The sequence below is a fragment of the Rathayibacter sp. VKM Ac-2803 genome (assembly GCF_009807175.1).
GTDB lineage: Bacteria > Actinomycetota > Actinomycetes > Actinomycetales > Microbacteriaceae > Rathayibacter.
The window spans coordinates 2,373,739-2,430,465 of record NZ_WUCD01000001.1 but is presented as its reverse complement, the minus strand read 5'-3'; the positions used below and the strand labels follow the sequence as shown (position 1 = coordinate 2,430,465).

Here is a 56,727-nt window from a genome sequence, read left to right as displayed (position 1 = left end):
CGCGCAGATCCGGGAGGCGGACCTCCTCCGTCGGCGGGCGCGAGAAGCGAGCGCGGAGCGAGAGCCTCCTCTGCGGCGGACCCTCCGGCTGCGCCAGCTCGCGGTACAGGGCGGCGCGCACGATGACGTTGCCGCTCTCGAGGAGGAAGACGGCCGCCCCGAGCGCCATCAGCGCCTGGTCGAGGGGCGGGAGAGGACCCGAGCGGCCGAGAGCCGGGTAGGCGTCGACGAGGAACCCCGAGAGCGCCCCACCGGACCGGTCGGCGACCGAGAGCAGGAGGACGGCGACGACCAGCCCTGCGGCCGGTCGCAGTCCACCCGGCGGGCGCCGTCCCTCGGCCGTGGTGGTGAGGAGGAGCCACATCCCTCCGAGCGCAGCCACGACGATCACGCCGAGCAGGGGAGCACCGAGGCCCACGAGCGCGGCCGAGAGTGCGACCGCCCACAGGGCGATCACCCCGGCGACGGCTCCTCGCCGACCGAGGTGGGTCCGCAGCAGGTCCGCTCCACCGACGAGAGCGAGCAGCAGAGCGGTCAGCACAGATCCTCCAGGAGTCGCACCCCGGTCAGGAGCGCGCCCGCTCCCGTTCGCCGCAGCGCCTGGGACACTGCTGACTGCGAGATCGACTCCTCGTCGGCGAGGGCCTTCTGCGAACGCCCTCTCAGCGTTCCGAGGAGCAGTCGACGATCGCGGGAGCTCAGGGGGGAGACCAGGGCGTCGCGCGCGAGGAGGTAGGCGTTGATCGAGGCCGCATCCGCGTCGGGTGCATCGGAGCCGATGTACCAGCCGCGCGCAGTGGGGACGCCGGCGTCCTGCAGCTCATGGGCCCTGTCGATCGCCGCTCTCGCTCTCCACCAGCCCGGTCCGTCCTGGAGCGTGCCCGAGCTTCCGGAGCCGATCGTCCGGATCGCGCCGGCACCGAGACCGACCCGGCAGTCGATCCCCTCCGGCAGCGACAAGCGCGCCTGGAGCGTGGCCACCAGCGCGGCGGAGGTGGAGGAGTACACCGCCTGGAACTCGTCGCCGACAGTGGCGTGCAGTGCCTCGAGCGCGGGGACCGCCACGTCGACCGCCTCGAAGCCGCGCTCGATGCGGATCTGGACGGCGTCCCGCTCGACGATAGCGCGCGAGTCGACGAGGTCGAGGAGCACAGCGACAGGCGTGGGGGTGGTCACCCGATAAGCATAGAGCTGATATCTCCGCGATATAAGCTCCCAGCTTATGCCGTACGGGTCAGTGACCCATGCCGAGACCGCCGTCGACGGGGATGACCGCGCCCGAGATGTAGTCGGCCTCCTCGCTCGCCAGCCAGCGGGTCACCCGGGCGACCTCGGTCGCGGTGCCGTAGCGGGCGAGGGGGATGCTCGAGCGGTACTCCGCCTGCTGCTCGGGAGACAGCTCGGCGGTCATGTCGGTCTCGATGAAGCCGGGAGCGACGACGTTGGCGGTGATGTCGCGGGCGCCGAGCTCGCGGGTCAGCGAGCGCGCGAAGCCGACGAGAGCGGCCTTCGACGACGAGTAGTTGATCTGCCCGGGCGAGCCGTAGAGCCCCACGACGCTCGAGATCAGCACGATGCGACCGAAGCGCTGCTTCAGCATGCCCTTCGAGGCGCGCTTGACCACGCGGAAGGCGCCGGTCAGGTTCGTGTCGAGCACCGAGGTGAAGTCGTCCTCCGACATCCGCAGCAGGAGCATGTCGCGGGTGATCCCGGCATTGGCGACGACGACCTCGACCGGGCCGTACTCCGCCTCGATCTGCGTGAAGGCGGCGTCGATGGAGGCGCTGTCGGTGACGTCGGCGACGACCGTGAGCGTGCCCTCGGGCCCGGACCCCGATCGCGCGGTGACGGCGACGCGATGACCGGCAGCGACGAACTCCTCGGCGATGGCGTAGCCGATCCCCCGGTTGCCCCCGGTGACGAGGACGGTGCGCGGCGTGGTCATGATGTCCCTCCTGCCGGCGCGCAGACGGCGCCGGACGACCCGTACATCCTAGAGGCGCGTCGCGCAACAGATTCCGGGAAGACGGCGCGGAAGGCTCCGGCCGTTCACAGAGACGTAGGCTTGCAGGGCTGTGAAACCTCGCGAATCGCTCACCACTCTCCCGCCGTCGCCCGACGCCGTGCGGCACTCCCGCGTGATCAAGTACTCGATCGCGATGAGCATCAGGATGGTCTGCGTGATCTGCCTGATCTTCGCGCAGGGCTGGTGGCTCGCCTTCTTCGCCGTCGGTGCGATCGTGCTCCCCTACTTCGCCGTCGTGCTGGCGAACGTCGGCGGACTCGGCGAGAGCGGCACGGTGCAGCGACCGGGTGCCGTCGTGCTCGCGCGCCCCATGCCGTCGCCCGCCCCGGAGCCGAGCGCCCCGAGCGCTCCCCAGGGCGGCGATCCGACCGGAGACCGGCCGTGATCCCCCTCGGCTCGACTCCCCACGCGCAGACCTGTTCGCGAGCGGGTTGCACGCGGGTCGCCTCCTGGGCCGTCGAGTGGCGCAACCCCCGCATCCACGCCGAGGACCGCAGGAAGACCTGGCTCGCGTGCGGCGAGCACGTCGACTACCTGCGCGAGTTCCTCGCGGCGCGCGAGTTCCCGCTCGAGGTGAAGCCGCTCCACACAGTGGACCGGGGTGCCGCGCTGTGACCGACACTCTGCCGTGACCGGAGTCGTCGAGGGCAGGGATCTCCCAGTGCGAGGCCCTGTACCGTGACGGGTATGGCTCCCCGTGCGTCCTGGCGTTTCGCGTTCTCGCGCCGGTGGTTCGGCTACCTCGCCCTCACCGTCGTCTTCGCGGTCGCCTGCGTGCTCCTGTCGCGCTGGCAGGTGGCCCGGCTCGACGAGGCGGCCTCCACCAACCGGCTGGTGACCGCGAACTGGACGGCGGATCCGGTCGCCCTCGACAGCCTGCTGGGGGCGGACTCCCCCTGGGACGACGCGCTCGAGTACCGGCCGGTCGAGGTGACAGGGGTCTACGAGACCGACGGCCAGACGCTGGTGCGCAATCGGCCCTACAACGGCAACCCGGGGTTCGAGATCCTGACCCCGCTCCGCCTCGACGACGGCAGCGTCTTCGTCGTCGACCGCGGCTGGGTGCCCGTCGGCTCCGAGCAGGACTCCCCGGACGTCGTCCCCGCTCCCCCGGAGGGGGAGGTGACCGTCGTGGCGCGCCTGAAGCCTGGAGAGGGACGGATCGAGGGCCGCTCGGCCCCGGCCGGGCAGATCGCCACCATCCAGCTCGAGGACCTGTCGGCGCAGCTCGACGAGCCGTTGCGCACCGCCGCCTACGGCCTCCTCGTCGCCGAGAGCCCGGCGCCTGTCGACACGCGACCCCTCGCCGCGATCAAGCCGGTCGCCGACGAGGGCCTGCACATCAGCTACGCCATCCAGTGGGTGCTGTTCGCCCTGATGGGCTTCGGAGGACTGGGCTGGGCGATCCGCCACGAGTACCGGATCCGCAACGCCGACGATCCCGACGTCATCGCCGCGGAGGAGCGGCGCGAGGAGCGCCGGCTCAAGCGCGGGCGCACCGACTCCGAGATCGAGGACGAGCTGCTCGACGCCTCCCGCTGATCCCGGCCAGCGCTACGCCAGCGTGATCAGGTCGAGGTAGTCGGTGGTCCAGTGGTCCTCGGTGCCCTCGGGCATGATCAGCACGCGCTCCGGGTTGAGCGCCTCGACGGCGCCCTCGTCGTGGCTGACGAGCACCACGGCGCCCTCGTAGTGCGCGAGGGCGTCGAGGATCTCGTCGCGGCTCGCCGGGTCGAGGTTGTTCGTCGGCTCGTCGAGCAGCAGCACGTTCGCTCCCGAGACGACGATCATCGCCAGCGCGAGCCGGGTCTTCTCGCCGCCCGAGAGGACTCCGGCCGGCTTGTGCGAGTCGTCCCCGGTGAAGAGGAACGAGCCCAGGACGCGACGCGCCTCGGTCTCGGTGAGGTTCGGGCTCGCCGAGACCATGTTCTCGAGCACCGAGCGCTTGACGTCGATCGTCTCGTGCTCCTGGGCGTAGTAGCCGATCCGGAGGCCGTGCCCCGCTTCGATCGAGCCGGTGTCGGGCGCGTCTACGCCGCCCAGGATGCGGAGCAGCGTCGTCTTGCCCGCACCGTTCAGCCCGAGGATGACCACCTTCGACCCGCGATCGATGGCGAGATCCACCGCGGTGAAGATCTCGAGCGAACCGTAGCTCTTCGAGAGGTTCTGTGCCTGCAGCGGGGTGCGACCGCACGCGGAGGGAGTCGGGAAGCGGAGCTTCGCGACGCGGTCCACCGCGCGCACCTCCTCGAGCCCGCTGAGCATCCGCTCGGCCCGCGCGACCATCTGGTGCGCCGCCGCGGCCTTCGAGGCCTTCGCGCCGAACTTGGCGGCCTGGAGCTGCAGGGCACCGGCCTTCTTCTCGACGTTGACGCGCTCCTTCTTGCGGCGCTCCTCGTCGGCGGCGCGCTGGCGCTGGTAGTTCTTCCAGTTCATGTTGTAGACGTCGATGACCTGGCGGTTGGCATCGAGGTAGAAGACGCGGTTGACCGTCTCGCCGACGAGCTCGATGTCGTGGCTGATCACGATGAAACCGCCGCGGTAGCCCTTGAGGAACTCCCGCAGCCAGACGACCGAGTCGGCGTCGAGGTGGTTGGTCGGCTCGTCGAGGATGAGGGTGCTCGCGTCGGAGAAGAGGATGCGGGCAAGCTCGATGCGGCGACGCTGTCCACCCGAGAGGGTCTTCAGCGGCTGGTCGAGGATGCGGTCGGGCAGGTTGAGGTTGCTGGCGATCGAGGCCGCCTCGGCCTCGGCCGCGTAGCCCCCGAGAGAGAGGAAGCGATCGGTGAGGTTGCCGTACTTCTTCATCCCGGCCTCGCTGACGGAGGTGTCGGTGCTCGACATCGCGACGGTCGCCTCCTGCATGCCGAGCACGAGCTGGCCGAGGCCGCGGGCGTCGAGGATGCGCGTGCGCGCCAGCTCCTCGGGGTCGCCGGAGCGCGGATCCTGGGGAAGGTAGCCGATCTCACCGCCGCGGTCGACGGAGCCCTTCGCCGCGATGAGGTCGCCGGCGAGCACCTTGGTCAGCGTCGTCTTCCCGGCTCCGTTGCGGCCGACGAGGCCGACCTTGTCGCCGTCGCCGACCCGGAAGGAGACGTTCTCCATCAGGAGTCGGGCGCCGACTCGGAGTTCGAGGTCGTGCACGCTGAGCACTGTGCTGTCCGTTCTCGCCAAGAAATGGCGGTCCGTTCGAGAGGTGTGGAGCAAGGAGCCGCAACGCGGCAGCCCCCTAGTATATTTCCTGAGCCGCGGGGCGGTTTCACGTCCGCTTCCCGCGGACGCGTTCGATCCTCGCTCTCGGGCGACACGGTCTTGGGAGACACAGACATGTCCAACTACTCGCTCGCTCCGTCGCGTCCGGTCCTCGCGGACCGCCTGTTCACGCGATCGATCGCCACCGACCTCGTGCTGGTCCTCGCCGGCGCCGGCCTGACCGCCGCCATGGCACAGCTGTACATCCCGATGTGGCCGGTCCCGATCACCGGCCAGACCTTCGCGGTGCTGCTGGTCGGCACGGCGCTCGGAGCCCTTCGCGGCGCGCTGTCGATGCTGGTCTACGCCCTGGTCGGCGCGCTCGGCGCCCCGGTCTTCACCGAGGCCTCGAGCGGCTGGTCCGTGATCGCCGGTCCGACCGGCGGCTACATCGTCGGCTTCGTCCTCGCCGCGATCGTGACCGGCTGGCTCGCACAGCGCCAGTGGGACCGCCGCGTCGTCGGAACCCTCGTCACGTTCCTCGCCGGAACCGCCACGATCTACCTGGTCGGCCTCCCCTGGCTCGCGACCGCCCTCGCCTCGCTGGGCGTCCCCGCCGATCTCGGCTCGGTGCTGAACGCCGGTCTCGTGCCGTTCCTGGTCGGGGACGCCCTCAAGGCCCTGGTCGCGGCCGCACTGCTTCCCGCGAGCTGGGCGCTGCTCTCGCGTCGCACGCGCTGACGCACGACCCGTACGACGAAGGGCCCGGAGGATCATCCTCCGGGCCCTTCGTCGTAGGGTGACTAGATCGAGAAGCCGAGCGCGCGCATCATGTCGCGGCCGTCCTCGGTGATCCGCTCGGGGCCCCACGGCGGCATCCAGACCCAGTTGATCCGGAACGCCTCGACGATGCCGTCGAGCGACTCAGCGGTCTGCTCCTCGAGCACGTCCGTCAGCGGGCAGCCCGCGGAGGTCAGCGTCATGTGGATGACCAGAGCGTCGTTCTCGTCGTCCCAGCCGAGGTCGTAGATCAGACCGAGATCGACGACGTTGACTCCGAGCTCGGGGTCCATGACGTCCTTGAGCGCTTCCTCGACCCGGTCGAAGAGCTTCGGCTCCAGTGTCGTGACGCCCATGATCAGACCGTCGCCGGGGCGAGGAAGCGGTCGTAGCCCTCGTCCTCGAGTCGGGTCGCGAGCTCCTTGCCGCCCTGCTCGGCCACGCGGCCGGCGACGAAGACGTGCACGAAGTCGGGCTCGATGTAGCGCAGGATCCGCGTGTAGTGCGTGATCAGCAGGACGCCGAGGCCGGTCGTCGCGTGGGCGCGGTTGACGCCCTCGGAGACGATCTTGAGCGCGTCGACGTCCAGGCCGGAGTCGGTCTCGTCGAGGACGGCGAAGCGGGGAGCGAGCAGCTCGAGCTGCAGGATCTCGTTGCGCTTCTTCTCACCACCGGAGAAGCCCTCGTTGACGTTGCGCGAGGCGAAGGACGGGTCCATCTTCAGGTTCGACATCGCCGCCTTGACGTCCTTCGTCCACGTGCGGATCGCCGGCGCCTCGCCGTCGATCGCGGTCTTCGCGGTGCGGAGGAAGTTGGTGTTGGTGACGCCGGGGATCTCCACCGGGTACTGCATGGCGAGGAAGAGACCGGCGCGGGCGCGCTCGTCGACGCTCATGTCGAGCACCTCGACGCCGTCGAGGGTGATCGAGCCTCCGTCGACGTGGTACTTGGGGTGACCGGCGATCGTGTACGCGAGGGTCGACTTGCCCGACCCGTTCGGGCCCATGATCGCGTGGATCTCGCCCTGGTTGATAGTGAGGTCGACGCCGCGGAGGATCTGCTTGGTCCCCTGCTCGGTCTCGACACTGACGTGGAGATCGGTGATCTGGAGAACGGACATTCAGGCTTCCTTCGTGACGGTCGGGTCGATGTAGACGTCGCCGTCGATGATCTCGACGACGAAGACGGGGACCGGCTCGTAGGCCGGGAGGTTCAGCGGGGCGCCGGTGCGGAGGGAGAACTGCGAGCCGTGCGCCCAGCACTCGAGGTTCTCGCCCTCGACGAAGCCCTCGGACAGCGAGATCTCACCGTGCGTGCAGGTGTCGCCGATGGCGTGGATCTCGCCGGCCGAGTCCTGGACGACGGCGATCGCGACTCCGTCGACCTCGACGCGCATGGCCTGGTTGGGGACGAGCTCGGAGACCGAGCAGATCATGGCGGCGTCGCTCATGCGGAGACCTCCGAGGAACGCGAGCCGGTCTGGCCGGCGCTGCCGGCGAGCTCGGCCTCGATCGCGAGCTGGAGGCGGTCCTCGAGCTCGGCGACCTTGATCTGCTGGACGACCTCGCTCAGGAAGCCGCGGACGACGAGGCGACGCGCCTCGTCCTCGGCGATTCCGCGCGACTGCAGGTAGAAGAGCTGCTCGTCGTCGAAGCGGCCGGTCGCGGAGGCGTGGCCCGCTCCGGCGATGTCGCCGGTCTCGATCTCGAGGTTCGGGATCGAGTCGGCGCGAGTGCCGTCGGAAAGGACCAGGTTGCGGTTCTGCTCGTAGCTGTCGGTGCCGGTCGCGCTGTTGCGGATCAGCACGTCGCCGATCCACACCGTGCGAGCGCCCTCGCCCTGCAGCGCGCCCTTGTAGGTCACGCGGCTGCGGGTGTCGGGAGCGTCGTGATCGACGTAGACCTGCTGCTCGAGGTGCTGGCCGCCGTCGGCGAAGTACAGGCCGAAGAGCTCGCCGTCGGCGCCGCGCTCGACCAGGTGCGCCGAGGGGTTCACCCGGACGATGGAGCCGCCGAGCGTGACCACGATGTGCTTCACCTTCGCGTCGCGACCGACCCGGAGGAAGTGGTTGGCGAGGTGGCGCGCCTCGTCGTCCCACTCCTGCAGCGTGACCACGGTGAGCTGAGCGCCCTCGCCGACGAGGATCTCGACGTTCTCGGCGAGGGTGGCCTCGCCCTCGTTCTGGAGAACGACGACAGCGCGCGAGTACGGCGCGGCCTCGATGATCGTGTGCGCGGCCCGGGGGGCCGAGCCGAGGCCCGTCCGCACGAGGGTGGCGACCTTCTCGTCCTCACCCGTCACGCGGACGGCGAGGGCCGTCTCGAAGCGCGACCAGGCGTTGGCGGCGGCGCGGTCCTCGGGGAGTCCCGCGGTGCCGATCCGCGCGTCGTCACGGCCCACCCACGTGATGTCGACACCGTCGACCGGAGCCGACTCGAGCGGCGGGGCGGACCCGTCCAGCTCGCCGTCGATCAGATCGGCGAGGCGCGCCACCGGCGTCAGCTTCCAGGCGACCTCGCGTCCGGTGACCGCCTCGAAGGCGTCCACATCGGTCGAGGCGAAGCGCTCGGAGCGCGTCTGGACGGGCGTGAACGCGCCGTCCGAGTGCGCGCTGATGCCCAGGCGCGCGGCGGCATCCGCGCCGACGACCTCGGTGGTCGTCGGGGCGGTCGTGGGGACCGTCATCAGGCGGTGGTTCCTTTCGAAGTGAGCGGGCCGGCCGCGAGGGCCGACCCGGGGACGGGGGCGGCGACGGTCATCCGACGCTGCCCTCCATGCCCATCTCGATGAGCTTGTTCAGCTCGAGGGCGTACTCCATCGGCAGCTCGCGCGCGATCGGCTCGATGAACCCACGCACGATCATGGCCATGGCCTCGTCCTCGGGCATCCCGCGGGACATCAGGTAGAAGAGCTGCTCCTCGCTGACCTTCGAGACCGTCGCCTCGTGTCCGAGCTGGACGTCGTCCACCCGGATGTCGATGGCGGGGTAGGTGTCGGAGCGCGAGATGGTGTCGACCAGCAGCGCGTCGCAGCGCACGGTGTTGGCGGAGTGGTGCGCATTGGCGTCGACCCGCACCTCGCCGCGGTAGCCGGCGCGGCCGCCGCCCCTGGCGATCGACTTCGACACGATCGACGACTGCGTGTAGGGCGCCATGTGGATCATCTTGGCGCCGGCGTCCTGGTGCTGGCCGGGGCCCGCGAACGCGACGGAGAGCGTCTCGCCCTTGGCGTGCTCGCCGACCAGGAAGATCGACGGGTACTTCATCGTGACCTTGGAGCCGATGTTGCCGTCGATCCACTCCATCGTCGCCCCCTCGTGCGCGATCGCGCGCTTGGTGACGAGGTTGTACACGTTGTTCGACCAGTTCTGGATGGTCGTGTACCGCACGCGGGCGTTCTTCTTCACGATGATCTCGACGACCGCCGAGTGCAGCGAGTCCGACTTGTAGATCGGAGCCGTGCAGCCCTCGATGTAATGCACGTAGCTGCCCTCGTCGGCGATGATCAGCGTGCGCTCGAACTGGCCCATGTTCTCGGTGTTGATCCGGAAGTAGGCCTGCAGCGGGATGTCGACGTGGACGCCCTTGGGCACGTACACGAACGACCCGCCCGACCAGACGGCCGTGTTGAGCGCCGCGAACTTGTTGTCGCCCGACGGGATGACCGTGCCGAAGTACTCCTGGAAGATCTCGGGGTGCTCGCGCAGCGCGGTGTCGGTGTCCATGAAGATGACGCCCTGCTCCTCCAGGTCCTCGCGGATCTGGTGGTAGACGACCTCGGACTCGTACTGCGCTGCGACGCCGCCGACGAGGCGCTGGCGCTCGGCCTCGGGGATCCCGAGGCGCTCGTAGGTGTTCTTGATGTCGTCCGGGAGGTCGTCCCAGGTCTGCGCCTGCTTCTCGGTCGAGCGGACGAAGTACTTGATGTTGTCGAAGTCGATGTCCGAGAGGTCGGCTCCCCACGTCGGCATCGGCTTGCGCTCGAAGAGCTTCAGCGCCTTCATGCGGCGCTCGCGCATCCATGCGGGCTCGTTCTTGAGCGCGGAGATGTCGGAGACGACCTCGGGTGAGATGCCGCGACGCGCGGACGCGCCTGCGGAGTCCGAGTCGGACCAGCCGAACTCGTAGACGCCGAGGCTCTCGAGCTCGGGGCGGTCGATCAGGATGTCTGACATGTGTACCTCGTTTCCTACCCACTGATAACCGGTCGGGCTCCGGAGTCATTCCCCCGGGGTGGACCCGTGAGGTGCGTTCCGGCCGGTCGCGCGATCGGTGCGATGCGCGGAGCGGGTGATGTGCGTCCCTGGATGTCCTGAGGCGTGCTGCGGCGCTGCGTCGGGCCGACGGTCCGAGTTCCCGCGGTGGGGAGCGGAGGGCGCGTCCCGCGCCGAACTCGAACCAAATGCCCATCTTACGGACGCCGCGCGCCGAGCGGAACCTCTGCAGCTGGGTGTCGGCCGGGTACGGCGGATCGCGCCGTCAGACACGCATGACCATACGAGTGTCGGTGGTCCGTGATGGAGTGCGGACATGCCGAACGACGACTGCACCCGCCCACTCCCCCGCCTCCTGATCGCGCTGCTGCGACCCCCCGGGTCCGCCCGCTCCGCACGCACGTTCACGCTGCTCGCCGAGGGGCTCGCGCAGGAGCTCACCATCGGGGCACTGCCGGTCGCGCTCGTGCGGCTCCGTCGACACCTCGATCGCGCTGACGGCGACCGTCGGGAGCGTCGGTCAGCGGGTCGTCTGCAGCTGCTCGGCGGCGCGACGGCGCTGCGCGCCCACCGTGAAGAGCCGGGGGTTCACGTCGAGCAGGACGCGCACCGCCCCCACCCAGACCAGGGCCGAGCCGAGCAGGTGGACGGCGACCAGGGCCTCCGGCAGCGCGAGGAGCGACTGCGCGACGCCGACGAGCGCCTGCAGCAGAACGACGATCACGAAGGCCGCCACCCGCCGGCGGGCCAGCTCGGCGCCGGGGGCGCGCAGGAGCAGCAGGTAGAGGGCGATCCCGAGCCCGAGAGAGGCCGTCCCGAGCACGCCGTGGACGATCGTGACGCTCTCCCAGTGGAACTGCATCCGGGGCACCTCCGCGGAGTCGCCGGCGTGCGGGCCGGTGCCCGTCACGAGCGTCCCCACCAGGATTACGAGCAGGGTCGCGACGACGAGAGCGATGCTCGTGCCGCGGGTGAGGGCGTCCGGCTCGAACGATGTCGACTGCGAGCGGTGCGCGCGGTGCCAGGTGAGCGAGGTCGTCGTGAGCAGGGCGATCGCGAGCACGAAGTGACCCGCGACGATGTACGGGTTCAGCCCGGAGTGGACGGTCGCGCCACCGGCGAGGGCGTTCGCGACGACGAGCCAGAACTGCGACCACGCGAGTCGCGTCATCGTGCGATCGCGCGGCTTCTGCAGCCTCGCCGCGGTGATGGCCCAGCCGACGGCGACGACCAGCACACCCGTGAAGGCCCGATTGGTGAACTCGATGAACCCGTGGATCCCGAGCTCCGGCGTCGAGGTGAGCGAACCCGCCTCGCAGGCGGGCCAGGTCGGGCAGCCGAGTCCGGAGCCGGTGAGGCGCACGACTCCGCCGAAGAAGATGATGAGGATGCTCGCGACGAGCGCTGCGGTCGTCCCCCAGCGCAGCGCCCGCGGCGTCAGGGTCACCCGATCGGCGAGGAGGGAGAACGGCGTGATCATCAGAAGGGCAGCAGCGGGTCGATGCCGACCGCCAGGAAGAGCAGCGTCAGGTACCCGATCGAGCCGTGGAAGACGCGCATCGGCGAGACGTGCTCGTGACGGATCGCGAGGCTGTAGAGGCGGTGGGTCTCGGCGATGAACCAGACGCCGCTCGCGAGGGCGACGACGGTGTACACGACTCCCATCCCCGCCACGGGGATGAGGAGCAGCGAGCAGGCGACCGTCGCCCAGGCGTACAGGATCACCTGCAGGCCGACGATGGTGCGCCCCCGGACGACGGCGAGCATCGGCACACCCGCCGCTCGGTAGTCGTCGCGGTACTTCATCGAGAGCGGCCAGTAGTGCGGCGGGGTCCAGAGGAAGATGACCGAGAAGAGGATGATCGGCGCCCAGTCGAGCGAGTCGGTGACCGCGGCCCAGCCGATCAGGACCGGCATGCAGCCCGCGATCCCTCCCCAGACGATGTTCTGCGGGGTGCGGCGCTTGAGGAACAGCGTGTAGAACACGACGTAGATGAGGATCGCGGCGAGCGAGAGGGCGGCGGAGAGCCAGTTCGCGGTGAGTCCGAGCCAGACGATCGAGAGGACTCCGATCGTGGTCGCGAAGACCAGCGCGGCGCGGTCCGAGATCTCCCCGGTGACGAGCGGGCGGTTCTTCGTCCGGTTCATCAGCCGGTCGATGTCGCGGTCGAAGTAGCAGTTGAACGCGCCGGCGGACCCGGCGCTCAGAGCGCCGCCGATCAGGACGTTCAGCACCAGCAGGAGGTTCGGGATCCCGCCCTGGGCCAGGATCATCGTCGGCGCGGTCACGACGAGGAGCAGCTCGATGACCCGCGGCTTCGTCAGCGAGACGAAGGCCTTCACCTTGCGCGAGAGCGGCGACCCCGACGGCCCGCCTCGCTCGACGGCGGTGGTCTCCACGACTAGGTCCATTGCTCCTCTAACGTTCGAACGATCCCGAACGAGTGTAATGCGCGTCGCCGAGGCGGACGCCGGGAGTGCACGCTTGTCCAATCGATCGCCGACATATGCGACCCCGCAACCCCCGCGGCCCGGCGCACCCCCCTCGGTATGATCGGACGTGCTCGCCAGAGCCGCCGGCACGCTTCCGCCGCCCGTCCGACCGATCGGTCACGACGCGCATGAAGAGGATCGTCGCCGGAGCATCGTGCCGAAGTCGTCATGCGGCGTGCTCCACCATGCGAGAGGGCGGACGGTCCCCGTCTCCCCCACGTCTCGAGAAGGGTCAGTACCAAGTGTCAGAACTGCAATGGGAATCCATTGACGAGAAGGCAGTCGACACGGCGAGGGTCCTCGCCGCGGATGCGGTCGAGAAGGTCGGCAACGGCCATCCCGGAACCGCCATGAGCCTCGCGCCCGCCGCCTACCTCCTGTTCCAGAAGGTCATGCGCCGCGACCCGTCCGACGCCACCTGGATCGGACGCGACCGCTTCATCCTGTCGGTCGGCCACTCCTCGCTGACCCAGTACGTCCAGTTCTACCTGGGCGGCTACGGCCTCGAGCTCGACGACCTCAAGGCGCTGCGCACCTGGGGCTCGAAGACCCCCGGGCACCCCGAGTACGGACACACCGACGGCATCGAGATCACGACCGGGCCGCTCGGCCAGGGTCTCGCCTCGGCCGTGGGCTTCGCCTACGCCTCGCGCTTCGAGCGCGACCTGTTCGACCCCGAGGCCGCCGCGGGCGACTCGCCGTTCGACCACTTCGTCTACGTGATCGCCGGCGACGGCGACCTGCAGGAGGGCATCACCAGCGAGGCGTCCTCGCTGGCCGGCCACCAGAAGCTCGGCAACCTCGTCGTCATCTACGACTCCAACCAGATCTCGATCGAGGACGACACCAACATCGCCTTCACCGAGGACGTCAAGGCCCGCTACGAGGCCTACGACTGGCAGGTGCAGGTCGTCGACTGGAAGAAGACCGGCGAGTACCACGAGGACGTCGCCGAGCTCCACGCCGCGATCGAGGCCGCGAAGGGCGAGACCGACAAGCCGTCGCTCATCATCCTGCGCACGATCATCGGCTGGCCGTCGCCGAAGAAGCAGAACACCGGCAAGATCCACGGCTCCGCCCTCGGCGCCGACGAGCTGCGCGGCCTCAAGGAGGTGCTCGGCTTCGACCCCGAGAAGACCTTCGACGTCGCCGACGAGGTCATCGAGCACACCCGCAAGGCCGTCGAGCGCGGCCAGGCGGCGCACGCCGAGTGGAACGAGCAGTTCGACGCGTGGGCCTCGGCGAACCCCGAGAAGAAGGTCCTCCTCGACCGCGTCCTGAGCGGCGAGCTGCCCGAGGGCGTCGAGGACGCCCTCCCGGTCTTCGAGCCCGGCAAGGAGGTCTCGACCCGCGCCGCGTCCGGCAAGGTCATCAACGCTCTCGCCGGTGTCGTCCCCGAGCTCTGGGGCGGCTCGGCCGACCTCGCCGAGTCGAACAACACGACGATCGAGGGAGCGGGCTCGTTCGTCCCGTCCGAGTTCTCGACCCACGAGTGGACCGGCAAGAAGGGCGGCCGTGTGCTGCACTTCGGCATCCGCGAGCACGCCATGGGCGCGATCCTGAACGGCATCGTCCTGCACGGCAACACCCGCCCCTTCGGCGGCACGTTCCTGATCTTCTCCGACTACATGCGCCCGGCGGTCCGTCTCGCCGCGCTCATGAAGGCGCCGGCGATCTACGTCTGGACCCACGACTCCGTCGCCCTCGGCGAGGACGGCCCCACGCACCAGCCCGTCGAGCAGCTGGCCGCCCTCCGCGCGATCCCGGGACTGGACATCGTCCGCCCCGGTGACGCGAACGAGGTCGCCTACGCCTGGAAGACGATCCTGGCGCGCCGCGAGGGCCCGGCCGGTCTGGCGCTCACCCGCCAGAACATCCCGGTGTTCGAGCGCGGCGAGGGCGAGGCCGAGGGCGAGACCTTCGCTCACGCCTCGAACGTCGCCCGCGGCGCGTACATCCTGGCCGAGGCCCCGAACGGCACGCCGGACGTCATCCTCATCGCCACCGGCTCCGAGCTCCAGATCGCCGTCGAGGCGCGCGAGCTGCTGAAGGGCGAGGGCGTCAACGCCCGCGTCGTCTCGGCTCCCTCGCTCGAGTGGTTCGAGGAGCAGGACGCCGAGTACCGCGAGAAGGTGCTCCCCTCCTCCGTCAAGGCCCGCGTCTCGATCGAGGCAGGCCTCAGCCTCGGCTGGCAGAAGTACGTCGGCGACGCCGGCCGCTCGGTCTCGATCGAGCACTTCGGCGCCTCCGCCGACTACAAGACCCTGTTCCGCGAGTTCGGGATCACCACCGACGCGGCCCTCACCGCCGCGAAGGAGTCGATCGAGGCTTCCTGACCCCGAAGGCCGCGTCCACCACGGACGCGGCCTTCGCCGTCAGCCCGACGACTCCCCCCACGACCCGTTCCACCTACGCACGAAGAAGAAGAGACATGACTGAGAACACCCCCACCGCAGAGCTCTCCGCCGCCGGCGTCAGCATCTGGCTCGACGACCTGTCGCGCTCGCGCATCTCCTCCGGAGGACTGCAGAAGCTGATCGACGAGAAGAACGTCGTCGGAGTCACCACCAACCCCACGATCTTCGCCGCGGCACTCGCGAACGGCGAGTCCTACGACGCCCAGGTGCGCGAGCTCGCCGCCGCCGGCACCTCGGTGACCGACGCCGTCTTCGAGATCACGACCGACGACGTCGCCGCGGCGTCGGACATCTTCCGCCCGATCTACGACGCGAGCCACGGCTACGACGGCCGCGTGTCGATCGAGGTCGAGCCGGGCCTCGCGCACGACGCGCAGGGCACGATCGAGCAGGCCAAGGCCCTCTGGGCCAAGGTCGACCGTCCGAACGCGATGATCAAGATCCCCGCGACCGTCGAGGGCCTCGAGGCCATCACCGAGGTCATCGGCTCCGGCATCTCGGTCAACGTCACCCTGATCTTCTCGCTCGCCCGCTACCGCGCGGTCATCAACGCCTACCTCGCCGGTCTCGAGAAGGCCAAGGAGGCGGGCATCGACCTCGCCACCATCCACTCGGTCGCCTCGTTCTTCGTGTCGCGCGTCGACACCGAGATCGACAAGCGCCTCGAGGCCGTCGGCACCGACGAGGCCCGCGCGCTCAAGAGCAAGTCGGGCGTCGCCAACGCGCAGCTCGCCTACGAGGTCTTCGTCGAGGCGTTCGCCACCGAGCGCGCCCTCCTGCTCCAGGAGTCGGGCGCGAACCGCCAGCGCCCGCTGTGGGCCTCGACCGGCGTCAAGTCGACCGACCTCCCCGACACCCTCTACGTGACCGAGCTCGTCGCGGCCGGCGTCGTCAACACGATGCCCGAGAAGACCCTCGAGGCGACCTTCGACCACGGCGACATCACCGGCGACACCGTCACCGGGTCCTACGCCGACGCGAACGCCGTCCTCGACGCCGTCGCCGCGCAGGGCGTCTCGTACGCCGACGTCACCGAGCTGCTCGAGAAGGAGGGCGTCGAGAAGTTCGTCGTCTCCTGGAACGAGCTGCTCGACACCGTGACCGCGGCGCTCGAGGGCGCGAAGGCGCAGGCCTGAGCATGACGATCCAGATCCACGTCAGCGGAGACGCCGAGAAGGCCGTCGACCGCGTCGTCCCCGATCTCGTCGCCGACGAGGTCGCCTCCGGCATCACCGCCCAGGTCCCCACCCTCTGGGGAGCGGCGGCCGAGGAGGAGTCGGCCAAGCGCCTCGGCTGGACCGAGTCGACCACGGTCTCGCGCCCGCTGGTCCCCCGGATCCTGGCCCTCCGCGAGGAGTTCCAGGCCAAGGGCATCGACCACATCGTGCTCGGCGGCATGGGCGGTTCGTCGCTCGCGCCCGAGGTCATCACCCGCACGGCGGGCGTCGAGCTCACCGTGCTCGACTCGACCGCCCCGGGTCAGGTCCTCGCCGCTCTGCAGGACCGCCTCGCCACCACGGCCGTCGTGATCTCGTCGAAGTCGGGCTCGACCGTCGAGACGGCGAGCCAGAAGAAGGCGTACGAGAAGGCCTTCACCGAGGCCGGTATCGACCCGCTCGACCGCATCGTGATCGTGACCGACCCGGGCTCGCCGCTCGATTCGTCCTCGCGCGAGGCGGGCTACCGCGTCTTCAACGCCGACCCGAACATCGGCGGACGCTTCTCGGCGCTCTCCGCCTTCGGTCTCGTGCCGTCCGGTCTCGCCGGCGCCGACATCGAAGCGCTGCTCGACGAGGCGGCGGAGGCGTCGCTCGGCCTGGCCGTCGACACCCCCGAGAACCCGGGTCTGATCCTGGGCGCGGCCATCGCCGCGACCAGCCCGCGCCGCGACAAGCTCGCGATCGTCGCCGACGGCACGCACATCGTGGGCTTCGCCGACTGGGCGGAGCAGCTCATCGCCGAGTCGACCGGCAAGGACGGCACGGGCATCCTCCCCGTCGTCCTCGGCACGCTCGCACCCGAGCTCTCCGAGAACCTGCCCGACGTGCAGGTCGTCCGTCTCGTCGAGGACGCGTCCGCGCTGCACCTGTTCCCGCGCGACCGGCACGAGGGCGAGATCCTCCTCTCCGGGTCGCTCGGTGCGCAGATGCTGACCTGGGAGTACGCGGTCGCCGTCGCGGGCCGTCTGCTCGGGATCAACCCGTTCGACCAGCCCGACGTCGAGTCGGCGAAGATCGCGACCCGCGCACTGCTCGAGAAGCGCCCCGAGCCGGCTCAGCCGGCCTTCACGGACGCCGGCATCGAGGTGACCGGGACCGCCGCCGTCACCGAGGGCGTCACCACCGTGGCGCAGGCCGTCGACCTGCTGCTCGCGCAGCTGGGCGAGGGCGGCTACGTCTCCATCCAGGCCTACGTCGACCGCCTCGCCCTCCCGCAGCTCGAGGGCGTCCGCGACCTCCTCGCCGCGCAGGCGCAGCGTCCCGTGACCTTCGGCTGGGGCCCTCGCTTCCTGCACTCGACCGGTCAGTACCACAAGGGTGGAGCGCCGACCGGCGTCTTCCTCCAGATCACCGAGCGCGCGGACGTGGACCTCGAGATCCCCGAGAGCCCGTTCACCTTCGGCCAGCTGATCCTCGCCCAGGCCGCCGGCGACGCGAGCGTGCTCGCGGAGCACGGCCGCCCGGTGCTCACGCTGACGCTGACCGACCCCGAGGCCGACCTCGAGGCGCTCTTCGAGGCGCTCAACACCTGATCCGACGGGCACGCCGCTCCCCGCCCTCGAGGCGGGGGCGGCGTGCCCGCGGTCGTCCGCGGCTCCTCGCGAGCCGCGATCGCAAGCCCTCAGCGGAGCGGGCGGGCGTCCCCTCCCCCTCCCTCACCGAGAGCAGTGCGCCGTCACGGCCGGCATCCCCGGCCGCCCCGGCACGCAGAAGACCCAGGAACACAGAAGGACACTGCACATGCCTGTGGACATCACCCCCGAGTTCAACCCGCTGCGGTTGAGCTTCGACCGCCGGTTGAACCGGATCGCGGGCCCCAGCGGCCTCGTGATCTTCGGAGTCACCGGCGACCTGTCGCGCAAGAAGCTCATGCCGGCGGTCTACGACCTCGCCAACCGCGGCCTCCTCCCGCCCGGCTTCGCGCTCGTCGGCTTCGCCCGACGCGACTGGGACGACCAGGACTTCGAGAAGGTCGTGCACGACTCCGTCAAGAAGTACGCCCGCACCGAGTTCCACGAGGAGGTCTGGACCCAGCTCGCGCAGGGCATCCGCTTCGTGCAGGGCGAGTTCGACGACCCCGACGCGTTCGCGCGCCTGAAGACCACCGTCGACGAGCTCGACCGCGAGCGCGGCACCAACGGCAACTTCGCCTTCTACCTCTCGATCCCGCCGAAGTCGTTCCCGCAGGTGACCGAGCAGCTCCGCAGCTCCGGCCTCGCCGAGCAGAAGGAGGGCCAGTGGCGACGCGTCGTCATCGAGAAGCCCTTCGGCAGCGACCTCAAGACCGCCCGAGAGCTGAACGCCGTCGTCGAGTCGGTGTTCCCGCCCGACTCCGTCTTCCGGATCGACCACTACCTCGGCAAGGAGACCGTCCAGAACATCCTGGCGCTGCGCTTCGCCAACATGATGTACGAGCCGCTCTGGAACTCGAACTACGTCGACCACGTCCAGATCACGATGGCCGAGGACATCGGAGTGGGCGGCCGTGCCGGCTACTACGACGGGATCGGCGCCGCTCGCGACGTCATCCAGAACCACCTGCTGCAGCTCCTCGCCCTCACGGCGATGGAGGAGCCGATCTCGTTCGACGCCGCCGACCTGCGCGCCGAGAAGGAGAAGGTGCTCGCCGCCGTCCGCCTGCCGAAGGACCTCTCCACGGTCACGGCGCGCGGTCAGTACTCCGGCGGCTGGCAGGGCGGCGAGAAGGTCCTCGGCTTCCTCGAGGAGGACGGCATGAGCCCGACCTCGACCACCGAGACCTTCGCCGCGATGCGCCTCGACATCGGCACCCGCCGCTGGGCCGGCGTCCCGTTCTACCTGCGTGCGGGCAAGCGCCTCGGCCGCCGCGTGACCGAGATCGCCGTCGTCTTCAAGCGCGCGCCGCAGCAGCTCTTCGCCGAGAGCCAGACCACCTCGCTCGGCCAGAACGCGCTCGTCATCCGCGTGCAGCCCGACGAGGGCGTGACCATGCGCTTCGGCTCGAAGGTCCCCGGCGCCGGCATGCAGGTGCGCGACGTCACGATGGACTTCGGCTACGGCCACGCGTTCACCGAGGCCAGCCCCGAGGCCTACGAGCGCCTCATCCTCGACGTCCTCCTGGGCGAGCCGCCGCTGTTCCCGCGGCACGAGGAGGTCGAGCTGTCCTGGAAGATCCTCGACCCGATCGAGGAGTACTGGAGCACGCAGGGCCAGCCCGAGCAGTACCGCCCCGGAACCTGGGGCCCCGACTCCGCCGACGAGCTCCTCGCTCGCGACGGCCGCACCTGGAGGCGTCCATGATCGTCGATCTGCCCGACACCACGACCAGCGAGGTCTCGAAGACTCTCGTCAAGATCCGCGAGGAGGGCGGCGCCGTCGCCCTCGGCCGCGTCCTCACCCTCATCATCGCGACCTCCCGGGGTCACGAGGAGGAGGCGATCGACGCCGCGAACGACGCCTCGCGCGAGCACCCGATGCGCGTCATCGTCGTCTCGAAGGACGACGGACTCACCACGGTGCCCGTCGACGCGACCCCCCGGGTCGACGCGCAGATCCGCGTGGGCGGCGATGCGGGGGCCAGCGAGGTCGTCGTGCTCCGCCCGTTCGGCGACGCCGCGAGCGACGAGGAGAGCCTCGTCACGGGTCTGCTCCTGCCCGATGCGCCCGTCGTCGCCTGGTGGCCGAACAGCGCGCCCGAGAGCGCCTCCCAGTCGCCCATCGGCCGGATCGCGCAGCGCCGCATCACGGACGCGTCCGCGCAGTCCAACCCGGCGGAGGCGCTGCACCACCTCGCCTCCACCTACGCCCCGGGCGACACCGACTTCGCCTGGACCCGGCTCACGCTGTGGCGCGCTCAGCTGGCGGCGGTCCTCGACCAGCCGCCGTACGAGTCGATCACCGCGGTCGAGGTCTCGGGAGCCCCGGACTCCCCCTCGACGATCCTGCTCGCCGCCTGGTTGCAGCTCGAGCTCGACATCCCCGTCGACCACGAGCTCACCATCAGCGCGACCGGATCGAGCGGCATCCACGGGGTCCGTCTCTTCCGCGAGTCGGGCGTCATCGAGCTCGAGCGCTCGATCCCGAACGTGGCGACGCTGACCCAGCCGGATCAGCCCGTCCACGACATCTCGCTCCCCCGCCGCAGTCTCCGCGACTGCCTGGCGGAGGAGCTGCGCAGGCTCGACCCCGATGACCTGTACGGTGAAGTGATCTCGCGCGGTGTGGACATGCTCTCGGAGAAGTCCGGGGCCCGCAGCGCGTCCTGATGTCGTCGGCCCGCTCGCGGGCCGACGCTTCCTGACCCGGAGTCGACCATCCGCCGATCGGCGACCACCAGAAGGAGACCCTGCATGACCACCGAACGTCGTGTGCTCGTCCACCGAGACAAGCAGACCCTCGCCGGCTCGGTCGCCGCGCGCTTCCTGACCAAGACGATCGACATCCTCGACGACCTCGGGTCGGCGAACGTCGTCCTGACGGGCGGCACGATGGGGGCGGCGACCCTCAAGGAGATCGCCGGCTCCTCGGCCGCGGGGAACGTCGACTGGACGCGGGTCCACTTCTGGTGGGGCGACGAGCGCTGGGTCCCCCGCGGGCACGAGGACCGCAACGACGTGCAGGCAGGCGACCTGTTCGCGTCACTCGACGTGCCGAGTGAGAACGTCCACTCGTATCCGGCCTCCGACGAGGGCATCGACCTCGACGCCGCCGCCACGCAGTACGACGCCGAGCTCCGCGCGCACGCGACCGAGGGCCGCGACTACCCGCGCTTCGACATCACCTTCCTCGGAGTCGGCCCCGACGGGCACATCGCGTCGCTCTTCCCCGAGCGCTCCGCGATCCGCCACCCGAAGCCCGGTGTGCTGGCCGTCCGCAACTCGCCCAAGCCGCCGCCGGAGCGCCTCACGCTCACGCTGCCTCTGATCAATCAGTCCGACCGGGTCTGGATGGTCCTGGCGGGTGCCGACAAGGCCTCCGCGCTCGGTCTGGCACTCGCGGGCGCCAGCACGAACGAGGTGCCGGCCGCCGGCGCGTTCGGCCGCAAGCGCACGGTGTTCTTCGTCGACCAGGAGGCCGCAGCCGAGGTCCCCGAGTCGCTCATCGCGCCGAGCTACTGAGCCGGGCCGGACCGGACCGTCCGGCCCGTGAGAACGACGAAGGGCCCGACTCCCTCGCGGGGGTCGGGCCCTTCGTCGTTCGTCGGCCGTGGGGCCGATCAGGACGGCGTCGCGGTCCCGCGGCGCGCGCGGAGCTGCTGGAGCGCCTCCTCGAGGAGTTGCGCGGCCTCGGCCTCGGTGCGACGCTCCTTCACGTACGCGAGGTGCGTCTTGTAGGGCTCGGTCTTCGCGACCTGAGGCGGGTTCGCCCGGTCGCGACCGGCCGGGAGACCCGACTGCGGAGAGTCGATGACCTCGGGGATCTCGTCCTCGGGGAGCGCCGCCGAGAAGTGGCGCACCGTCTCGTTGCCGAGAGCGTCCCAGTAGGAGACCGCGACGCGCTCCGCGTGGAAGCCTCGGTCCTGCTCGCCCATGGGTCCCGCGCCGACGCGCGAACCGCGGATTGCACTGCCGCCTGATGCCATTCCGTGTACCCCTATGCTCCGGTGTCGAACTTGGTGATGAGACCGAGAACCACGATGCTGGCGACCCAGACGAGACCGAGGATCACGGTGATGCGGTTCAGATTGCGCTCTGCGACGCCCGAGGCGCCGAGGTTCGAGGTCACTCCGCCGCCGAACATGTCGGACAGACCGCCGCCGCGCCCCTTGTGGAGCAGGATCAGCATGGTGAGCAGGAGGCTCGTGATGCCCAGGACGACCTGGAGCACGACCTGGAGGATGTCCACGCGGTACCTTTCGAAGTTCTGGCGCGTTGCGCGCCCCGTCGAGTATAACGGGCGCCTGCGAATCCCCCGACGAAACCACACCCCCTGTTACGGCGAGCGGTATACGTGGCGGCGGATGACGGGAGGCGCGGGGCGCTCTGAAGAGTGACGGGAGGGGCGGCCTCGTCGCGGCGCCATCCCGCGCCGCTGCGCGGCGCCCGCCAGACCCGAGCCAGGCGCCGCGACGAGGCCGCCCCTCCCGTCCGCGTCCGGAGGACGGGACTCGGGACCGAGGTTCGAAGGGAGGTGGGTCTCGATACGCCGCCTCCAGCGGCTACTCGGCCAGCAGGATGCCGGCGACAGGTCCTCTGGAGCTTGGTCTGCAGATCGCCGCACGGGCGGAGGCGAACCGGCGATTCGCGTGCCAGCGAATCGACGTAGCCGGACGCAGGACGCTCTGCGGGACATGCCCATCGTCGGGAGCCGACTGCGCCGCGCCGCGCGAAGAGCGGCGGGGAGGACAGCACTGCCGAACCGACGATTCGCGTGCCAGCGAATCGGCGTAGCCGTGCGCAGGACGCTCTGCGGGACGCGACCACCTCGAGAAGCCGACTGCGCCACGCCGCGCGAGGAGCGGCGTGGATATCGGAACCCAGTAACCCGAACGCTGGCTTCCAACACGACTGAAGGGGTGGGCCAATGGCCCACCCCTTCAGATGCAGAACGTCAGACGCCCACGTGGTTCCGATACCGGGCGATCGCTGCGAACTCGTCGACCTGGAGGCTGGCGCCTCCGACGAGGGCGCCGTCGACGTCGGGTTCGCGCATGAAGCCGGCGATGTTGCCGGACTTCACGGAGCCGCCGTAGAGGATGCGTGTCTTCGCCGCGGTGTCGGCTCCGAGGATGTCGGAGACGACGTCGCGGAGCGCCTTGCAGACCTGCTGGGCCTGCTCGGGCGTGGCGGCCTGGCCGGAGCCGATGGCCCAGACCGGCTCGTAGGCGACGACGAGGTCGGCGTCCGCGGGCAGGCCGGTGAGGGCCTCCTTCAGCTGCGCGACGGGCACGGCCGACGGGCCGTGCTTCTCGAGGTCCTCGGCGGTCTCTCCGACGCAGATGATCGGTGCGACGCCGTGCTTGATCGCCGCAGCCGACTTCGCCGCGATGTCCGCGTCCGTCTCGGCGTGGAGCGTGCGACGCTCCGAGTGCCCGACGATCACGTAGTCGCAGTCGAGCTGCTTCAGGAACTGACCCGAGATCTCACCGGTGTAGGCCCCGCTGTCGAACTTCGACAGGTCCTGCGCGCCGTACTTGAGCGGCAGCTTGTCGGAGTCGACGAGGATCTGCACCGGGCGGAGGTCGGTGAAGGGCGGGAACACTGCGACCTCGACACCGTCGAAGTCGTGATTCGCGTCCTTCAGGCTCCACGCGAGCTTCTGCACGAAGGCGATGGCCTGGAGGTGGTCCAGGTTCATCTTCCAGTTGCCCGCGATGAGCGGCGTCCGCCCGAGGGAAGAGGGAGCTCCTCCCGTGCTGTCTACTGCCATCCGAGGACCTCCAGTCCGGGGAGTCGCTTGCCCTCGAGGAATTCGAGGCTCGCGCCGCCTCCCGTCGAGATGTGGCCGAACTGCCCGTCCTCGAAGCCGAGGGCGCGCACTGCCGCGGCCGAGTCGCCTCCGCCGACGACGCTGAGTCCGTCGACCTCGGTGAGGGCCTGGGCGACGGCCTTCGTGCCCGCCGCGAACGGCTCGAGCTCGAAGACGCCCATGGGGCCGTTCCAGAACACCGTCTTCGACGCAGCGACGATCTCGGCGAAGCGCTTCGCAGTGTCCGGGCCGATGTCGAGGCCCAGTCCGCTCGCTCCGAACGGGGTGCCCTCGATGGCGTCGGCCGCAGCGACCTCGTGCTCCGCGTCGGCTCCGAACTTCGAGGCGACGACGACGTCGGTCGGCAGGACGATCTCGACGCCCAGCTCCTTCGCCTTCGCGAGGTAGCCGAGCACGACGTCGACCTGGTCGGCCTCGAGCAGGCTCGCACCGACCTCGTGGCCCTGGGCCTTGAGGAAGGTGAAGAGCATGCCTCCGCCGATGAGGATCGAGTCGACCCTCGGCAGCAGGTGCTCGATCACGCCGAGCTTGTCCGAGACCTTCGATCCGCCGAGCACGACCGTGTAGGGGCGCTCCGGCTTCTCGGTGAGGCGGTCGAGGACCTCGAGCTCGGCGGCGATCAGAGTGCCGGCAGCGCTCGGGAGCAGCTGCGCGAGCTCGTAGACGCTCGCCTGCTTGCGGTGGACGACTCCGAAGCCGTCCGAGACGAAGGCGTCGCCGAAGGCGGCCAGCTTCTCGGCGAAGGCGCGGCGCTCGTCCGCGTCCTTGCTGGTCTCGGCTGCGTTGAAGCGCAGGTTCTCGAGGACGACGATCTCGCCGTCGCCGAGGGCCTCGACCGCGGAGGAGGCCTCGTCGCCGACAGTGTCGCCGGCGAACGCCACGGGGGCGTCGAGGAGCTCACCGAGTCGCTTCGCGACCGGCGCGAGGCTGTACTTCGGGTCGGGCTCCCCGTCGGGGCGCCCGAGGTGGCTCACGACCACGACTCGGGCACCCTCGGCGACGAGCCGCTGGAGCGTGGGGACGGACGCGCGCACGCGGCCGTCGTCCGTGATCGAACCGTCCTTCAGGGGGACGTTCAGATCGCAGCGGACGACGACGCGCTTGCCCGACAGTGCACCCAGTGAGTCCAGAGTGCGGAAGGTCACTGCTGCGAGCCCTAGAGCTTGCCGGCGACGAGCTCGGCGACGTCGACGAGGCGGTTGGAGTATCCCCACTCGTTGTCGTACCAGGAGGCGACCTTGACCTGGTTGCCGATGACCTTGGTGAGGCCGGAGTCGAAGATCGACGAGTGCGGGTCGGTCACGATGTCGCTCGAGACGATCGGGTCCTCGGTGTACTTGAGGATGCCCTTGAGGTCGCCCTCGGCCGCGGCCTTGTACGCCGCGTTGATCTCCTCGACGGTGGCCGGCGTGGTCAGCTCGACGGTGAGGTCGGTGATCGAGCCGGTCGGGACCGGGACGCGCAGTGCGTAGCCGTCGAGCTTGCCGACGAGCTCGGGGATGACGAGGCCGAGCGCCTTGGCGGCACCGGTCGAGGTCGGGATGATGTTGACCGCGGCGGCGCGCGCGCGACGGAGGTCGCTGTGCGGGCCGTCCTGCAGGTTCTGGTCGGCCGTGTAGGCGTGGACCGTGGTCATGAGGCCGCGCTCGATGCCGAAGTTGTCGAGCAGCACCTTGGCGAGCGGCGCGAGGCAGTTCGTGGTGCAGGACGCGTTCGAGACGATGTCGTGCACCTGGGGGTCGTAGGTGCCCTCGTTGACGCCGAGGACGATGGTCGCGACGTCGCTGCCCGAGGCGGGTGCCGAGACGATGACCTTCTTGGCGCCGGCGGTGATGTGCTTGCGCGCATCCTCCGACTTGGTGAAGCGGCCGGTCGACTCGATGACGACATCGACGCCCAGCTCGCCCCAGGGGAGGTTCGCGGGGTCGCGCTCCTCGAGGACGATGATCGGCTTGCCGTTGACGACGATCTTGTCGCCGTCGAGCTCCACCGTCGCGTCGAGGCGTCCGGTGATGGAGTCGTACTTCAGGAGGTGCGCGAGCGCCTTGTTGTCGGTGAGGTCGTTGACCGCGACGATCTCGAGGTCGCTGCCCTTGGCGAGGGCCGCACGGAGGAAGTTACGGCCGATACGGCCGAAGCCGTTGATGCCGATCTTGACGGACACAGATATCTCCTGATGAGGAAGGGCACCTCGACGGTGCAGTGGAGGGTGTTGATCGCAGTGGGCCGGTGGGAACCGGCCCGGGCGTCCCGGGCGCAGAGGCCCGGGACGCCGAGATCGCTATGACAGTAGCAGCAGGCCCGAAGTCTTCTCGCGGGCCTTCTCGAAGCGCGCGGAGACGTCGGCCCAGTTCACGATGTTCCAGAACGCCTTGACGTAGTCGGCCTTCACGTTGACGTAGTCGAGGTAGAAGGCGTGCTCCCACATGTCGAGCAGCAGCACCGGCACGGTCGCCGCGGCGAGGTTGCCCTGGTGGTCGTAGAGCTGCTCGATGATGAGCTTCTCGCCGAGCGAGTCCCACGCGAGGATCGACCAGCCGGAGCCCTGGATGCCGAGGGCGGAGGCGGTGAAGTGGGCGCGGAACTTGTCGAACGAGCCGAAGTTGTCGTCGATCGCCGCGGCGAGCTCGCCGACCGGCTTGTCGCCGCCGTCGGGCGAGAGGTTGTTCCAGAACACGGTGTGGTTCACGTGACCGGCGAGATTGAACGCCAGGTCCTTCTGGAGCTTGTTGACGTTCGCGAGGCTCTCGGTGTCGCGGGCCTCCTGGAGCGCGGCGAGGGCGGTGTTCGCGCCCGTCACGTAGGTGGCGTGGTGCTTGTCGTGGTGGAGCTCCATGATCCGCCCACTGATGTTCGGCTCGAGGGCCGAGTAGTCGTAGGGCAGTTCGGCGAGCGTGTAGTCAGCCATGTGCGATCTCCTGTTCGTGGTCGTCGACCTCGGCAGTCCCACCGGCTCCGACCGTCCGAGCGCGAGGCGCTGGAGCGGGGGTCGGCGTGTCCGAGCGACGTTTCCAGTCTAGTGACGGGGCACCCGCGCACTCGGACGGTCTCCCCCGTTCAACCAGGAGACACTCAGCGTTCGCCGGGTGGACGGCTCAGAGGTCGCGCAGCTCGGCCGGGAGGTTCGCGTCGGTGCCGGGGATGTCGAGGTCGGCGGCGCGCTTGTCGGCCATCGCGAGGAGGCGGCGGATGCGACCGGCGACCGCGTCCTTCGTCATCGGGGGGTCGGCGTGGTGGCCGAGCTCGTCGAGACTCGCGTCGCGGTGCGCGAGCCGGAGTCGACCGGCGTAGCGCAGGTGCTCGGGGATGTCGTCGCCGAGGATCTCCATCGCGCGCTCGACACGCGAGCACGCGGCGACGGCGGCCTGCGCCGACCGGCGGAGGTTGGCGTCGTCGAAGTTGACGAGCCGGTTCGCGGTCGCGCGCACCTCGCGTCGCTGGCGCAGCTCCTCCCAGCTCGCCACCGTCGAGGTGGCGCCCATCAGGGTGAGCATCGCGCTGATGCTCTCGCCGTCGCGGACGACGACCCGGTGCACACCGCGCACCTCCCGCGACTTCGCCTGCACGCCGAGGCGGCCGGCCGCGCCGACGATGGCCATCGCCGACTCGTTGCCGGGGCAGACGATCTCGAGCGCCGCCGAGCGGCCCGGGTCGGTCAGCGAGCCCTGCGCGAGGAAGGCGCCGCGCCAGACTGCGGCGAGCTCCTCCCGGGAGCCCGTCGTCAGCCGGTTCGGGAGGCCGCGCACCGGGCGACCGCGCTGGTCGAGCAGCCCTGTCTGCCGGGCGAGCGTGTCGCCGCCCTCGACCACGCGGACGAGCCAGCTGGTCGTCCGGCGCGATCCGCCGGCGGAGATGATGGTGCCCTCGCTGCGGACGCCGTAGAGCTCTGCGAGATCGCGGCGCACGCGGGTCGCGAGAGCTGCGGAGTCGAGCTCGACCTCGACCGCGAGGCGGTTCGAGATGATGTGCAGTCCGCCGGAGAAGCGGAGGACGGTCGCCAGTTCGGCGGCACGGACGGTGTTCTTGCGCGAGACGATCGCGACCAGTTCGCCCTTGACGTCTGCGGTGAGGGCCACGGAGTCTTCCTTACGTCGGGTGCGCGGCGGAGCGCGCGGGAATCATTCTCGGCCGAGGTCGCGGTGCGCCACGTTCACGGCGACTCCCGGCAGCTCGGCCAGTCGGGCCGCGATGCGTCCGGCGACCGCGACGGAGCGGTGCTTGCCCCCCGTGCAGCCGATGGCGATCGTCGCGTGGCGCTTGTTCTCGCGCTGGTAGCCGTCGAGCACCGGGCGCAGGGCTCGCGAGTAGGAGTCGATGAACTCCTCCGCCCCCTGCTGGGCCAGCACGTATTCTCTCACCTCTTCGTCGAGCCCGGTGTGCGGGCGGAGCTCGGGGATCCAGTACGGGTTGGGGAGGAAGCGCGCGTCGGCGACCATGTCGGCGTCGGTCGGCAGGCCGTACTTGAAGCCGAAGCTCATCACGGTGATCTGGAGGCCCGCACGCCCGGCCTCGGCGAATCGCTCCGTGATGGTCGTCGCGAGCTGGTGGATGTTGAGGTCGGAGGTGTCGATCACGATGTCGGCGGACTCGCGCAGCTGCGCCAGCCGTCCGCGCTCCGCCGAGATGCCGTCGAGCAGCGTGCCTCGGCCCTGCAGCGGGTGCGGGCGCCGCACCTGCTCGAAGCGGCGCACCAGGGCAGCGTCGGTCGCCTCGAGGAACACGACGCGGAGGTCGACACCCGCTTTGAGCTCGCGCACGATCTCGCCGAGGTCGGCGAAGAAGTCGCGCCCGCGGACGTCGACGACGGCCGCGATCTTCGGCAGCGTGTCGCCCGCGCGCTGGGCGAGGTCGACCAGGGGTCGGAGCATCTGCGGCGGGAGGTTGTCGACCACGTACCAGCCGAGGTCCTCGAGGGCGTTCGCGGCCGTGGACCGGCCGGCACCCGACATCCCCGTGACGATCAGCACGTCCTGCTGCTCGCTCTCCGTGCTCATGGGTTCTCCGTGCTCGTATCTGTGTCGCTCGAAAGTGTCTGTGGCGCTCGAAAAGTGCTGTGTCGCTCGTGAGTTCTGCGTCGCTCGTGAGTTCTGCGTCGCTCGTGACGGGGGCCCGCGCCCTCCTCGGAGGGTCGGATGTCCAGCCTAGGGCGTGGGCCCGACACCGGGCGGAGGCGTCAGGGGTGCAGGTATCCGTGGATCGCGGCGGCCAGCGTCGGCCCGATCCCCTTCACCTCGGCGATCTCGGCGTCGGAGGCCTCGCGCAGCCGCGCGACGGATCCGAAGTGCTTGAGCAGATCGCGCACCCGCGTGCCACCGAGCCCGGGGATCTCGCCGAGCTGCGACGCGATGTCGCGCTTGCGGCGCTGGCGCTGGTGGGTGATGGCGAAGCGGTGGGCCTCGTCGCGGATCCTCTGGAAGAGGAAGAGGGCGTCGCTGTTGCGCGGCAGGATCACCGGGAAGTCGGAGTCGGGGAGCCAGATCTCCTCGAGTCGCTTGGCGATGCCGCACAGGGTGATCCCGGTGACTCCGGACTCGTCCAGGGCGCGCTGGGCGGCCGCGACCTGCGGTTGACCGCCGTCGACGATCAGGAGCTGGGGCGGGTAGGCGAACTTGCGGCGCTTCGCCTCCCCCGTCTCGGGATCGAGGATCGCCGGCTCGACCGGCTCCTTCAGGTAGGCGAGTCGCCGGGTGAGGACCTGGTGCAGCGACTCCGTGTCGTCGGTCGACTCCGCGATCGAGAACCGGCGGTACTGGTCCTTGCGGGCGAGGCCGTCCTCGAAGACGACCATCGACGCGACGATGTTGGTGCCGCTGAGGTGCGAGACGTCGTAGCACTCCATCCGGAGCGGGGCCTCGGTCATGTCGAGGGCGTCGCGGATGTCCTCCAGCGCCTGGGTGCGCGCGGTGAAGTCGGCCGAGCGGCGGGTCTTGTAGAGCATCAGCGAGTGACCGGCGTTCTGCGTCGCGGTCTCGAGCAGCGCCGCCTTGTCGCCGCGCTGCGCCGCCCGCAGCCGGACGTTGGCGCCGCGGAGGCTCGAGAGCCACTCCTCGAGCGCCTCGCTGTCCTCCGGCAGCTCGGGGACGACGACCTCCTTCGGCGGGATGTCGCCGTTCTCGTAGGCCGCCTGGAGTGCCGTGTCGACGAGCTCGGCCGTCGTCATGTCGAGCTCCTTGTCGACGACCCAGCCGCGCTCGCCGCGGATGCGTCCGCCCCGCACGCGGAACTGCTGCACGGACGCCGCGAGCTCGTCGTGCACGATCGCGTAGAGGTCGACGTCGACGTTGTCCTTGAGCACGACCGCGCTCTTGGCGAGCACGGCGTCGAGAGCGGCGGCCTGATCGCGCAGCTTGCCGGCGCGCTCGTACTGCATCTCGCCGGCGGCCTCGCGCATCTCCTTCTCGAGCTCGCCGATCATCCTCCGGTCGTGGCTGCCCATGAACGCGACGAACCGGTCGACCATCCCGCGGTGCTCCGCGAAGGTGACGCGGTGCGAGCAGGGACCGCCGCAGCGGCCGATCTGGGAGGCGAAGCACGGCTTCCCGCTCTGCATGGCCCGCTTGTAGTTCGAGTCGTTGCAGGTGCGGATCGGGAAGGCCTTGATCATCAGATCGATGGTCTCGTGGATGGCCCAGATCTTCGGGTAGGGGCCGAAGTACCTCGCTCCGCGGATCTTGGAGTTGCGGGTCACCATCACCCGGGGCGCCTCGTCGCCGAGGGTCACCGCCATGTAGGGGTACGACTTGTCGTCGCGGAACTTGACGTTGAACGGGGGGTCGAACTCGTTGATCCAGGTGAACTCGAGCTGCAGTGCCTCGACGTCGGTGCCGACGACGGTCCACTCGACGCCCGACGCCGAGGTGACCATCCGCCGGGTCCGCTCGTGCAGGCTCGGCAGCGGCGCGAAGTAGTTGCTGAGCCGCGCGCGCAGGTTCTTGGCCTTGCCCACGTAGAGGACCCGGCCCCTCGCGTCCTTGAATCGGTAGACCCCCGGGAGGGTCGGGATCTCGCCGGCCTTGGGCCGGTAGTCGAGTGTCTGCGCCATGCCCCGTGCTCGCCCGGCCGCGCTATCGCCCGAGGATCTCGGCCAGGAACCCGCCGGTGTGGCTCTCCGCGACCTTCGCCACCTGCTCCGGTGTGCCGATCGCGACGACCTGCCCGCCGCCGGCACCGCCCTCGGGACCCATGTCGATCAGCCAGTCGGCCGACTTGATGACGTCGAGGTTGTGCTCGATGGTGATGACCGTGTTGCCCTTCTCGACGAGCGAGTTCAGCACGAGGAGGAGCTTGCGGACGTCCTCGAAGTGCAGACCGGTGGTCGGCTCGTCGAGCACGTAGACGCTGCGGCCGTTGGAGCGGCGCTGCAGCTCAGTGGCGAGCTTGACGCGCTGCGCCTCGCCGCCCGAGAGCGTCGTCGCGCTCTGCCCGAGCCGCACGTAGCCGAGGCCGACCTCGACGAGCGTTCTGAGGAAGCGGTGGATCGAGGTGATCGGCTCGAAGAACTCGGCCGCCTCGGCGATCGGCATGTCGAGGACCTCGGCGATGTTCTTGCCCTTGTAGTGGACCGTCAGGGTGTCGCGGTTGTAGCGCGCTCCCCCGCAGACCTCGCAGGCCACGTAGACGTCGGGCAGGAAGTTCATCTCGATCTTGATGGTGCCGTCGCCCGAGCAGGCCTCGCAGCGGCCGCCCTTGACGTTGAAGCTGAACCGGCCCGGGAGGTAGCCGCGGGCCTTCGCCTCGGTCGTCTCGGCGAAGAGGTTGCGGATGCGGTCGAAGACGCCGGTGTAGGTGGCGGGGTTGGAGCGCGGGGTGCGGCCGATCGGGTTCTGATCGACGTGCACGACCTTGTCGAGGTTCTCGAGGCCGGTGACGCGGGTGTGCTTGCCCGGCACCTTGCGCGCCCCGTTGAGCTGGTTGGCGAGCACCCGGTAGAGGATGTCGTTGACCAGCGTGCTCTTGCCCGACCCCGAGACTCCGGTGACCGCGACGAAGGTGCCGAGGGGGAACTCCACGTCGACCTTGCGGAGGTTGTTGGCGTTGGCCCCGACGACCTTGATCATCCGCTTGCGGTCGATCCTGCGGCGCTTCTTCGGGATGTCGATCGACTTGCGGCCCGAGATGTAGTCGCCCGTGAGCGAGTGCGTGTTCTCGAGCAGGGCGTCGTACGAGCCGGAGTGCACGACCTTTCCGCCGTTGACGCCGGCGCCCGGGCCGATGTCGACGATCCAGTCGGCGGTGCGGATGGTGTCCTCGTCGTGCTCGACGACGATCAGCGTGTTGCCGAGGTCGCGGAGCTTCAGCAGGGTGTCGATGAGGCGGCGGTTGTCGCGCTGGTGCAGGCCGATGCTCGGCTCGTCGAGCACGTAGAGCACGCCGGTGAGTCCGGAGCCGATCTGGGTGGCCAGTCGGATGCGCTGGGCCTCGCCTCCGGAGAGCGACGCGGCCGCTCGCGAGAGGTTGAGGTAGTTGAGCCCGACCTCGATGAGGAAGTCGAGGCGCGCCCGGATCTCGCGGAGGACCTGCGCGGCGATCGTCGCCTCGCGCGGGGTCAGCTCGAGCCGGCCCATGAACTCCTGCGCGTCGCCGAGGCTGAGGTCGGCGATGTCGGCGATGCTCGCTCCGTGCACGAGGACGGCGAGCACCTCGGGCTTGAGGCGCGAGCCCTTGCAGACGGGGCAGGGCACCTCGCGGAGGAACTCGGACCAGCGGGTGCGCTGCACATCCGTCTCGGCCTGCACGTACTGGCGCTCGATGTAGGGCACGACGCCCTCGAAGCCGGAGGTGTAGCTCATCTCACGGCCGTAGCGGTTCTTCCACTTGACCTTGACCTCGAAGTTGTCGCCGTGCAGCACTGCCTGCTGCACCTCGGAGCTCAGGCGCTTCCACGGGGTGGTCAGCTTGAAGCCGAGGTCTCGCGAGAGGCCGTCGAGCAGCTTCTCGTAGTACTGGAAGAGGCCCTTGCCCTGGGTGGTCCAGGGGATGATGACGCCCTCGGCGATGCTGAGGTCGGGGTCGCCGAGGAGCAGCTCGTCGTCGACCGACATGCGCGTGCCGAGGCCGGAGCACTCGGGGCAGGCGCCGAAAGGCGCGTTGAACGAGAAGGTGCGCGGCTCGATCTCGGTCAGCGAGATCGGGTGGTTGTTGGGGCAGGACAGCTTCTCGGAGAAGGTGGTCCACGCGCCCTCGCCCTCACCGTCGACGAAGTTGATCTGCACGATGCCGTCGGTGAGACGCAGAGCTGTCTCGAGGGAGTCGGTGAGGCGGCCGAGGATGTCGGGGCCTGCGACGAGGCGGTCGACCACGACCGAGATGTCGTGCTTGTACTGCTTCTTGAGGGTCGGCGGATCGCTGAGCTGGATCAGGCTGCCGTCCACCATCGCACGCGAGTAGCCGCCGGCGGTCAGCTCCTTGAAGAGGTCGACGAACTCGCCCTTCTTCTGCGAGACGACCGGGCTGAGGATCTGATAGCGGGTGCCGCCCTCGAGCTCCATCATCTGGTCGGCGATCTGCTGCACGGTCTGCGCTGAGATCTTCTCGCTGCAGATGGGGCAGTGCGGCACGCCGATGCGCGCCCAGAGCAGGCGCATGTAGTCGAAGATCTCGGTGATGGTGCCGACGGTGGAGCGCGGGTTGCGGTTGGTCGACTTCTGGTCGATCGAGACCGCGGGACTGAGGCCCTCGATGAAGTCGACGTCGGGGCGGTCGACCTGCCCGAGGAACTGGCGGGCGTAGGCGGACAGCGACTCGACGTAGCGGCGCTGCCCCTCGGCGAAGATCGTGTCGAAGGCCAGCGACGACTTGCCGGACCCCGACAGACCGGTGAAGACGACCATCGAGTCACGCGGGATCTCGAGGTCGACGTCGTGCAGGTTGTGCACCCGGGCGCCACTGACGACCAGCTTCGACACCGACTCGTCGAGGGAGCTGACGAAGCGGTGGAAGGAGGGAGAGGGGGTGGACGAGGGGTCTGTTACGGCATTCGCGATCGACACCTCGAAAGTGTATGCGGAGCCACCGACATCGCCCGGGGGCGTTCGCTGGGCGCTGATACCGGTCATCGGAGCTTGCGGTTCGGGCGCCGCTCTGCGGACGGGGACGGCATCGGCCGCCCCCGCCCCGGCGCCCGCCCTCAGGAGAGGTGACCCGCCTTCTCCATCTGACGGAGCTCCCGCTTGAGCTCCTGGACCTCGTCGCGCAGGCGCGCCGCGAGCTCGAACTTGAGCTCGCCCGCCGCCTGGAGCATCTGGCCGTTGAGGTCGGAGATGATCGCCTCGAGGTCGTTGCCGCCGTTCGCGGCGAGCCCCTGCCTGCGGAGGTTCGGCGTCGGGCTCTTCTTCTTCGCGTCGCGGCCCGCGAGGAGCTTGGCCGTGTCGGCACCCTCGCGGGCGAGGGCGTCGGTGATGTCGGCGATCTTCTTGCGCAGCGGCGTCGGGTCGATGCCGTGCTCGAGGTTGTACGCGACCTGCTTCTCGCGGCGGCGATCGGTCTCGTCGATCGCGAGCCGCATCGAGTCGGTCACCCGGTCGGCGTACATGTGCACCTCGCCCGACACGTTGCGAGCGGCGCGGCCGATGGTCTGGATCAGCGACGTCGAGGAGCGGAGGAATCCCTCCTTGTCGGCGTCGAGGATCGCGACCAGCGACACCTCGGGCAGGTCGAGTCCCTCGCGGAGGAGGTTGATGCCCACGAGGACGTCGTAGACGCCGGCGCGCAGCTCGGAGAGCAGCTCGACCCTCCGCAGGGTGTCGACGTCGGAGTGCAGGTAGCGGACGCGGACGCCGGCCTCCGTGAGGAAGTCGGTCAGCTCCTCGGCCATCCGCTTGGTCAGGGTCGTCACCAGCACGCGCTCGTCGCGCTCGGTGCGGCGCTTGATCTCCTCGAGCAGGTCGTCGATCTGGCCCTTGGTCGGCTTGACGACGATCTCGGGGTCGATGAGGCCGGTCGGGCGGATGATCTGCTCGACGATGCCGTCGGCGATCCCCATCTCGTACCGGCCGGGGGTCGCCGAGAGGTAGACCGTCTGGCCGACGCGCTGCTTGAACTCCTCCCACTTGAGCGGACGGTTGTCCATCGCCGAGGGCAGGCGGAAGCCGTGCTCGACCAGCGTGCGCTTGCGGGAGGCGTCGCCCTCGTACATCGCGCCGATCTGGGGCACGGTGACGTGCGACTCGTCGATGACGACGAGGAAGTCGTCGGGGAAGTAGTCGAGGAGGCAGTGCGGCGCCTCGCCCGACTCGCGGCCGTCTATGTGGCGGGAGTAGTTCTCGATGCCCGAGCAGAAGCCGATCTGCTGCATCATCTCGAGGTCGAACGTGGTGCGCATCCGGAGGCGCTGGGCCTCGAGCAGCTTGTTCTGCTTCTCGAGATCGGCGAGGCGCACCTCGAGCTCCTGCTGGATCGTGTCGATCGCGCGGTGCATGACGTCCTGGCTGGCCACGTAGTGCGAACCGGGGAAGACGGAGACCGACTCGAGCTTCTTCACGATGTCGCCGGTGAGCGGGTGGAGCGTGTAGAGCGCCTCGATCTCGTCGCCGAACATCTCGATGCGGATCGCGAGCTCCTCGTACATCGGGATGATCTCGATCGTGTCGCCCCGGACGCGGAAGGTGCCGCGGGCGAAGTCGACGTCGTTGCGCGCGTACTGCATCGAGACGAACTTGCGGATCAGGCGGTCGCGGTCGACCCGCTGGCCGACCTGGAGGGCCACCATCGCCTCGAGGTACTGCTCGGGCTGACCGAGACCGTAGATGCACGAGACGGTGGAGACGACGATCACGTCCCGTCGGCTGAGCAGCGAGTTGGTCGTCGAGTGGCGGAGGCGCTCGACCTCGGCGTTGACGGAGCTGTCCTTCTCGATGAAGGTGTCGGTCTGCGGGACGTACGCCTCGGGCTGGTAGTAGTCGTAGTACGAGACGAAGTACTCGACCGCGTTGTTGGGGAACAGCTCGCGGAACTCGTTCGCGAGCTGCGCCGCGAGGGTCTTGTTGTGGGCGAGCACGAGCGTGGGTCGCTGGACGGCCTCGACGAGCCATGCGGTGGTCGCCGACTTGCCCGTTCCCGTGGCGCCGAGGAGCACGACATCGGCCTCGCCCGCCCGGATCCGGGCGCTCAGATCGGCGATCGCGGCCGGCTGATCGCCGCTCGGCTTGTACTCGCTGACGACCTCGAAGGGATGCACGGCACGGGTGGGCTCCATGCTCGAAGCGTAGCCGCGACCACCGACACGGAGCCCGGCGTGCGCTGGGCGCGAACGGCGCCGGTCAGAGACGCGAGAAGCGCAGGTCGCGGAGGTACAGGCGATCGTCGGGACCCATCGCCCCCGTCCGGATGCGCAGCACGGCGAAGCCCGCCCAGTCCGGCGCCGGGATCGAGTAGGCGCCGTCGAGCCGGATCCCCGCGAAGCTGTCGGAGTCGACGATCCGGGACGCCGAGTACCAGTCCTGGCCGAGTCCCTCCGTGCGCCGAGCGGTCGAGAATCCCAGATCCACAGTGGCGCTCCCCGCGCCGGAGAACAGCGCGTCGAGGCTCACGAGCACTCGGGCACCGGTCTTGATGCCGACGAACAGATGGACGGCCCCCTCGCCCGATCCGTCCCCGACCGCGAAGGCGCGGACGCCGGAGACCGGCGAGTCCACCGGCGTGACCTCCGCCTCACCGGAGGCGACCCAGTCGTCGGCGAGCGACGATCGAGCCGCTGACGCATCGAGCACCCCGCGCTCCCTCTCACCGACGTGCGGACGCAGCGCCGTCCTCGGCAGCGCGGACGTGTCCTCGACCGTCAGGACGCCGTCCCCCCGCGCTAGGAACGGCAGGAGTGCCGTGCCGCCCTGGAACTGACCCCCTCTGACGACGGCACGCTGCCCGCCGGCGCCGGACAACTCGATGAGGCCCCGCTCGGCCTCGGCGCGGACCTCCACGCGGCCGCGCACCAGGTAGCGGCAGTCCGTCAGCGTGAGCAGCGCACCCCAACCCGCGAGCTCGAACCAGCCGTTCCGATCCGGTATCTGCATCTCGAAGTGGCAGTTCGTGAAGTAGATCTGGCCCAGCTCGACGAATGCGGCTCGGCTCTGGTTGGTCGAGAAGGTGTCGAACGAGCACTGATTGACGAAGAACTCCTGGTCGCCGAGGATCTCGATGGCGCTCTGGGTGTTGCTGGTGAGGTCGCAGCTCTGGATCGAGATGCGCTCACCCGCGTCGACGGCCTCCTTCGTCGCCAGGACGCCGATCCTGTTGCCCTGGATCGAGCAGGACCGGAACTCGAGCAGGTAGGCGTGCGACCCGAGCTCGACGGCGATGTCGAAGGAGCGCAGGACCACGTTCACCAGCGTCAGGTAGGCGGGTTTCGGACCCGACTCGCGCAGATGGGGCGCGGCGCCGATCGCGATGCCGCTGCTGCCCCCCGAGCCGACCAGGTGGATGTCGCTGAGGACCGTCTGATGCTGACGGGTGAATCCCGCGGCCGTCTTCTGGACCACCGGGCTCACCGTGCGGAAGAGGAAGCCGCTGCCCGCGTTGACGATCTCGCAGTGCCCGATGATGCTGACCCGTGTGTCCCAGGACAGCGTCTCCTCCACCGTGAAGCTGCCTCCGATCGCCGTCACGACGGCGTGGTGCTCCTCGGGGGCGACGCCCTCGTCCGGGACCGCCGCGGCTGCGAGCGCGGCCTTCCAGGCCGCCGTGTCCCGAGCGGGCCCGGGGGCCATCGACGCATCGAGGTAGTCGTGGACGTCGACGATCCGCTCCGTCCCCGCCGGCCGAACGACGACGGAGGTCGTTCCCGCGGTTCCTCGAGCGGCGAGGGCACCCGCGCCGAGGAGGGCACCGGCTCCGGCGGAGAGGACGGTGCGCCGGGATTCGACAGCGGGTGGGACAGGTCCGAAGGAGCTCATTGCAGCCTCTCTCTCGGCGTTCCGATGTCGAGCGACCTACCCTACGGACGGCGGCTGATCGACGGCCGTCGGGCCGCTCGCTCGACCTGTGCGCGAGACGAGGCGCTCCCAGAGCAGGTCCGCCCGCGCCAGGGTGTCCTCCAAGGTTCCCGAGGAGTCGACGACGACGTCGGCGAGAGCGAGCCGCTGCTCGTCGGTCGCCTGCGCGCCGACGCGGGCCCGGGCCTCCGCCTCGGACATGCCGCGGAGCGCCACCAGGCGCTCGACGCGGACGGCCTCGGGCGCGTGCACGACGACGACCTCGTCGAACTCGGCCGCGCCCCGGCCCTCAGCCAGCAGGGGGACGTCGTACACCACGACGGCCTCCGGGTCGGCCGCCGCGGCCTCGGAGAACAGCCGCTGCGAGCGCTCCCCCACCGCGGGATGCGTGATGGCGTTCAGATCGGCGCGGGCGGAGGCGTCGGCGAAGACGACGGCACCCAGAGCGGCGCGGTCGAGCGATCCGTCCTCCCGCAGCATCGCCGGGCCGAAGCGCTCGACGACGGCCTGCAGTGCGGGCTCCCCCGGTTCGACGACCTCTCGGGCCAGCACGTCGGCGTCGACGACGACCGCTCCGTGCTCGGCGAGGCGGCGGGCGACGGTCGACTTGCCGGAGGCGATGCCGCCGGTGAGGGCTACGAGATGCACCCGGCCACCCTATCCAGCGGTCACCCCGTGAAGCAGAGAGGGCGGCAACGCCGAACGGCCGGCCCCCGAGGGGACCGGCCGTTCAGATGCCTGCACTCGATCAGTTGCTCGAGGACAGCTTCTCGCGCAGTGCGGCGAGCGACTCGTCGTCGGCGAGGGTGCCGGCTCCGGTCGCCTCGCTGGTGAAGCCGCCGCCGACCGAGACGCCCTCAGAGACGGTGGCCGCCTCCTCCTGCGACTTGGCGACCTGGGCCTTGTGGGCCTCCCAGCGGGCCTGCGCCGCGGCGTAGTCCTGCTCCCAGGCCTCGCGCTGCGACTCGAAGCCCTCGCGCCACTCGTTGGTCTCGGGGTCGAAGCCGTCGGGGTACTTGTAGTTCCCCTGGTCGTCGTACTCCGTCGCCATGCCGTAGAGGGCCGGGTCGAACTCGGTCCCCTCGGGGTCGATGTTCTCGTTCGCCTGCTTGAGCGAGAGCGAGATGCGGCGGCGGTCGAGGTCGATGTCGATGACCTTGACGAAGACCTCCTCACCGACCGACACGACCTGCTCGGCGAGCTCGACGTGCTTGCCCGAGAGCTCGGAGATGTGGACGAGGCCCTCGATGCCGTCCGCGACGCGGACGAACGCACCGAACGGGACCAGCTTCGTGACCTTGCCCGGTGCGACCTGACCGATCGCGTGGGTGCGGGCGAAGACCTGCCACGGGTCCTCCTGGGTCGCCTTGAGCGAGAGCGACACGCGCTCGCGGTCGAGGTCGACCTCGAGGATCTCGACGGTGACCTCCTGGCCCACCTCGACGACCTCGGAGGCGTGCTCGATGTGCTTCCAGGAGAGCTCGGAGACGTGCACGAGACCGTCGACGCCGCCGAGGTCGACGAACGCACCGAAGTTGACGATCGACGACACGACGCCCTTGCGGACCTGACCCTTGTGCAGGTTGTTCAGGAACGTCGTGCGGCTCTCGGACTGGGTCTGCTCGAGGAGCGCGCGGCGCGACAGGACCACGTTGTTGCGGTTCTTGTCGAGCTCGAGGATCTTCGCCTCGATCTCCTGGCCGAGGTACGGCGTGAGATCGCGGACGCGGCGCAGCTCGATGAGCGAGGCCGGGAGGAAGCCGCGGAGGCCGATGTCGACGATGAGACCGCCCTTGACGACCTCGATGACCGAACCGGTGACGACACCGTCGGACTCCTTGATCTTCTCCACGTCGCCCCACGCACGCTCGTACTGCGCACGCTTCTTCGAGAGGATCAGGCGACCCTCCTTGTCCTCCTTCTGCAGGACGAGAGCCTCGACGCTGTCGCCCACGTTGACGACCTCGGAGGGGTCGACGTCGTGCTTGATGGAGAGTTCGCGCGAGGGGATGACGCCCTCGGTCTTGTAGCCGACGTCGAGGAGGACCTCGTCGCGGTCGATCTTCACGACGGTGCCTTCGATGAGGTCTCCGTCGTTGAAGAACTTCAGAGTCTTTTCGACCGCGGCAAGAAAGTCTTCAGCAGACCCGATGTCGTTGATCGCGACCTGCTTGGCTGCCTTTTCGGTCGTTGCGGTTGTCATTAAGGGATGCTCCAGGATGGATGGGTATCGGGCGGCCACCGCCGGACGCCCCGAGGAGGGGCGCAGTGACGGGTGCCGCGGAGTGAAGGGGTGTGCGGTGCCTCCGGCGACGGGACGATGCTCTGGAGGATGACTCCGGACCTCATCGCACGCCGAGGGCACAGCGGCGCCACGAACGTGACAGTCCAGACTATCCGACCCTGCAGGGTGCTAGCAATCTCCCAGGGCCCGAGTCCGCCCCGGATCCGCGCGGATCGAGGGCCCGGGCTCAGCCCGCGAGGCTCGCCCGCAGCGTGTCGAGCCCGACTCCGCCGAGATCGAGTGCGCGGCGGTGGAATCCGGACAGAGAGAAAGCCGATCCCTCGCGGGCTGCGGTCTCGTCGCGCAGCTCCTCCCAGATCCGCTGACCGATCTTGTACGAGGGCGCCTGACCCGGCCAGCCGAGGTAGCGGTTCACCTCGAATCGGATGAAGGCGTCGTCCATGTTCACGTTCGCCCGCATGAACGCGAGGGCGGACGCGGCGCTCCAGACCTCCGTCGAGCCCGGCATCCGCTTGCCCAGGTGCACGCCGATGTCGAGGACGACGCGCGCCGCGCGCATCCGCTGCCCGTCGAGCATGCCGAGCCGGTCGGCCGGGTCGTCGAGGTAGCCGAAGCCCTCCATCAGGCGCTCGGCGTAGAGGGCCCAGCCCTCGGCGTGTCCCGAGCTGCCCGCGAGCTGACGGCGCCAGGTGTTGAGCTGCCGGCGGTTGACGACGGCCTGGCCCACCTGCAGGTGATGTCCGGGCACGCCCTCGTGGTAGACGGTGGTGAGCTCGCGCCAGGTCGCGAACTCGGTCACGCCGTCGGGTACCGACCACCACATCCGGCCGGGGCGCGCGAAGTCGTCGCTCGGACCGGTGTAGTAGATGCCGCCCTCGTGCGTGGGCGCGATCAGGCACTCGAGCCGGCGGAGCTCGTCGGGGATGTCGAACGCGGTCCCGGCGAGCTCGTCGACGGCGCGGTCGCTCGTCTCCTGCATCCAGCGCTGCAGGGCGTCGACGCCGTGCAGGGTGCGGGACGGATCGGCGTCGAGGTGCGCGATCGCCTCGGCGACGGAGGCGCCGGGCAGGATCTCGCGGGCGATCGCCTCCTGCTCGGCCGTCATCCGAGCGAGCTCCTCGATGCCCCACTCGTAGGTCTCGTCGAGGTCGACGACCGCGCCGAGGAAGCGCCGGGACTGCAGCGCGTACAGCTCGCGGCCGACGGCGTCCTCCTCGCGGGCCGCCGGGGCGAGCTCCTCTCGGAGGAAGCGCCCGAGTCCGCCGTACGCGGCGGCGGCGCGGCGGGCGCCCTCCTCGAGCCGGAGCGCGAGGGAGGCGGGCAGCGATCCGGAGGCGGGAGCCGCGTCGGCGGCGAGCGAGGCGAAGAATCCGTGCGGCGCCGCGGTCGAGTCGGCCTGCTCGGCGACGAGCCGCACCTGGCGTGCCGCGGGCGTCACTCCGGAGTCGATGCCCTCGCGGAGGGTCTCGAGGTAGCCCGCGAGGGCGGCGGGGACGGCGAGGAGGCGGTCGGCGACGGCCTCCCAGTCGGCGACGTCGTCCGTGGGCATGAGGTCGAAGACGTCGCGCAGCTCCTGGGGAGGGGAGGCGATGACGTTGAGATCGCGCAGCGGCAGCTGAGCGTCGTGGGCCTCGAGGGTGAGCCGCAGCTCGGAGCCGAGATCGGCGACGGTGACGCGGTCGACCGCGTCGACCGGTGTCGCGGCCTCGAGCTCGACGAGAGCCGCCGTCACGGCCTCGCGGGAGCGGGCACGACCCTCCGGGGAGAGGTCGCCCAGGCGGCCGCCCGACTCCGCCCGGCCGATGTACGTGCCGATGGTCGGATCGAGCTCGACCAGCGTGTCGACCCAGCGCTCCGCGACGAGATCGACGGCGGTCGGCTGACGGGAGGTGTCGGAGGTCATGCGCTCGAGCCTAGCCAGGCCCTCGTGCGCCGCGGGGTCAGTGCGCGGCGTCGTCCCAGTCGGCTCCGTGACCGACCTGCACCTCGAGCGGCACGCTGAGATCGACGGCCCCGGCCATCCGCGAGCGGACGACGGCCTCGAGCGCCTCCTCCTCGCCGGGAGCGACGTCGAAGATCAGCTCGTCGTGCACCTGGAGGAGCATCCGCGAGCCGAGACCCTGCTCGTCGATGTCGGCCTGGACGCCGATCATCGCGATCTTCATGATGTCGGCGGCGGAGCCCTGGATGGGCGAGTTCAGCGCCGCGCGCTCGGCGTTGTCGCGGAGGACGCGGTTGGCGCTCTGGAGGTCGGGGAACGGCCGGCGGCGGCCGAAGATCGTCTCGGTGTATCCCGCCTCCCGGGCCTGCTCCACCACGCTGCGGAGGTAGTCGCGCACCGCTCCGAAGCGGACGAAGTAGTCGGTCATCAGCTGCTTCGCCTCGGCGCTCGAGATCCGCAGCTGCTTCGAGAGGCCGAAGGCGCTGAGCCCGTAGGCGAGCCCGTACGACATCGCCTTGACCTTGTTGCGCATCGCGGAGGTGACGTCGACCGGCTCGACGCCGAAGATGCGCGCACCGACGAAGCGGTGCAGATCCTCGCCGCTGTGGAAGGCCTCGATCAGCCCGGCGTCGCCCGACAGGTGCGCCATGATCCGCATCTCGATCTGCGAGTAGTCGGCGGTGAGGAGGGTGCTCGCCTCCCTGCCGTGCACGAAGGCGGTGCGGATGCGGCGGCCGACCTCGCTGCGCACCGGGATGTTCTGCAGATTGGGGTCGTTCGACGAGATGCGGCCCGTGGCGGTGCCGGTCTGGTCGTAGCTGGTGTGGATCCGCTGGTCGGCGGTCACCGACTTCTCGAGCGTCTCGATGATCTGCTTCAGCTTCGTGGCGTCGCGGTGCTCGAGCAGCAGGCCGAGGAAGGGATGCGGGTGCGAGTCCTGCAGGTCGGCGAGGGCGGAGGCGTCGGTCGTGTACCCGGTCTTCGTCGCCCGGGTCTTCGGCATCGCGAGCTCCTCGAAGAGCACCTGCTGGAGCTGCTTGGGAGATCCGAGGTTCATCTCGTGGCCGATCTCGGCGAACGCCCGGCTCGCGAGTTGGGCGGCCGTGGTCGTCAGCTCGCCGCGGAGGCGCGCCAGCACCTCGGAGTCGATCGAGACGCCCGTGAGCTCCATCGTCGCGAGCACCTGCACGATCGGCAGCTCGATGTCGACGAGCACCGAGAGCATGCCCTCGCCGAGCAGCTCGGTGAGGGGCGCGACCAGGCGGAACGCGTACCACGCCTCCGTCGCCGGGCCCATCGGCTCGACGCTCGGCACGAGCTGATTCGGGTCGCCCTGCGCCATCGCCTCGTCGAGGTACTGCGCGACCTGCGCCGGCAGCGTCGCCGCGTGCCCGGTGGGCTGCAGCAGATAGGCCGCGACGCGCGTGTCGAAGGCGAGACCGGAGACGGTCAGCCCCGCTCGACGCAGTGCCTTGATCTGCGGCTTCGCGTCGGCGAAGACCTTGGGAGCGTCGCTCGCGAGCCACTCCTCGAGTGCGGTGTAGTCGGGGCGGCCGGCCGCCCACGGCACGAACGCCGACTCGGTCTCGGTCGAGAGCCCGATGGCGTCGAGGCCGTCGGGGCCGAGCTGCACCTGCACCGCGACCGGAGTCGTCCCCTTCGCCGAGACCCGGTCGAGCCAGTGTGCGAGCTCCTCGTCGACGAGCGTGCGCACGGCGGGGGCGGCGGTCACGACGGTGTCGCCGGCGAGAGCGGAGGCGGCGCCCTCGACACCCTCGTCGGCGGCGATCGTGAGCACGCGCTCCTGCAGTGTCTTGAACTCGAGGCGGCTGAAGATCTCGCGGACGGCGTCGACGTCGATCGGTCGGCGATCGAGGTCGGCGGGGCCGAGCGGCAGCTCGACATCGGTGACGAGGCGGTTGAGTCGGCGGTTGCGGAGCGCGTTCTCCTTCTGCTCGCGCAGCTTCTCGCCGACGACGCCCTTGATCTCGTCGGCGTGGGCGATGATGTCGGCCACGGTGCCGTACTGGTTGACCCACTTCGCCGCGGTCTTCGGGCCGACCTTGTCGACTCCGGGCAGGTTGTCGCTGGTCTCGCCGACGAGCGCCGCGATCTCGGGGTACTGGTGCGGCTCGACCCCGTACTTCTCGAACACCTTGTCGCGGTCGTAGCGGGTGAGCTGCGAGACGCCCTGGGTCGACGGGTAGAGCAGGGTGACGTCGGGGGTGACGAGCTGGATGGTGTCGCGATCGCCCGAGACGACGAGGACCCGGAAGCCGGCCTCGGCGCCCTGCTTGGCGAGGGTCGCGAGGATGTCGTCGGCCTCGAAGTCCTCCTTCGAGACGGTGCGGATGTTCATCGCGTGCAGCGCCTCCTCGAGCAGCGGCACCTGGCCCTTGAACTCGGGAGGGGTCTCGCCGCGCGTGCCCTTGTACTCGGGGTACTCGCGCGTGCGGAAGGAGTAGCGGGAGATGTCGAACGCGACGCCGAGGTGCGTGGGCTTCTCGTTCTTGAGCAGCAGGATCAGCATCGACAGGAAGCCGTGGATGGCGTTCGTGTGCTGGCCGTCGCGGGTCTGGAAGCTGTCGACCGGGAGCGCGTAGAAGGCGCGGAAAGCCAGCGAATGACCGTCGATGAGCAGGAGGGTAGGCTGTTCCGGATCTGACACAGGGCAAGACTACACAGCGCCTCCGACACCGGATCCGGCCCGTTCGAGCCCGCACGCCGAGACCCTCGCGAGGCACCACGACGAGGAGTACCGTGACCGATCCCGCGCCCCGCGACACCGCCTGGACCCGCCCGCCGGCCCTCGATCTCGTCGGCTCGATCGGGCGCGGCGGCGGCGAGCTCGCCGACACGATGGGCATCGTCTGGCACGAGCTCACCCCCGAGCACTCCGTCGCCTCGATGCCCGTCGAGGGCAACCGCCAGCCGTTCGGCATCCTGCACGGAGGCGCGCACGTGGTGCTCGCCGAGTCGATGGGCTCGATCGCGGCGAACGTGCACGCCGGCGAGGGCAGGGTCGCGATGGGCATCGAGCTGAACGCGAGCCACAGCCGCTCGACCCGCTCCGGCTTCGTGATCGGCACCTGCGACGCGATCCACCTCGGCTCCACGCTCACCACTCACGAGATCGTGATCCGCGACGAGGAGGGGCGCCGCCTCTCGACGGTGAGGATCACCAACATCATCAGATCCGTCTGATTCCGCGGCGGTCCCCGCCCGCCGCGGCGCGGTCGGCTCGACGAGATGGTTGCGTCTGGTGGAGCGGGTCGCGGGCGGCTACGGGAAAACGCTGACACGCGTTTTCCCGGTTCGCCTCGCGGAGCCAGGCTGGTCTGCCGGCGGAAGCGCCGATAGTGGCCACTGCTAGGCGGGGCTTAAAGGCCCGAGCGCAAGCCCGGGTCTGCGGCGCGGGAGCGACCTAGGCTCGGGGCGTGACCTTCCGAGACCTGCTGCGTTCGATGCCGTCCATGCCGCACGAGCTGCCCGCCTTCGATGCCGAGGCAGCGCCGGCGGATCCCGTCGAGCTGTTCTCGCAGTGGCTCGAGGAGTCGGCGGCGGCCGGGCAGCTCCTCCCCCACGGCGCGACGCTCTCGACCGCCGACGCGGAGGGCGACGTCACCGCGCGGGTGCTCGTGCTGCGCGACATCGACGACCGCGGCTGGGCGTTCTCGACCCACGCCTCCAGCCCCAAGGGCCGGGCGATGGCCGCGAACCCGCACGCGTCGCTCACCTTCTTCTGGCCGGTGCAGGGTCGCCAGGTCAGGGTCGAGGGCCGCGCAGAGCGGGGCACCGCCGACGAGTCGGCGGACGACTTCCGCCGGCGATCGGAGGCGGCGCGCACCGCGCTCCTCGTCGGTCGCCAGAGCGAGCCGATGCGCAGCTCCGCCGACTTCGGTCTCGTCACGCTGCAGACCAGCGTCGCCGTGGGCTGCTCCCCCGCCACCCTCGACCGGGACTGGGCCGTCTACCGCGTCGTCCCCGAGCGGATCGAGTTCTGGCAGGGCTCGACGTCGCCCGAGCAGGACCACGTGCGGCTGGAGTACCGCCCCGGAACGACGGAGGCGGGCGGCTCCCCCTGGGAGCGCACCCGCCTCTGGCCGTGATCGGCAGCCGCTGAGCGGCCGACCCTACTTCTTGGGACTCAGCTGCTCGATGATCGCCTGCGCGACGTCGTGCATGGTGAGGCGGCGGTCCATCGACGCCTTCTGGATCCAGCGGAACGCCTCGGGCTCGGTGAGGCCCATCTTCTCGTTGAGCAGGCCCTTGGCGCGGTCGACGAGCTTGCGGGTCTCGAAGCGCTCGACCATGTCGGCGACCTCGGCCTCGAGGGTGATGATCTGGGCGTAGCGCGACAGCGCGATCTCGATCGCGGGGAGCAGGTCGTTCGGCGTGAACGGCTTGACGACGTAGGCGAGGGCGCCCGCCTCGCTCGCCCGCTCGACGAGCTCCTTCTGGCTGAAGGCGGTGAGGAGCACGACGGGGGCGATGTGCGCCTTCGAGAGGCGCTCGGCCGCGGAGATGCCGTCGAGCTGGGGCATCTTGACGTCCATGATCACCAGGTCGGGACGGAGCTCGGTGGCGAGGGCCACGGCGGTCTCGCCGTCGCCGGCCTCACCGACGACCTCGAAGCCGTTGTCGCGGAGGATCTCCACGATGTCCATGCGGATGAGCGATTCGTCTTCGGCGACGACGACCCGACGGGGTGCGGTCGACGTGGGTTCCTGGTCTGTCACGCCGAAGAGCCTACGGTATTCTCAACGGGCTTGTTGTGCGCCGGTGTGGCGGAATGGCAGACGCGGGGCACTCAAAATGCTCTGTCCGAGAGGGCTTGTGGGTTCGAATCCCATCACCGGTACGACGTGCGCCGTGCGGCGCGGCGGCGTTCGCTAGCGTCGTCGGATGAGCGATCCCTCTGACGTCTGGCCCCTCTTCTCGCTGGTCCTGCGCACCCCGCGGCTCGAACTGCACCCGGTGCGCGACTCCGATCTGAGCGGTCTCGCCGCAGCCGCGTCGGCCGGGATCCACGAGGCCGGCCGCTCGCCGTTCCCGTCGCCGTGGGCGGAGGCGCCTCCCGAGCGGCTGCCGGCGGACCTGGCGCGCTACCACTGGTCGCTCAGGGCGGCGACGACCGCCGACTCCTGGCGCGTCGCCTTCGCGATCCTCGAGGGCGGGGTCGTCGTCGGCTGCCAGGACCTCCTCGCCGAGGGCTTCGCCGCGACCCGGACGGTGTCGTCGGGCTCGTGGCTGACGCGCTCGGCTCAGGGCCGGGGGCTCGGGCGCGAGATGCGCGCCGCGGTGCTCGCGCTCGCCTTCGATCACCTCGGCGCCGAGGTCGCGGAGAGCAGCGCACTGGCCTGGAACACCGCGTCGATCGGCGTGTCGACCGCGCTCGGCTACCGGCCGAACGGCACGCAGCGCACCATCGGGGCCGACGGTGTCGCGGTCGAGGAGTCGCGCTTCCGCGTGACGCCCGAGGCCTTCCGCCGCCCGGACTGGCCGCTCGAGGTCGAGGGGATCGAGTCGGCCAGGGCCGTCCTGCTCGCGCCGCCGGCGTGAGCGTCAGAACTCGGCGAGACTCCCCCGCAGCCCGCCGCTCGGGTGACTCCGGCGCAGGATGCCGCGACGGCGCAGGATCGGGACGAGCTCGTCGAGCATCCGGTGCAGCGTGACCGGGTGGAAGTCGCCCGAGAAGGCGATGCCGTCGTTGTCGGCCTCGTCGCCGAGCTCCTGGATGAAGTCGGCGACCTCCTCCGCGGTGCCGACGACGCCCTGACGGTCGGCGATCAGGCCGAGCCTGGCCTTGGCGGTGAGCAGCTCGCGCAGCGGCGCGTCCTGTCCCGCCCCGCCGTAGAGCCCGGCGATGCTGCCGCGTGACACGTGCTCCCCGAACACCACGGGATCGATCGGCCGATCGAGATCGAGCGAGGTCAGGTCGGTCTCGAGGTCGCTGGACTGCGCCGCGGCGACGGCGAGCAGGGCCGCGTCGTCGGGGTGCGCGGAGGCGGCGACGAGCCGCTCCGCCTCCTCGCGGCTCGCGACGACGATCGGCTTGAAGACGAAGAGGACCGTGAGGTCGTCGGGGTCGCGGCCGTGCGCCGCCGCCGCGGCGCGGGCGCGCTCGCGGTAGGCCCGGACGGTGCCGACGTCGAGCGAGGCGAGCGCGAGCTGGATCTCGGACTGGGCTCCCGCGAAGTCGATGCCGCGGGGCGAGCCGCCGGGCGAGACGATGACGGGCTCGCCGCCGTCGAAGGGCAGCGCGTTGAGCGGTCCGTCGAACGTGTAGTGGGTGCCGCGGTGCTGCACGGGCCGCAGCCGCGTGCCGTCGGCGAAGAGACCGGTCGCCGCGTCCTGGATCAGGGCGCCGTCGTCCCAGCTGCGCCAGAGCTCCCGGATCGAGTCGAGCCACTCGTGTGCGCGGTCGTAGGCGACGTCGTGGGGGACCTTCTCGAGCCCGAAGTGGCGGCTGCTGCCGACATCCGTCACGACGTTGAGGCCGAGCCTGCCCCCGCTGAGGTGCTGGAGGGAGGCGAACTGGCGGGCGGCCTGGTAGGGGCTGTAGGCCATCGGATTCACGGTGGGCGCGACTCCGAGGTGCCGCGTCGCCTCGAAGAGGTAGGGCGCGAGGAGCATCGGGTCGTGCTTGGGCCCGCCGTAGGCGCGACGGACTCGGAGGTCGAGCGTGCCGGCGCTGCCGAGCGAGAGCGCGTCCTCGATGATGACCAGGTCGAAGCCGGCCTGCTCGAGCTCGCGGGCGCTCCGGCGGTAGAGCTCGGGGCCGGTCCACGAGCGGTCCCAGTCCCAGTCCGGCCGACCCCAGGCCTGCGGGCCGAAGCCGCGCGAGAGGAACCAGGCGAAGTGCTGCGGGGCGCTCACGACGCCTCCGCCAGCCGGAGCGGGAGGGTCGCCGCGGCCCGGAGGCCCTGCTCGAGATCGGCCAGCAGATCCTCGACGTCCTCGATGCCGATCGACAGGCGGAGGAGGCCCGGCCCGATCCCGGCGGCCTCGAGCTGCTCGAGGGTGCGGCCGGTGTGCGTGGTGCTGGCCGGGTGCAGGATCAGCGAGCGGACGTCGCCCAGGTGCGTCATCCGGGTGAACACGTCGAGGGCGTCGGAGAAGCGCCGCGCCGCCTCCAGGCCGCCGCGCAGCGTGAACGAGAAGACGGACCCCTGCCCGAGCGGCAGGTAGCGCTGGGCGAGGGTATGCGACGGGCTCGACGAGAGGCCGCTGTAGTCGACGCTCTCGACCTCCGGTCGCGCCTCGAGCCACCGGGCGACGAGCAGGGCGCTCCGCGACTGGTGGCGGACACGCAGCGACAGCGTCTCCAGCCCCTGCTCGAGGAGGAACGAGGTGAGCGGCGAGACCGTCGGGCCCATGCGGCCGGCGACGACGTCGCGGGCGTAGGCGAGGAACGCGCGCTCGGGGGCGACCTCTCCGGTGGCGAGATGCGGGAACCCGGCGGACGCGGCCTCCCAGTCGAACCGGCCGGAGTCGACCACGACTCCCGCGATGACCGCTCCGTGCCCCGCGAGGAACTTGCTCGCCGAGTGCACGACGACGTCGGCTCCGTGCTCGATCGGCCGCAGGAGGTACGGAGTGGCGAAGGTGTTGTCCACGACCAGGGGCACGCCGGACCGGTGCGCGGCGTCGGCGACCAGCTGCAGGTCGACGACGTCGTTGCGCGGGTTCGGGATCGACTCGACCAGCACGGCGCGGGTGCGCGGGGTGATCGCCTGCTCCCACGCGAGCGGATCGTCGGCGTCCTCGACGAAGGTCGTGGAGACGCCGAGGCGGGCGAGGTTCTCGAGGAGGAGGTTGCGCGTCCCCTCGTAGAGGCTCGCGGCGGCGACGACGTGGTCGCCCGCGGAGGCGAGGGTGAGGAGGGCGACCGAGACGGCGGCCTGCCCGCTCCCGACGAGGAGCGCCTCGCGACCGCCCTCGAGGGCGGCGATCCGCCGCTCGACCGCGTCCGTCGTGGGGTTGCCGACGCGGGTGTAGGTGTAGCCGTCCGCGCCGGCGAAGCGGTCGCGCGCCTCGTCGAAGGAGTCGAAGCTGAAGCCGGCGGTCAGGTAGATCGGGGTGCGGCGCGCGTGCAGGGCGTCGTCCGCCGCCCCGGCGTGGAGCTGGCGAGTCGAGAAGCCCCACTCGCCCCCGCGTCCTGTGCGCGCGTCGTCCGCGTCCATGGTCCACCGCCTCCTCGTCGCCGCCGTCCGGCGCGGACAACAGTCGCACGGGAGGAGCGCGGGGCGCCGGGCGGTTACCCGGCGTTACGCCGAGCGGAGGGGCGCGGTCACCAGAACATGGTGCCCGGCGCCCCCTTGAAGGGGCCGACGACGCGGGAGGTGATCCAGCCGCCGTAGAAGTCGCCGGGCTGCGGCTCCACGACCTCGTCGTCCACCGTGCAGGAGTCCATCCGCCCCGGGTAGAGCGCGATCGTGTCGCGGAGCACGTCGAAGCCCTGCATCGGCTCCGGGTACGTCCACCCGGCCGCCTCGGCCACGACCCCGCCGCCCCGCACCGAGAGATAGGAGGCCGCGCCCTTGAACTCGCAGACGCTCCGGCCGGGAGCGGGCTCGAGCGCCCCCTCCGCGAAGTCGCCGCGCGGCAGGTAGTAGACGGGCGGATGACTCGTCTCGAGCACGCGGAACGAGGCGCGCGACTCGGCGACCACCGCGCCCCCGAGCCGCACCACGACGTGCTCGGAGCTCGGCTCGACTCTCGGCGGCCTCGGGTAGTCCCAGACGGATTCCTGACCCTCGGCGGGCACTGCGCGCTTCATGCCGTCCACGCTACGCGGCCGCCCCCTGCAGACCGCAGCCTCCCAGCCGATGCGCGGCGGCTCCCCTCCGGCGGCCGCGGATCGCCGCCGCCAGCCCCGCAAGGCCCTTGCGGTCGCGTAACGTCGTCCTTGCGCCCGGAACCCCGAGACCGGCCGCAGAAGGACTACAGAGTGCCCACCGAATGCATCCACGGCCTCGACATCGCGCTCTGCGACGTCTGCTCGCCCGCCAAGCTCCCCGAGCCGCCGGCGCGCACTCCCCGCGTGCCCGTGCGCGTCCCCGGGACCTCCCGCGCCGCGACAGCTCGGGCCGCCGCGCGCGGAACCGCGCGGGAGAAGCCGCTGCCCAAGGTCGACATCGCCGCGCAGCGGATCTACCACGTGACGCACCTCGACAACCTCGCCGCGATCGTCGCCTCCGGTGCCCTGATCGCCGACGAGCACCTCGCCGAGCGCCCCGCGATCGACGTCAGCGCCGAGACCACCCGCGAGCACCGCCGCGCCGTGCAGATCAAGGACGGCGCGAACGTCGCCGGCTTCGTCCCCTTCTTCCTCTCCCCCGACGCCGCCCTCTGGGCCGACCTGCGCGGCGAGAAGGTCGCTCCGCACTGGTCGCCCCGCGCGCAGGGCACCACCGCGTCGCAGTTCGTGGTGCTCGTCGGCTCCCTCGCCTCGGCTCCCGTCCTGAGCGACGGCGACGCCTCCCACGTGCTCACCCGCTTCAGCGAGGGCGACGCCCTGGTGCGCACCTTCGCCCGGCTCCTCGTCGACGAGCCGGCGCTCCGCAGCGCCGAGGCGCTCGTTCCGGAGCGGTTCCCGCTCGAGGAGATCACGGTGGTCGGCGTGCCGTCCGTGACGATGAAGAACAAGGTCAAGGCGCTCTTCGAGGGCACCTCCGCATCGCCGCGCGTCGCGGTGTACCCGCCGTGGTTCCACCCGGTCGCCGTCGAGGAGTGACCCCGGAGGGCGTCAGACGTCGAGCAGGTCGATCCTGTCGGCGAGGTAGCGCTCGATCGGCATGAGGCCCTGCTCGCCGAGACCGGGAGCCCAGCGCACGAGGACGTCCGCCCCGCGCAGCGCCAGCGGCTCCTGACCCGCGGCGAGGCCTGCGGCATCGGTCTGCAGTCGGCGCCAGCCGTAGTTGACGATCTCGCCCTCGCGGAACGGGCCGTCGAACGCGGCGCGCCGGATCTCGCGACGCGCTTCCTGCGACTCCGACTGGTTGTTGGCGTGCAGCGGAGCCACGGCCCGCGTCACCGAGCCGGTGGCGAAGAGCCCGCCGGAGCGCTCGAGCAGCACGACGCCGAGCCGCCAGGCGCGGGTGACGGGCGCCATGACCGGGGCGCGCCGGAAGCCGAGGATCGCGCGCGGGCGCCGGAGCTCCGCGAGGGCCTGGTCCTCGACTCCGCGCCGGTGGAGCTCGGCGGACAGCTCCGCGAGCACGTCGACGAGCCGGGCCGCCGCCCGCTCCGCGTCATCCGCCATCCGGCCTCTCCTCGATCGCGACCAGCCTAGAACGGGTGACGCACGCCTCGGGCGCCGCGACGGCTCCCGCTCGCGCACCGTTACGATCGCCTGACGACACCGAGGAGGACGAGCGATGCGCGTCATCATGATGGGACCACCCGGCGTGGGCAAGGGCACTCAGGCGGCGGTCCTGGCCGAGGCCCTGGGCGTGCCGGCGATCTCGACCGGCGAGCTCTTCCGTGCGCACGTGGCGGACGGCACGGAGCTCGGCCGCCGGCTGCAGGCGATCGTCGAGGCCGGCGCGTACGTGCCGGACGAGGTGACGAACGCACTCGTCGCCGAGCGGATCGACGAGCCGGACGCCCGCGACGGATTCATCCTCGACGGCTATCCGCGGACTCCGGCGCAGGTCGAGGAGCTCGACCGGATGCTCACGGAGCGGGGCGCCGCCGTCGCCCGCGTCGTGATGCTGACCGCCGACACTGAGGTCGTGGTCGAGCGGCTGCTCGCGCGCGCCGCCGACCAGAACCGCGCCGACGACGACCCGGAGGTGATCCGGCACCGGATCGCCGTCTACGAGCGCGAGACCGCGCCGCTCGAGCAGGTCTACGCCGCCGCGGGACTCCTCGTCCGCGTCGACGGCAGCGCCGCGCAGGACGAGGTCTCGCGACAGGTCGTCGCGGCGTGCCGGGCCGACTGACCCCGCACGCCGCGACCGACCCGGGTCAGATCGCCGAGGCGAGGACCTCGTCGAGCTTGGCCGAGGCCTCCTCGTCGGTGCCCTTGAGGGCGAGGGAGAGCTCGGACACCAGGATCTGGCGGGCCTTGAGGAGCATGCGCTTCTCGCCGGCCGACACTCCACCGGCCTGCTCGCGACGCCACAGGTCGCGGACGACCTCGCTGACGCGGTAGACGCTGCCGCTCGCCATCTTCTCCTGGTTGGCCTTGAAGCGGCGCGACCAGTTGCTGGCCTCCTCCGCGACATCGCTGCGCAGCACGTCGTAGACGGCCTGCACTCCGGCGTCGTCGATGATCTCGCGGACGCCGACGAGCTCGGCGTTCTCGACGGGAAGGGTGATCGTCAGCTCGCTCGTGTGCACGTTCATCGTCATGAACGTCTTCTCGACGCCCTTGACCGAGCGCTTCTCGAGTCCGGTGATCGTCACCGCTCCGTGGTGCGGGTAGACCAGCGTCTCGCCGACCTCGAATAACATCATGTCGTGCCTTTCATCGTGGGGCCTGTGGTGGGGTCGAGGGTCCGCAGCGGCGCATCGGCCAGCCACGGAGGCAGGAGGGCGACGAGGCGCTCGACGAGCTCCTCGTCGGTGCCGTCGAGGGATCCGGCGAGCCACGAGCCGACGACGGCGAGCACACCGCCGGCGGCGAAGGTCGCAGTCAGCTCGGGGTCGACGGAGCCGGGGACCTCGACGCGCGCGAGGACCTCGCGGTGCAGGGCGAGGACGGTGTCGAGGACGGCGTCGTCGGAGGCCACGCGCGCCGAGGCGCGGGCGCGGAGGCGGGCGTGGAACGCGTGCCGGTCGACGAGCCGGTCGATCAGGCGGGCGTAGCCGCGACGCAGTGCGAGAGCACCGCTGCCGTCGGTCGCGTCGGCCCCGGCGACCTCGGCGACCACCAGATCCTCGCGGATCAGGGCGGAGGCGACATGGGCCGCGTCGTCGAAGTGCGCGTAGAACGAGCTGCGGCTGATGCCGGCCTCGCGCACGATGTCGCTGACGGCGATGCCCTCCGCACGCTCGCCCTCGGCCTGCATGACGAGCCGCTCGACCGCGTCGAAGACTCGACGGCGGGTGCGGCGGGACCGGGGATCGCCCGCGCGCGGGCTGAGGGGGTGTTCCGCTCCGGGCAGGGAGGCGAGGCGAGCGGAAGTCATCTAGGGAAGTCTACCACTTCCCGGACAGGTGTTCGGAAAAGCACCCCGAGTCGGTTCAACGCGCATCGGCGCGGGCGCGCTCCAGACCCTCGATGCGGGCACGGGCGGCCTGCTCGCTCGGCGAGACCCTGCCGAGGTACTGCTCCAGGAAGCGCATCAGGAGGCGGTTCGCCGTGATCGCCGGCCACCAGGCCCGGCGGAGTCCGAGCAGGCGCCGCACCTCCGGGCTGAGCGAGGCGACGGCTCCGGCGAACAGCAGCGGGTAGACGACGCCGGCCTCGCCGGGCAGCTTCACGCGACGCAGGAAGCCGACCGCCTCCCGCACCCGGTGATCGGGCTTCAGCTCGCCGGCGAATCCCGCGAGCTGCTCACGGAGCTCGGCGACGCTCTCCGGCGGTGACTCGACGCCGAGGAGACGACCGGACGCCGCCCACTCGCGGACGTAGGCGTCGGGGCCGCCGGGGATCGGCCGACCCCAGATCTCGTGGGCGCCGAGGAAGGCGTCGGTGAAGGCGTCGTGCACCCAGAGCAGGAGGCGCGGATCCTGCGCGGAGTAGTCGCGCTCGGTCCCCGCGGCGTCCTCGTAGGAGCCGACGATCCGCTCGTGCACACCGGTCACCCAGCGGGCGGCGCCGCTCGCCGCGCGGGTGTCGCCGAAGGTGGTGGTCAGCACCCAGCGGATGGTGTTGTCGAGGCGCCCCATCGGGTCCTCGCGGTAGCGGGAGTGGTCGTGCACGCCCGCCATGGCGCCCGCGTGCAGCGTCTGCATGAGCAGCGCCCGCACTCCCGCGATGGTGGTCGGCATGGCGCCGTTCACGGCCCACACGGCGCTGCCGGGGCCGAACAGCCCCGCGTCCTCGCCCGTCTCGAGAGCGGCGACCCAGTCGGGGCGGGGGCGGGGGCGGCGAGAGCTCATCCGCTCAGTGTGCGCGCGGCTCCTGGGTCGGTGCTGGCTCTTGCGTCACCCCTCCTCGGGTGTTACTCGGCGAGGAGCTCCCGCACGTCGTCCGCGGTCAGCGCCCGGCCGAAGAGCTCGCCCTCGTCGAGCGCCGCGGTGCTCAGCCGCGTCTTGCGGGCCTGCAGCCGCACGATCTTCTCCTCGATCGTGTCCTTCGCGACGAGGCGGTAGACGTTCACGCGGCGCTGCTGACCGATCCGGTGGGTCCGGTCGATCGCCTGCGCCTCGGCCGCCGGGTTCCACCACGGGTCGAGGATGAAGACGTGGTCGGCCTCGGTGAGGGTCAGTCCCGTCCCGCCCGCCTTGAGGCTGATCAGGAAGACCGGAGCGTCGCCCGAGCGGAACGCCTCGATCACGGCCGCTCGGTCGCGGGTCGACCCGTCGAGCTGGACGAACGGGATGCCCCGAGCGCGCAGTCGGACCGCCGCCCGCTCGAGGTACGAGGTGAAGGTGCTGAACACCAGCGCGCGCCGGCCCTCGGCCATCACGTCGTCGAGGTGCTCGAGCAGCGCGTCGAGCTTGGCGGAGGGGACATGGCTGTAGGCGGGATCGACCAGCGACGCGTCGAGCGCCAGCAGGCGCAGCAGGGTCAGCGAGCGGAACACGGTGAAGCGCTGCCTGTCGAGATCCTCGACGAGGCCCATCAGCTTGCGCCGCTCGCGCTGCAGATACGTGTCGTAGAGCACGCGGTGGCCGGGAGCGAGCGCGACCTCGAGGGTCTGCTCCTGCTTCTCGGGCAGCTCGGGGGCCACAGCCTCCTTGGTGCGGCGCAGGAGGAAGGGGCGGATGCGCGAGCGGAGCCGGTCGAGGCGCCGGCGCGCGCCCTCGGACTGCGAAACGGTGCGTCCGTCGGAGAGATCGGGCGACGTGATGCCGACCGGTGCCTCGGCGTGCTGGATGGGCCGGGTGTACTCCTCGCGGAAGCGCCGCAGCGACGGCAGCAGGCCCGGTGCGACGAGCGCGAGGATCGCCCAGAGCTCGTCGAGCGAGTTCTCGAGCGGCGTCCCCGTGAGCGCGAGGGTGATCGGAGCGCCGACGCCGCGGACGGCTCGGTGCGTCTGCGAGCCCGGGTTCTTCGCGAACTGCGCCTCGTCGAGCACGAGCGCCGACCACTCGCGGGCGCTCCACTGCTCCGCCGCGAGGCGCAGCACCGCATAGCTGGTGACGACGACGTCGACGTCGGCGGGGACGCCCGAGAGCGACCCCGTGCTCCCCGCCCGCGAGCCGGTGACTGCGTGCACGCGCAGACCCGGCGCGAAGCGCGCCGCCTCGGACAGCCAGCCCGGCACCACCGAGGTGGGGGCGACGACGAGGAAAGGCGCGCGACGCTCGCCCGAGGCCCGCGACTCCTCGACGGCCTCGAGCATCATCGCGAGGGTCTGGAGCGTCTTGCCGAGCCCCATGTCGTCGGCGAGGATCCCGCCCAGCCCGTGCCGGCGCCGGTGCACGAGCCAGGCGTAGCCGTCGAGCTGGTAGGGGCGCAGCTCGCCGACGAGACCGGCGGGCGGAGGCACCTCCACCGGTGCGCCGGCGGCCAGCGCGGTCTCGAGCACCCGCCGCCAGGCGTCGGACGCGACGGTCTCGTCGGCCAGCTCCTCGAGCTCGTCCCACAGCGCGGTCTGGTGCCGACCGATGCGGGCGCCCGTCTCCCACTCGTCGATGTCGTCGGCGTGGTTCAGCAGCTCGCGCAGCCGGTCGAGGCCGGGGTGCGCCAGCGAGAGGTAGGAGTGGTCGACCAGGCGGATGCGGTCGCCGCCCGTGGCGAGCGC

At 70.5% G+C, this 56,727-nt stretch carries 51 protein-coding genes and 1 tRNA gene (2 of these 52 cut by a window edge); 16 read left to right on the top strand and 36 right to left on the bottom strand.

The window, feature by feature from the left end; all coding sequences use genetic code 11:
• The 3 genes in view from GRS96_RS20490 to GRS96_RS11280 are tightly spaced (at most 58 nt apart) and all read right to left on the bottom strand, a layout consistent with a single transcriptional unit that may run on beyond the window.
• On the bottom strand, positions 1-541 hold the 5' portion of the coding sequence (locus GRS96_RS20490; RefSeq protein WP_204162076.1) for a hypothetical protein. It extends 224 nt beyond the left edge of the window; 541 of the gene's 765 nt are visible here — the first part of the coding sequence; the start codon lies at positions 539-541; the stop codon falls past the left edge of the window.
• A complete protein-coding gene (locus GRS96_RS11285) occupies positions 535-1,176 on the bottom strand; it encodes a SatD family protein (protein ID WP_159853531.1) in 642 nt (213 codons plus the stop codon). The genes GRS96_RS20490 and GRS96_RS11285 overlap by 7 nt, the downstream gene beginning before the upstream one ends.
• A 58-nt stretch (positions 1,177-1,234) precedes the next feature.
• On the bottom strand, positions 1,235-1,945 hold the full coding sequence (locus GRS96_RS11280; protein WP_159853529.1) for a beta-ketoacyl-ACP reductase: 711 nt from the start codon (positions 1,943-1,945) through the stop codon (positions 1,235-1,237).
• A gap of 130 nt (positions 1,946-2,075) precedes the next feature.
• Here GRS96_RS11280 and GRS96_RS11275 point away from each other — a divergent pair, with 130 nt between their 5' ends.
• From GRS96_RS11275 to GRS96_RS11265, 3 genes are all read left to right on the top strand, one after another.
• Positions 2,076-2,411, top strand: coding sequence for a DUF3099 domain-containing protein (locus GRS96_RS11275; protein ID WP_159853527.1), 336 nt, complete (start codon positions 2,076-2,078; stop codon positions 2,409-2,411).
• Entirely contained in the window at positions 2,408-2,641 is a 234-nt protein-coding gene (locus GRS96_RS11270; protein WP_442966219.1) for a hypothetical protein, read from the top strand. The genes GRS96_RS11275 and GRS96_RS11270 overlap by 4 nt, the downstream gene beginning before the upstream one ends.
• Before the next feature lie 72 nt (positions 2,642-2,713).
• Positions 2,714-3,568, top strand: coding sequence for an SURF1 family cytochrome oxidase biogenesis protein (locus GRS96_RS11265; protein WP_159988490.1), 855 nt, complete (start codon positions 2,714-2,716; stop codon positions 3,566-3,568).
• Between the two features lie 12 nt (positions 3,569-3,580).
• Here the strand turns inward: GRS96_RS11265 and GRS96_RS11260 are convergent, their stop codons facing one another.
• Positions 3,581-5,179, bottom strand: a complete 1,599-nt coding sequence (locus GRS96_RS11260; protein WP_159853523.1) for an ABC-F family ATP-binding cassette domain-containing protein — start codon at positions 5,177-5,179, stop codon at positions 3,581-3,583.
• A 174-nt stretch (positions 5,180-5,353) separates the two neighbouring features.
• Between GRS96_RS11260 and GRS96_RS11255 the strand changes: the two genes are divergently transcribed.
• Positions 5,354-5,959 (top strand): biotin transporter BioY, encoded by a 606-nt coding sequence (locus GRS96_RS11255; protein WP_159988489.1) that lies wholly within the window; start codon positions 5,354-5,356, stop codon positions 5,957-5,959.
• Between the two features lie 62 nt (positions 5,960-6,021).
• Here the strand turns inward: GRS96_RS11255 and GRS96_RS11250 are convergent, their stop codons facing one another.
• The 7 genes from GRS96_RS11250 to GRS96_RS11220 all read right to left on the bottom strand — a co-directional run bounded on the left by GRS96_RS11250 (position 6,022) and on the right by GRS96_RS11220 (position 12,623).
• Positions 6,022-6,354, bottom strand: a complete 333-nt coding sequence (locus GRS96_RS11250) for a metal-sulfur cluster assembly factor (protein ID WP_159853519.1) — start codon at positions 6,352-6,354, stop codon at positions 6,022-6,024.
• A gap of 2 nt (positions 6,355-6,356) precedes the next feature.
• Positions 6,357-7,118, bottom strand: a complete 762-nt coding sequence (sufC, locus tag GRS96_RS11245; RefSeq protein ID WP_159853517.1) for a Fe-S cluster assembly ATPase SufC — start codon at positions 7,116-7,118, stop codon at positions 6,357-6,359.
• The gene (locus GRS96_RS11240; protein ID WP_235021809.1) at positions 7,119-7,448 is read right to left on the bottom strand and encodes a non-heme iron oxygenase ferredoxin subunit; all 330 of its coding nucleotides are present in this window, start codon (positions 7,446-7,448) and stop codon (positions 7,119-7,121) included.
• Positions 7,445-8,683 (bottom strand): Fe-S cluster assembly protein SufD, encoded by a 1,239-nt coding sequence (gene sufD / locus GRS96_RS11235; RefSeq protein WP_159988488.1) that lies wholly within the window; start codon positions 8,681-8,683, stop codon positions 7,445-7,447. Before sufD ends, GRS96_RS11240 begins: the two co-directional genes overlap by 4 nt.
• A 70-nt stretch (positions 8,684-8,753) precedes the next feature.
• Complete coding sequence (gene sufB / locus GRS96_RS11230) at positions 8,754-10,172, bottom strand: Fe-S cluster assembly protein SufB (RefSeq protein WP_159853513.1); 1,419 nt, start codon at positions 10,170-10,172, stop codon at positions 8,754-8,756.
• Positions 10,173-10,731: 559 nt separating this feature from the next.
• On the bottom strand, positions 10,732-11,691 hold the full coding sequence (locus GRS96_RS11225) for a COX15/CtaA family protein (protein ID WP_159853511.1): 960 nt from the start codon (positions 11,689-11,691) through the stop codon (positions 10,732-10,734).
• A complete protein-coding gene (locus GRS96_RS11220; protein ID WP_159988487.1) occupies positions 11,691-12,623 on the bottom strand; it encodes a heme o synthase in 933 nt (310 codons plus the stop codon). The genes GRS96_RS11225 and GRS96_RS11220 overlap by 1 nt, the downstream gene beginning before the upstream one ends.
• Before the next feature lie 323 nt (positions 12,624-12,946).
• Here GRS96_RS11220 and tkt point away from each other — a divergent pair, with 323 nt between their 5' ends.
• From tkt to pgl, 6 genes are all read left to right on the top strand, one after another.
• Positions 12,947-15,040 (top strand): transketolase, encoded by a 2,094-nt coding sequence (gene tkt / locus GRS96_RS11215; protein WP_159988486.1) that lies wholly within the window; start codon positions 12,947-12,949, stop codon positions 15,038-15,040.
• Positions 15,041-15,135: 95 nt separating this feature from the next.
• Positions 15,136-16,257 (top strand): transaldolase, encoded by a 1,122-nt coding sequence (gene tal, locus GRS96_RS11210; protein ID WP_159988485.1) that lies wholly within the window; start codon positions 15,136-15,138, stop codon positions 16,255-16,257.
• A 2-nt stretch (positions 16,258-16,259) separates the two neighbouring features.
• Complete coding sequence (locus GRS96_RS11205) at positions 16,260-17,873, top strand: glucose-6-phosphate isomerase (protein WP_159988484.1); 1,614 nt, start codon at positions 16,260-16,262, stop codon at positions 17,871-17,873.
• 208 nt (positions 17,874-18,081) lie between these two features.
• Positions 18,082-19,620 carry a glucose-6-phosphate dehydrogenase gene (gene zwf / locus GRS96_RS11200; protein ID WP_159853501.1) on the top strand — a complete coding sequence of 513 codons (1,539 nt, stop codon included), beginning with the start codon at positions 18,082-18,084 and terminating at the stop codon, positions 19,618-19,620.
• Positions 19,617-20,585, top strand: a complete 969-nt coding sequence (locus tag GRS96_RS11195; protein WP_159853499.1) for a glucose-6-phosphate dehydrogenase assembly protein OpcA — start codon at positions 19,617-19,619, stop codon at positions 20,583-20,585. Before zwf ends, GRS96_RS11195 begins: the two co-directional genes overlap by 4 nt.
• 84 nt (positions 20,586-20,669) lie before the next feature.
• Positions 20,670-21,437: a 6-phosphogluconolactonase gene (gene pgl, locus GRS96_RS11190; RefSeq protein WP_159853497.1), complete on the top strand. Its 768-nt coding sequence runs from the start codon at positions 20,670-20,672 to the stop codon at positions 21,435-21,437.
• 98 nt (positions 21,438-21,535) lie between these two features.
• On the opposite strand, the gene GRS96_RS11185 is transcribed toward pgl, so the two are convergent.
• The 16 genes from GRS96_RS11185 to polA form a co-directional block, all read right to left on the bottom strand.
• The gene (locus tag GRS96_RS11185) at positions 21,536-21,901 is read right to left on the bottom strand and encodes an RNA polymerase-binding protein RbpA (protein WP_055791968.1); all 366 of its coding nucleotides are present in this window, start codon (positions 21,899-21,901) and stop codon (positions 21,536-21,538) included.
• A gap of 11 nt (positions 21,902-21,912) precedes the next feature.
• A complete protein-coding gene (gene secG / locus GRS96_RS11180; protein ID WP_056042800.1) occupies positions 21,913-22,164 on the bottom strand; it encodes a preprotein translocase subunit SecG in 252 nt (83 codons plus the stop codon).
• Positions 22,165-22,869: 705 nt separating this feature from the next.
• Positions 22,870-23,688, bottom strand: a complete 819-nt coding sequence (gene tpiA, locus GRS96_RS11175; RefSeq protein ID WP_159988483.1) for a triose-phosphate isomerase — start codon at positions 23,686-23,688, stop codon at positions 22,870-22,872.
• Positions 23,679-24,893, bottom strand: a complete 1,215-nt coding sequence (locus tag GRS96_RS11170) for a phosphoglycerate kinase (protein WP_159988482.1) — start codon at positions 24,891-24,893, stop codon at positions 23,679-23,681. Before GRS96_RS11170 ends, tpiA begins: the two co-directional genes overlap by 10 nt.
• An 11-nt stretch (positions 24,894-24,904) precedes the next feature.
• Positions 24,905-25,912: a type I glyceraldehyde-3-phosphate dehydrogenase gene (gap, locus tag GRS96_RS11165; protein ID WP_068207959.1), complete on the bottom strand. Its 1,008-nt coding sequence runs from the start codon at positions 25,910-25,912 to the stop codon at positions 24,905-24,907.
• A gap of 117 nt (positions 25,913-26,029) precedes the next feature.
• Positions 26,030-26,656: a superoxide dismutase gene (locus GRS96_RS11160; RefSeq protein WP_159853491.1), complete on the bottom strand. Its 627-nt coding sequence runs from the start codon at positions 26,654-26,656 to the stop codon at positions 26,030-26,032.
• Positions 26,657-26,843: 187 nt separating this feature from the next.
• The gene (gene whiA / locus GRS96_RS11155) at positions 26,844-27,824 is read right to left on the bottom strand and encodes a DNA-binding protein WhiA (protein ID WP_159853489.1); all 981 of its coding nucleotides are present in this window, start codon (positions 27,822-27,824) and stop codon (positions 26,844-26,846) included.
• Positions 27,825-27,866: 42 nt separating this feature from the next.
• Positions 27,867-28,742 carry an RNase adapter RapZ gene (rapZ, locus tag GRS96_RS11150; RefSeq protein ID WP_159853487.1) on the bottom strand — a complete coding sequence of 292 codons (876 nt, stop codon included), beginning with the start codon at positions 28,740-28,742 and terminating at the stop codon, positions 27,867-27,869.
• Between the two features lie 179 nt (positions 28,743-28,921).
• Positions 28,922-30,790: an excinuclease ABC subunit UvrC gene (gene uvrC, locus GRS96_RS11145; protein WP_159988481.1), complete on the bottom strand. Its 1,869-nt coding sequence runs from the start codon at positions 30,788-30,790 to the stop codon at positions 28,922-28,924.
• A 22-nt stretch (positions 30,791-30,812) separates the two neighbouring features.
• Positions 30,813-33,737, bottom strand: coding sequence for an excinuclease ABC subunit UvrA (gene uvrA, locus GRS96_RS11140; protein ID WP_442966615.1), 2,925 nt, complete (start codon positions 33,735-33,737; stop codon positions 30,813-30,815).
• A gap of 137 nt (positions 33,738-33,874) precedes the next feature.
• Positions 33,875-35,941, bottom strand: coding sequence for an excinuclease ABC subunit UvrB (gene uvrB, locus GRS96_RS11135; RefSeq protein WP_159853481.1), 2,067 nt, complete (start codon positions 35,939-35,941; stop codon positions 33,875-33,877).
• A 64-nt stretch (positions 35,942-36,005) separates the two neighbouring features.
• Entirely contained in the window at positions 36,006-37,634 is a 1,629-nt protein-coding gene (locus tag GRS96_RS11130) for a hypothetical protein (RefSeq protein ID WP_159988479.1), read from the bottom strand.
• A gap of 36 nt (positions 37,635-37,670) precedes the next feature.
• A complete protein-coding gene (coaE, locus tag GRS96_RS11125) occupies positions 37,671-38,321 on the bottom strand; it encodes a dephospho-CoA kinase (protein WP_159988478.1) in 651 nt (216 codons plus the stop codon).
• A gap of 100 nt (positions 38,322-38,421) precedes the next feature.
• Positions 38,422-39,876 (bottom strand): 30S ribosomal protein S1, encoded by a 1,455-nt coding sequence (gene rpsA, locus GRS96_RS11120; RefSeq protein WP_159853475.1) that lies wholly within the window; start codon positions 39,874-39,876, stop codon positions 38,422-38,424.
• 268 nt (positions 39,877-40,144) lie between these two features.
• Positions 40,145-41,821 carry a DUF885 domain-containing protein gene (locus GRS96_RS11115; RefSeq protein WP_159988477.1) on the bottom strand — a complete coding sequence of 559 codons (1,677 nt, stop codon included), beginning with the start codon at positions 41,819-41,821 and terminating at the stop codon, positions 40,145-40,147.
• 37 nt (positions 41,822-41,858) lie between these two features.
• On the bottom strand, positions 41,859-44,528 hold the full coding sequence (polA, locus tag GRS96_RS11110) for a DNA polymerase I (RefSeq protein ID WP_159988476.1): 2,670 nt from the start codon (positions 44,526-44,528) through the stop codon (positions 41,859-41,861).
• A 92-nt stretch (positions 44,529-44,620) separates the two neighbouring features.
• On the opposite strand from polA, the gene GRS96_RS11105 reads away from it, so the two are divergent.
• Together GRS96_RS11105 and GRS96_RS11100 are read left to right on the top strand one after the other, a co-directional pair.
• On the top strand, positions 44,621-45,064 hold the full coding sequence (locus GRS96_RS11105) for a PaaI family thioesterase (RefSeq protein WP_442966217.1): 444 nt from the start codon (positions 44,621-44,623) through the stop codon (positions 45,062-45,064).
• A gap of 233 nt (positions 45,065-45,297) precedes the next feature.
• Complete coding sequence (locus tag GRS96_RS11100; RefSeq protein WP_159853469.1) at positions 45,298-45,969, top strand: pyridoxine/pyridoxamine 5'-phosphate oxidase; 672 nt, start codon at positions 45,298-45,300, stop codon at positions 45,967-45,969.
• A 24-nt stretch (positions 45,970-45,993) separates the two neighbouring features.
• Here GRS96_RS11100 and GRS96_RS11095 read toward each other — a convergent pair whose 3' ends face one another.
• On the bottom strand, positions 45,994-46,599 hold the full coding sequence (locus GRS96_RS11095; protein WP_056042832.1) for an ANTAR domain-containing response regulator: 606 nt from the start codon (positions 46,597-46,599) through the stop codon (positions 45,994-45,996).
• 39 nt (positions 46,600-46,638) lie between these two features.
• Between GRS96_RS11095 and GRS96_RS11090 the strand changes: the two genes are divergently transcribed.
• Together GRS96_RS11090 and GRS96_RS11085 are read left to right on the top strand one after the other, a co-directional pair.
• A tRNA-Leu gene (locus tag GRS96_RS11090) sits at positions 46,639-46,721 on the top strand.
• A 44-nt stretch (positions 46,722-46,765) separates the two neighbouring features.
• Positions 46,766-47,422, top strand: coding sequence for a GNAT family N-acetyltransferase (locus GRS96_RS11085; protein ID WP_159853467.1), 657 nt, complete (start codon positions 46,766-46,768; stop codon positions 47,420-47,422).
• Between the two features lie 3 nt (positions 47,423-47,425).
• Here the strand turns inward: GRS96_RS11085 and GRS96_RS11080 are convergent, their stop codons facing one another.
• From GRS96_RS11080 to GRS96_RS11070, 3 genes are all read right to left on the bottom strand, one after another.
• Positions 47,426-48,739: an NtaA/DmoA family FMN-dependent monooxygenase gene (locus tag GRS96_RS11080; protein WP_159853465.1), complete on the bottom strand. Its 1,314-nt coding sequence runs from the start codon at positions 48,737-48,739 to the stop codon at positions 47,426-47,428.
• Positions 48,736-50,046, bottom strand: a complete 1,311-nt coding sequence (locus tag GRS96_RS11075; RefSeq protein ID WP_159853463.1) for an O-acetylhomoserine aminocarboxypropyltransferase/cysteine synthase family protein — start codon at positions 50,044-50,046, stop codon at positions 48,736-48,738. Before GRS96_RS11075 ends, GRS96_RS11080 begins: the two co-directional genes overlap by 4 nt.
• 107 nt (positions 50,047-50,153) lie before the next feature.
• The gene (locus tag GRS96_RS11070; RefSeq protein ID WP_159853461.1) at positions 50,154-50,642 is read right to left on the bottom strand and encodes a DUF427 domain-containing protein; all 489 of its coding nucleotides are present in this window, start codon (positions 50,640-50,642) and stop codon (positions 50,154-50,156) included.
• A gap of 171 nt (positions 50,643-50,813) precedes the next feature.
• On the opposite strand from GRS96_RS11070, the gene GRS96_RS11065 reads away from it, so the two are divergent.
• On the top strand, positions 50,814-51,599 hold the full coding sequence (locus tag GRS96_RS11065) for a DarT ssDNA thymidine ADP-ribosyltransferase family protein (protein WP_159853459.1): 786 nt from the start codon (positions 50,814-50,816) through the stop codon (positions 51,597-51,599).
• Positions 51,600-51,611: 12 nt separating this feature from the next.
• Here the strand turns inward: GRS96_RS11065 and GRS96_RS11060 are convergent, their stop codons facing one another.
• Positions 51,612-52,127, bottom strand: a complete 516-nt coding sequence (locus tag GRS96_RS11060; protein WP_159853457.1) for a hypothetical protein — start codon at positions 52,125-52,127, stop codon at positions 51,612-51,614.
• A gap of 115 nt (positions 52,128-52,242) precedes the next feature.
• Here GRS96_RS11060 and GRS96_RS11055 point away from each other — a divergent pair, with 115 nt between their 5' ends.
• The gene (locus GRS96_RS11055) at positions 52,243-52,809 is read left to right on the top strand and encodes an adenylate kinase (RefSeq protein ID WP_159853455.1); all 567 of its coding nucleotides are present in this window, start codon (positions 52,243-52,245) and stop codon (positions 52,807-52,809) included.
• A 25-nt stretch (positions 52,810-52,834) separates the two neighbouring features.
• Here the strand turns inward: GRS96_RS11055 and GRS96_RS11050 are convergent, their stop codons facing one another.
• The 4 genes from GRS96_RS11050 to GRS96_RS11035 form a co-directional block, all read right to left on the bottom strand.
• The gene (locus GRS96_RS11050) at positions 52,835-53,323 is read right to left on the bottom strand and encodes a CarD family transcriptional regulator (protein ID WP_056043500.1); all 489 of its coding nucleotides are present in this window, start codon (positions 53,321-53,323) and stop codon (positions 52,835-52,837) included.
• Positions 53,323-54,000 (bottom strand): TetR/AcrR family transcriptional regulator, encoded by a 678-nt coding sequence (locus GRS96_RS11045; protein ID WP_159853453.1) that lies wholly within the window; start codon positions 53,998-54,000, stop codon positions 53,323-53,325. The genes GRS96_RS11050 and GRS96_RS11045 overlap by 1 nt, the downstream gene beginning before the upstream one ends.
• Before the next feature lie 55 nt (positions 54,001-54,055).
• A complete protein-coding gene (locus GRS96_RS11040) occupies positions 54,056-54,916 on the bottom strand; it encodes an oxygenase MpaB family protein (RefSeq protein WP_159988475.1) in 861 nt (286 codons plus the stop codon).
• A 62-nt stretch (positions 54,917-54,978) separates the two neighbouring features.
• A protein-coding gene (locus GRS96_RS11035) for a DEAD/DEAH box helicase (RefSeq protein WP_159988474.1) crosses the window boundary here: on the bottom strand, positions 54,979-56,727 show its 3' portion. Its footprint extends 1,281 nt past the window's final position; the window shows 1,749 of its 3,030 coding nt (coding positions 1,282-3,030); its start codon lies off the right edge, out of view; its stop codon occupies positions 54,979-54,981.

Bases quoted from the DNA above. Each gene is read 5' to 3' on its own strand.
- GRS96_RS11115 (WP_159988477.1), bottom strand. From the start codon at position 41,821: ATGACCTCCGACACCTCCCGTCAGCCGACCGCCGTCGATCTCGTCGCG.
- GRS96_RS11240 (WP_235021809.1), bottom strand. From the start codon at position 7,448: ATGAGCGACGCCGCCATGATCTGCTCGGTCTCCGAGCTCGTCCCCAAC.
- GRS96_RS11255 (WP_159988489.1), top strand. From the start codon at position 5,354: ATGTCCAACTACTCGCTCGCTCCGTCGCGTCCGGTCCTCGCGGACCGC.
- GRS96_RS11195 (WP_159853499.1), top strand. From the start codon at position 19,617: ATGATCGTCGATCTGCCCGACACCACGACCAGCGAGGTCTCGAAGACT.
- GRS96_RS11070 (WP_159853461.1), bottom strand. From the start codon at position 50,642: ATGAAGCGCGCAGTGCCCGCCGAGGGTCAGGAATCCGTCTGGGACTAC.
- pgl (WP_159853497.1), top strand. From the start codon at position 20,670: ATGACCACCGAACGTCGTGTGCTCGTCCACCGAGACAAGCAGACCCTC.
- zwf (WP_159853501.1), top strand. From the start codon at position 18,082: ATGCCTGTGGACATCACCCCCGAGTTCAACCCGCTGCGGTTGAGCTTC.
- uvrB (WP_159853481.1), bottom strand. From the start codon at position 35,941: ATGGAGCCCACCCGTGCCGTGCATCCCTTCGAGGTCGTCAGCGAGTAC.
- GRS96_RS11280 (WP_159853529.1), bottom strand. From the start codon at position 1,945: ATGACCACGCCGCGCACCGTCCTCGTCACCGGGGGCAACCGGGGGATC.
- GRS96_RS11130 (WP_159988479.1), bottom strand. From the start codon at position 37,634: ATGAGCTCCTTCGGACCTGTCCCACCCGCTGTCGAATCCCGGCGCACC.
- GRS96_RS11160 (WP_159853491.1), bottom strand. From the start codon at position 26,656: ATGGCTGACTACACGCTCGCCGAACTGCCCTACGACTACTCGGCCCTC.
- GRS96_RS11060 (WP_159853457.1), bottom strand. From the start codon at position 52,127: ATGGCGGATGACGCGGAGCGGGCGGCGGCCCGGCTCGTCGACGTGCTC.
- tal (WP_159988485.1), top strand. From the start codon at position 15,136: ATGACTGAGAACACCCCCACCGCAGAGCTCTCCGCCGCCGGCGTCAGC.
- rapZ (WP_159853487.1), bottom strand. From the start codon at position 28,742: ATGAGCACGGAGAGCGAGCAGCAGGACGTGCTGATCGTCACGGGGATG.
- GRS96_RS11075 (WP_159853463.1), bottom strand. From the start codon at position 50,046: ATGGACGCGGACGACGCGCGCACAGGACGCGGGGGCGAGTGGGGCTTC.
- sufD (WP_159988488.1), bottom strand. From the start codon at position 8,683: ATGACGGTCCCCACGACCGCCCCGACGACCACCGAGGTCGTCGGCGCG.
- GRS96_RS11055 (WP_159853455.1), top strand. From the start codon at position 52,243: ATGCGCGTCATCATGATGGGACCACCCGGCGTGGGCAAGGGCACTCAG.
- sufB (WP_159853513.1), bottom strand. From the start codon at position 10,172: ATGTCAGACATCCTGATCGACCGCCCCGAGCTCGAGAGCCTCGGCGTC.
- GRS96_RS11050 (WP_056043500.1), bottom strand. From the start codon at position 53,323: ATGTTATTCGAGGTCGGCGAGACGCTGGTCTACCCGCACCACGGAGCG.
- uvrC (WP_159988481.1), bottom strand. From the start codon at position 30,790: ATGGCGCAGACACTCGACTACCGGCCCAAGGCCGGCGAGATCCCGACC.
- GRS96_RS11250 (WP_159853519.1), bottom strand. From the start codon at position 6,354: ATGGGCGTCACGACACTGGAGCCGAAGCTCTTCGACCGGGTCGAGGAA.
- tpiA (WP_159988483.1), bottom strand. From the start codon at position 23,688: ATGGCAGTAGACAGCACGGGAGGAGCTCCCTCTTCCCTCGGGCGGACG.
- GRS96_RS11045 (WP_159853453.1), bottom strand. From the start codon at position 54,000: ATGACTTCCGCTCGCCTCGCCTCCCTGCCCGGAGCGGAACACCCCCTC.
- GRS96_RS11265 (WP_159988490.1), top strand. From the start codon at position 2,714: ATGGCTCCCCGTGCGTCCTGGCGTTTCGCGTTCTCGCGCCGGTGGTTC.
- GRS96_RS11085 (WP_159853467.1), top strand. From the start codon at position 46,766: ATGAGCGATCCCTCTGACGTCTGGCCCCTCTTCTCGCTGGTCCTGCGC.
- rpsA (WP_159853475.1), bottom strand. From the start codon at position 39,876: ATGACAACCGCAACGACCGAAAAGGCAGCCAAGCAGGTCGCGATCAAC.
- GRS96_RS11040 (WP_159988475.1), bottom strand. From the start codon at position 54,916: ATGAGCTCTCGCCGCCCCCGCCCCCGCCCCGACTGGGTCGCCGCTCTC.
- GRS96_RS11205 (WP_159988484.1), top strand. From the start codon at position 16,260: ATGACGATCCAGATCCACGTCAGCGGAGACGCCGAGAAGGCCGTCGAC.
- GRS96_RS11185 (WP_055791968.1), bottom strand. From the start codon at position 21,901: ATGGCATCAGGCGGCAGTGCAATCCGCGGTTCGCGCGTCGGCGCGGGA.
- sufC (WP_159853517.1), bottom strand. From the start codon at position 7,118: ATGTCCGTTCTCCAGATCACCGATCTCCACGTCAGTGTCGAGACCGAG.
- GRS96_RS11225 (WP_159853511.1), bottom strand. From the start codon at position 11,691: ATGATCACGCCGTTCTCCCTCCTCGCCGATCGGGTGACCCTGACGCCG.
- GRS96_RS11220 (WP_159988487.1), bottom strand. From the start codon at position 12,623: ATGGACCTAGTCGTGGAGACCACCGCCGTCGAGCGAGGCGGGCCGTCG.